Annotated in this window: 53 protein-coding genes (2 of these 53 cut by a window edge); 18 read left to right on the top strand and 35 right to left on the bottom strand. The window is 73.4% G+C overall.

The genetic code is table 11. From position 1 onward, the window contains the following. Both H288_RS0118560 and paoC read left to right on the top strand, forming a co-directional pair. On the top strand, positions 1–88 hold the 3' portion of the coding sequence (locus H288_RS0118560) for a xanthine dehydrogenase family protein subunit M (RefSeq protein ID WP_020094081.1). 863 nt of this gene lie to the left of the window's left edge; only the last 88 of its 951 coding nucleotides appear in the window; its start codon lies beyond the left edge, outside the window; the stop codon is at positions 86–88. 3 nt (positions 89–91) lie between these two features. Further along, positions 92–2,311, top strand: a complete 2,220-nt coding sequence (gene paoC, locus H288_RS0118555; protein WP_020094080.1) for an aldehyde oxidoreductase molybdenum-binding subunit PaoC — start codon at positions 92–94, stop codon at positions 2,309–2,311. Positions 2,312–2,343: 32 nt separating this feature from the next. Here the strand turns inward: paoC and H288_RS0118550 are convergent, their stop codons facing one another. From H288_RS0118550 to H288_RS0118515, 8 genes are all read right to left on the bottom strand, one after another. After that, complete coding sequence (locus tag H288_RS0118550) at positions 2,344–2,574, bottom strand: hypothetical protein (protein WP_020094079.1); 231 nt, start codon at positions 2,572–2,574, stop codon at positions 2,344–2,346. A 207-nt stretch (positions 2,575–2,781) separates the two neighbouring features. Further along, positions 2,782–5,388, bottom strand: a complete 2,607-nt coding sequence (locus tag H288_RS0118545; protein WP_026605073.1) for a TonB-dependent receptor — start codon at positions 5,386–5,388, stop codon at positions 2,782–2,784. Between the two features lie 291 nt (positions 5,389–5,679). After that, positions 5,680–6,297 (bottom strand): heme-binding protein, encoded by a 618-nt coding sequence (locus H288_RS0118540; RefSeq protein ID WP_026605072.1) that lies wholly within the window; start codon positions 6,295–6,297, stop codon positions 5,680–5,682. 162 nt (positions 6,298–6,459) lie between these two features. Then, positions 6,460–9,699 carry a PAS domain-containing protein gene (locus H288_RS0118535; protein ID WP_020094076.1) on the bottom strand — a complete coding sequence of 1,080 codons (3,240 nt, stop codon included), beginning with the start codon at positions 9,697–9,699 and terminating at the stop codon, positions 6,460–6,462. 199 nt (positions 9,700–9,898) lie between these two features. Then, on the bottom strand, positions 9,899–11,626 hold the full coding sequence (locus H288_RS0118530) for a response regulator (protein ID WP_020094075.1): 1,728 nt from the start codon (positions 11,624–11,626) through the stop codon (positions 9,899–9,901). Then, positions 11,623–12,084 (bottom strand): response regulator, encoded by a 462-nt coding sequence (locus tag H288_RS0118525; RefSeq protein ID WP_020094074.1) that lies wholly within the window; start codon positions 12,082–12,084, stop codon positions 11,623–11,625. The genes H288_RS0118530 and H288_RS0118525 overlap by 4 nt, the downstream gene beginning before the upstream one ends. Next, entirely contained in the window at positions 12,084–14,339 is a 2,256-nt protein-coding gene (locus H288_RS0118520) for an ATP-binding protein (protein WP_020094073.1), read from the bottom strand. The genes H288_RS0118525 and H288_RS0118520 overlap by 1 nt, the downstream gene beginning before the upstream one ends. 297 nt (positions 14,340–14,636) lie before the next feature. Beyond that, the gene (locus H288_RS0118515) at positions 14,637–15,215 is read right to left on the bottom strand and encodes a peroxidase-related enzyme (RefSeq protein WP_020094072.1); all 579 of its coding nucleotides are present in this window, start codon (positions 15,213–15,215) and stop codon (positions 14,637–14,639) included. 473 nt (positions 15,216–15,688) lie between these two features. Here H288_RS0118515 and H288_RS0118510 point away from each other — a divergent pair, with 473 nt between their 5' ends. Beyond that, positions 15,689–16,759, top strand: a complete 1,071-nt coding sequence (locus tag H288_RS0118510) for a DUF4424 domain-containing protein (RefSeq protein ID WP_020094071.1) — start codon at positions 15,689–15,691, stop codon at positions 16,757–16,759. A 101-nt stretch (positions 16,760–16,860) separates the two neighbouring features. Then, positions 16,861–17,697 carry a hypothetical protein gene (locus H288_RS33525; protein ID WP_049961887.1) on the top strand — a complete coding sequence of 279 codons (837 nt, stop codon included), beginning with the start codon at positions 16,861–16,863 and terminating at the stop codon, positions 17,695–17,697. A gap of 28 nt (positions 17,698–17,725) precedes the next feature. On the opposite strand, the gene H288_RS0118500 is transcribed toward H288_RS33525, so the two are convergent. Beyond that, complete coding sequence (locus H288_RS0118500; RefSeq protein ID WP_049961888.1) at positions 17,726–18,691, bottom strand: YiiG family protein; 966 nt, start codon at positions 18,689–18,691, stop codon at positions 17,726–17,728. A gap of 289 nt (positions 18,692–18,980) precedes the next feature. Here H288_RS0118500 and H288_RS0118495 point away from each other — a divergent pair, with 289 nt between their 5' ends. Continuing rightward, the gene (locus H288_RS0118495; protein WP_020094069.1) at positions 18,981–19,577 is read left to right on the top strand and encodes a hypothetical protein; all 597 of its coding nucleotides are present in this window, start codon (positions 18,981–18,983) and stop codon (positions 19,575–19,577) included. A gap of 22 nt (positions 19,578–19,599) precedes the next feature. Here H288_RS0118495 and H288_RS0118490 read toward each other — a convergent pair whose 3' ends face one another. The 12 genes from H288_RS0118490 to rho all read right to left on the bottom strand — a co-directional run bounded on the left by H288_RS0118490 (position 19,600) and on the right by rho (position 30,480). Beyond that, positions 19,600–20,760 carry a glutathionylspermidine synthase family protein gene (locus H288_RS0118490; protein WP_020094068.1) on the bottom strand — a complete coding sequence of 387 codons (1,161 nt, stop codon included), beginning with the start codon at positions 20,758–20,760 and terminating at the stop codon, positions 19,600–19,602. Beyond that, complete coding sequence (locus H288_RS0118485) at positions 20,760–21,482, bottom strand: DUF1190 domain-containing protein (RefSeq protein ID WP_020094067.1); 723 nt, start codon at positions 21,480–21,482, stop codon at positions 20,760–20,762. Before H288_RS0118485 ends, H288_RS0118490 begins: the two co-directional genes overlap by 1 nt. Positions 21,483–21,489: 7 nt before the next feature. Next, a complete protein-coding gene (locus H288_RS0118480) occupies positions 21,490–21,888 on the bottom strand; it encodes a DUF350 domain-containing protein (RefSeq protein ID WP_020094066.1) in 399 nt (132 codons plus the stop codon). 244 nt (positions 21,889–22,132) lie between these two features. Then, a complete protein-coding gene (locus H288_RS0118475; RefSeq protein WP_020094065.1) occupies positions 22,133–23,038 on the bottom strand; it encodes a TIGR01459 family HAD-type hydrolase in 906 nt (301 codons plus the stop codon). Positions 23,039–23,165: 127 nt separating this feature from the next. Beyond that, complete coding sequence (locus H288_RS0118470; RefSeq protein ID WP_020094064.1) at positions 23,166–24,398, bottom strand: PHB depolymerase family esterase; 1,233 nt, start codon at positions 24,396–24,398, stop codon at positions 23,166–23,168. Positions 24,399–24,621: 223 nt separating this feature from the next. Beyond that, a complete protein-coding gene (gene dnaQ, locus H288_RS0118465) occupies positions 24,622–25,347 on the bottom strand; it encodes a DNA polymerase III subunit epsilon (RefSeq protein ID WP_020094063.1) in 726 nt (241 codons plus the stop codon). Positions 25,348–25,466: 119 nt separating this feature from the next. Next, positions 25,467–25,682, bottom strand: coding sequence for a hypothetical protein (locus H288_RS0118460; protein ID WP_020094062.1), 216 nt, complete (start codon positions 25,680–25,682; stop codon positions 25,467–25,469). 66 nt (positions 25,683–25,748) lie between these two features. Further along, the gene (gene coaE / locus H288_RS0118455) at positions 25,749–26,387 is read right to left on the bottom strand and encodes a dephospho-CoA kinase (RefSeq protein WP_020094061.1); all 639 of its coding nucleotides are present in this window, start codon (positions 26,385–26,387) and stop codon (positions 25,749–25,751) included. Beyond that, on the bottom strand, positions 26,384–27,232 hold the full coding sequence (locus tag H288_RS0118450) for a shikimate dehydrogenase (RefSeq protein ID WP_020094060.1): 849 nt from the start codon (positions 27,230–27,232) through the stop codon (positions 26,384–26,386). The genes coaE and H288_RS0118450 overlap by 4 nt, the downstream gene beginning before the upstream one ends. Then, on the bottom strand, positions 27,229–28,209 hold the full coding sequence (locus H288_RS0118445; RefSeq protein WP_020094059.1) for a cation diffusion facilitator family transporter: 981 nt from the start codon (positions 28,207–28,209) through the stop codon (positions 27,229–27,231). Before H288_RS0118445 ends, H288_RS0118450 begins: the two co-directional genes overlap by 4 nt. Before the next feature lie 12 nt (positions 28,210–28,221). Next, positions 28,222–28,833: a nucleoside triphosphate pyrophosphatase gene (locus H288_RS0118440; protein ID WP_020094058.1), complete on the bottom strand. Its 612-nt coding sequence runs from the start codon at positions 28,831–28,833 to the stop codon at positions 28,222–28,224. Between the two features lie 360 nt (positions 28,834–29,193). Next, complete coding sequence (rho, locus tag H288_RS0118435) at positions 29,194–30,480, bottom strand: transcription termination factor Rho (RefSeq protein ID WP_085986776.1); 1,287 nt, start codon at positions 30,478–30,480, stop codon at positions 29,194–29,196. A 513-nt stretch (positions 30,481–30,993) separates the two neighbouring features. On the opposite strand from rho, the gene H288_RS0118430 reads away from it, so the two are divergent. From H288_RS0118430 to H288_RS0118400, 7 genes are all read left to right on the top strand, one after another. Next, a complete protein-coding gene (locus H288_RS0118430; protein WP_020094056.1) occupies positions 30,994–31,497 on the top strand; it encodes a DUF3429 domain-containing protein in 504 nt (167 codons plus the stop codon). Positions 31,498–31,858: 361 nt separating this feature from the next. Continuing rightward, a complete protein-coding gene (hisS, locus tag H288_RS0118425) occupies positions 31,859–33,406 on the top strand; it encodes a histidine--tRNA ligase (RefSeq protein ID WP_020094055.1) in 1,548 nt (515 codons plus the stop codon). Between the two features lie 80 nt (positions 33,407–33,486). Then, positions 33,487–33,729, top strand: coding sequence for a hypothetical protein (locus tag H288_RS0118420; protein WP_020094054.1), 243 nt, complete (start codon positions 33,487–33,489; stop codon positions 33,727–33,729). A 174-nt stretch (positions 33,730–33,903) separates the two neighbouring features. Continuing rightward, positions 33,904–35,046 carry an ATP phosphoribosyltransferase regulatory subunit gene (locus H288_RS0118415; RefSeq protein WP_020094053.1) on the top strand — a complete coding sequence of 381 codons (1,143 nt, stop codon included), beginning with the start codon at positions 33,904–33,906 and terminating at the stop codon, positions 35,044–35,046. Then, a complete protein-coding gene (gene hisG / locus H288_RS0118410; RefSeq protein ID WP_020094052.1) occupies positions 35,043–36,035 on the top strand; it encodes an ATP phosphoribosyltransferase in 993 nt (330 codons plus the stop codon). The genes H288_RS0118415 and hisG overlap by 4 nt, the downstream gene beginning before the upstream one ends. A gap of 23 nt (positions 36,036–36,058) precedes the next feature. Continuing rightward, positions 36,059–36,910, top strand: coding sequence for a LysR family transcriptional regulator (locus H288_RS0118405; protein ID WP_020094051.1), 852 nt, complete (start codon positions 36,059–36,061; stop codon positions 36,908–36,910). Positions 36,911–37,006: 96 nt separating this feature from the next. Beyond that, positions 37,007–37,747: an amino acid racemase gene (locus tag H288_RS0118400; protein ID WP_020094050.1), complete on the top strand. Its 741-nt coding sequence runs from the start codon at positions 37,007–37,009 to the stop codon at positions 37,745–37,747. A gap of 10 nt (positions 37,748–37,757) precedes the next feature. On the opposite strand, the gene H288_RS0118395 is transcribed toward H288_RS0118400, so the two are convergent. The 3 genes from H288_RS0118395 to H288_RS0118385 form a co-directional block, all read right to left on the bottom strand. Next, on the bottom strand, positions 37,758–38,123 hold the full coding sequence (locus H288_RS0118395) for a lysozyme inhibitor LprI family protein (RefSeq protein WP_020094049.1): 366 nt from the start codon (positions 38,121–38,123) through the stop codon (positions 37,758–37,760). A gap of 65 nt (positions 38,124–38,188) precedes the next feature. Then, positions 38,189–38,620, bottom strand: a complete 432-nt coding sequence (hemJ, locus tag H288_RS0118390; protein WP_020094048.1) for a protoporphyrinogen oxidase HemJ — start codon at positions 38,618–38,620, stop codon at positions 38,189–38,191. Positions 38,621–38,628: 8 nt separating this feature from the next. Next, complete coding sequence (locus H288_RS0118385; RefSeq protein ID WP_020094047.1) at positions 38,629–39,819, bottom strand: uroporphyrinogen decarboxylase; 1,191 nt, start codon at positions 39,817–39,819, stop codon at positions 38,629–38,631. A 487-nt stretch (positions 39,820–40,306) separates the two neighbouring features. Here H288_RS0118385 and H288_RS0118380 point away from each other — a divergent pair, with 487 nt between their 5' ends. Beyond that, positions 40,307–41,137 (top strand): pyruvate, water dikinase regulatory protein, encoded by an 831-nt coding sequence (locus H288_RS0118380; RefSeq protein WP_020094046.1) that lies wholly within the window; start codon positions 40,307–40,309, stop codon positions 41,135–41,137. 113 nt (positions 41,138–41,250) lie between these two features. On the opposite strand, the gene H288_RS0118375 is transcribed toward H288_RS0118380, so the two are convergent. The 9 genes from H288_RS0118375 to H288_RS0118335 form a co-directional block, all read right to left on the bottom strand. After that, positions 41,251–41,760, bottom strand: a complete 510-nt coding sequence (locus tag H288_RS0118375) for a hypothetical protein (protein ID WP_020094045.1) — start codon at positions 41,758–41,760, stop codon at positions 41,251–41,253. Positions 41,761–41,939: 179 nt separating this feature from the next. Beyond that, positions 41,940–42,410 (bottom strand): EF-hand domain-containing protein, encoded by a 471-nt coding sequence (locus H288_RS0118370; RefSeq protein WP_020094044.1) that lies wholly within the window; start codon positions 42,408–42,410, stop codon positions 41,940–41,942. Between the two features lie 101 nt (positions 42,411–42,511). Continuing rightward, positions 42,512–43,813, bottom strand: a complete 1,302-nt coding sequence (locus tag H288_RS0118365) for a BatD family protein (protein WP_020094043.1) — start codon at positions 43,811–43,813, stop codon at positions 42,512–42,514. Then, positions 43,807–44,727, bottom strand: a complete 921-nt coding sequence (locus H288_RS0118360) for a tetratricopeptide repeat protein (RefSeq protein WP_020094042.1) — start codon at positions 44,725–44,727, stop codon at positions 43,807–43,809. Before H288_RS0118360 ends, H288_RS0118365 begins: the two co-directional genes overlap by 7 nt. Next, positions 44,727–45,656, bottom strand: coding sequence for a VWA domain-containing protein (locus H288_RS0118355; protein WP_020094041.1), 930 nt, complete (start codon positions 45,654–45,656; stop codon positions 44,727–44,729). The genes H288_RS0118360 and H288_RS0118355 overlap by 1 nt, the downstream gene beginning before the upstream one ends. 100 nt (positions 45,657–45,756) lie before the next feature. Further along, positions 45,757–46,779, bottom strand: a complete 1,023-nt coding sequence (locus H288_RS0118350) for a VWA domain-containing protein (protein ID WP_026605067.1) — start codon at positions 46,777–46,779, stop codon at positions 45,757–45,759. A gap of 8 nt (positions 46,780–46,787) precedes the next feature. Beyond that, positions 46,788–47,279, bottom strand: coding sequence for a DUF4381 family protein (locus H288_RS0118345; protein WP_020094039.1), 492 nt, complete (start codon positions 47,277–47,279; stop codon positions 46,788–46,790). Positions 47,280–47,315: 36 nt separating this feature from the next. Continuing rightward, positions 47,316–48,209 (bottom strand): DUF58 domain-containing protein, encoded by an 894-nt coding sequence (locus H288_RS0118340; protein ID WP_020094038.1) that lies wholly within the window; start codon positions 48,207–48,209, stop codon positions 47,316–47,318. A gap of 146 nt (positions 48,210–48,355) precedes the next feature. Next, a complete protein-coding gene (locus H288_RS0118335) occupies positions 48,356–49,393 on the bottom strand; it encodes a MoxR family ATPase (RefSeq protein ID WP_020094037.1) in 1,038 nt (345 codons plus the stop codon). A gap of 257 nt (positions 49,394–49,650) precedes the next feature. Between H288_RS0118335 and H288_RS0118325 the strand changes: the two genes are divergently transcribed. Next, positions 49,651–50,361 carry an MgtC/SapB family protein gene (locus H288_RS0118325; RefSeq protein WP_020094035.1) on the top strand — a complete coding sequence of 237 codons (711 nt, stop codon included), beginning with the start codon at positions 49,651–49,653 and terminating at the stop codon, positions 50,359–50,361. Positions 50,362–50,423: 62 nt separating this feature from the next. On the opposite strand, the gene H288_RS0118320 is transcribed toward H288_RS0118325, so the two are convergent. Then, positions 50,424–50,756, bottom strand: coding sequence for a hypothetical protein (locus H288_RS0118320; protein WP_020094034.1), 333 nt, complete (start codon positions 50,754–50,756; stop codon positions 50,424–50,426). A gap of 346 nt (positions 50,757–51,102) precedes the next feature. Here H288_RS0118320 and H288_RS0118315 point away from each other — a divergent pair, with 346 nt between their 5' ends. The 3 genes from H288_RS0118315 (at position 51,103) to H288_RS0118305 (ending at position 54,182) form a co-directional block, all read left to right on the top strand. Next, entirely contained in the window at positions 51,103–51,963 is an 861-nt protein-coding gene (locus tag H288_RS0118315; RefSeq protein ID WP_020094033.1) for an NlpC/P60 family protein, read from the top strand. A 137-nt stretch (positions 51,964–52,100) separates the two neighbouring features. Beyond that, complete coding sequence (ispH, locus tag H288_RS0118310) at positions 52,101–53,102, top strand: 4-hydroxy-3-methylbut-2-enyl diphosphate reductase (RefSeq protein WP_020094032.1); 1,002 nt, start codon at positions 52,101–52,103, stop codon at positions 53,100–53,102. Positions 53,103–53,216: 114 nt separating this feature from the next. Further along, positions 53,217–54,182, top strand: a complete 966-nt coding sequence (locus H288_RS0118305; RefSeq protein ID WP_020094031.1) for a homoserine kinase — start codon at positions 53,217–53,219, stop codon at positions 54,180–54,182. Positions 54,183–54,444: 262 nt separating this feature from the next. On the opposite strand, the gene zwf is transcribed toward H288_RS0118305, so the two are convergent. After that, positions 54,445–55,971, bottom strand: a complete 1,527-nt coding sequence (gene zwf, locus H288_RS0118300; RefSeq protein ID WP_020094030.1) for a glucose-6-phosphate dehydrogenase — start codon at positions 55,969–55,971, stop codon at positions 54,445–54,447. 116 nt (positions 55,972–56,087) lie between these two features. Between zwf and dmeF the strand changes: the two genes are divergently transcribed. Next, on the top strand, positions 56,088–56,415 hold the beginning of the coding sequence (gene dmeF / locus H288_RS0118295) for a CDF family Co(II)/Ni(II) efflux transporter DmeF (protein ID WP_020094029.1). 680 nt of this gene lie beyond the right edge of the window; the window shows 328 of its 1,008 coding nt (coding positions 1–328); its start codon is at positions 56,088–56,090; the stop codon falls past the right edge of the window.

Here is a 56,415-nt window from a genome sequence, read left to right as displayed (position 1 = left end):
CGACGCCAAGCCCACCCACGAGAACGCCTACAAGCTGAAGCTCGCCGAGCGGACCCTCGGCGCCGCGCTCAACCAAGCGAGGGCCTGAGCCATGAAGTTCGACACCGCCGCGGGCCCGAACCCGATCGACCGCCTCAAGGTCGTCGGCCTGCCCACCGACCGCATCGACGGCAAGTACAAGACCACCGGCACCGCGCCCTACGCGTACGAGCGCCACGACGCGGCCCCCGACGCCGCCTACGGCTACGTGCTGGGCTCCGCCATCGCCAAGGGCCGGGTGCGCAGCATCGACACGGCCTCGGCCCGGCAGGCGCCCGGCGTCATCGGGATCGTCACCACCCTCGACACGCCGCGGATCGAGCGCGGCGTGATGAACGTCGCCTACCTGTTCGGCGGCGACGTGATCCAGCACTACCATCAGGCGATCGCCGTCGTGGTGGCCGAGACCTTCGAGCAGGCCCGGGCGGCCGCCTTCCTGGTGACGGTCGATTACGCCCCCGAGGCCGGTGCGTTCGACCTCGCCGCCGCGGCGAAGACCGCCGAGCCGGTCCCGGCCGACAGCGGCGAGGGCAGCGGCGGCAACGGCGAGGAGCGGACCGGCGACTTCGAGGGCGCCTTCGCGCAGGCCCCCGTGACGCTCGACGCGACCTACACGACGTCCGACGAGAGCCACGCCATGATGGAGCCGCACGCCACGACGGCGGCCTGGGACGGCGACCGGGTCACGCTCTGGACCGCCAACCAGATGATCGGCTGGGGCCACGGCAGCCTCGCCAAGATGCTCGGCCTGCCGAAGGACAAGGTCCGGCTCGACGCGCCCTATGTCGGCGGCGGCTTCGGCGGCAAGCTGTTCGTGCGCGCCGACGCGGTGCTGGCGGCGCTCGCCGCGAAGGCCACCGGACGGCCGGTCAAGGTGGCGCTGACCCGCCCGCTGATCGCCAACAACACCACGCACCGCCCGGCCACGATCCAGCGGGTCCGGATCGGCGCCCAGCGGGACGGCACCATCACGGCGATCGCGCACGAGAGCGTCTCGGGCAACCTGCCGGAGGGCGATCCCGAGACGGCCGTGAACCAGACCAAGTACCTCTACGCGGGGGCGAACCGCCTGACCGCCATGAAGCTCGCCCGGCTCGACCTGCCCGAGGGCAACGCCATGCGTGCCCCCGGCGAGGCCCCGGGCCTCGCGGTGCTGGAGGTCGCCATGGACGAGATGGCCGAGAAGCTCGGCCTCGACCCGGTGGAGTTCCGCATCCGCAACGACACGCAGGTCGTCCCGACCCAGCCGGACCTGCGCTACTCCCACCGCGACCTCGTCGGCTGCCTCAAGCTCGGCGCCGAGCGGTTCGGCTGGGCCAGGCGCAACCCGAAGCCCGGACAGGTCCGGGAGGGGCATTGGCTCGTCGGGCACGGCATGGCGGCGGCGTTCCGCGACAACATGGTGCTGAAGTCGGGCGCCCGGGTGCGGCTCTCCGCCGACGGCACGGTCACGGTCGAGACCGACATGACCGATATCGGCACCGGCAGCTACACGATCATCGCGCAGACCGCCGCCGAGATGATGGGCGTGCCCCTCGACCGGGTCGTGGCGCGGCTCGGCGACTCGGACTTCCCGGTCTCGTCGGGTTCGGGCGGCCAGTTCGGCGCCAACTCGTCGACCGCGGGCGTCTACGCGGCCTGCGTGAAGCTGCGGGAGGCGGTCGCGCAGAAGCTCGGCTTCAACGCCACCGACGCGGTGTTCGAGGAGGGCGAGGTTCGCGCCGGCAACCGCGCCATCCCGCTCGCCCGGGCCGCCGCCGACGGCGAGCTCGTGGCCGAGGACGCGATCGAGTTCGGTGAGTTCTCGAAGACCCAGCAGGTCTCGACCTTCGGCGCCCACTTCGTCGAGGTCGCGGTGGATGCCTATACGGCGGAGGTCCGGGTGCGGCGGATGCTGGCGGTCTGCGCGGCGGGGCGCATCCTCAACCCGAAGTCCGCCCGCAGCCAGGTGATCGGCGGGATGGTGATGGGCACCGGAGCGGCCCTGATGGAGGAGCTGGTCGTCGACACCAAGCGCGGCTTCTTCGCCAACCACGACCTCGCCGGCTACGAGGTGCCGGTCCACGCCGACATCCCGCACCAGGAGGTGATCTTCCTCGACGAGGTCGACCCGATGTCCTCGCCCATGAAGGCCAAGGGCGTGGGCGAGCTCGGCATCTCGGGGGTCGGCGCCGCGGTCGCGAACGCGATCTACAACGCCACCGGCATCCGCGTGCGCGACTACCCGATCACCCTCGACAAGCTCCTCGACCGCATGCCGGACGCGGCCTGACCGGGGCGCGGGGACGTCCTGCCGGGCGTCCCCTACGGGTCCACGACGTGGAAGCTGGCCCGGGCCCGCATCACGAGGCGGCCGTCCTCGTCGTAGGCGCGGGCGGTGAAGTCGTTCACCCCGGTCTCCTCGCCCTCGTCGTGCAGGAGCGCCGTCAGGGTCCGGCGCAGCAGGTCCCGCAGGGCGGCCCGGTCCGGGAGGACCGTGCCCTCGTCGTCCCGGACGGCGACGTGGTCGGCGGTGTCGATGAAGTAGCGCGGCATGGGTGTCTCCAGGATCGGGATGACCGGGACGGGAGCGCCCGCAAGCCTCGCCGGCGGCCGATCAGGGATACGGATCGGGCCGGCGGCCGCACTCATCTGGGTTTGAAAGACCGGGCTCATCGTCCGGGCGCGAAGGTGCGCGGGCTCGAACGGAAGAGGGGCCGCGGATCCCCCGGCCCCTCGCTCCGTCGTTCCCCCCGGACGGGATCAGTACTTCCGGATGATCGGCTCCGGCGCCATCGGGACCGGATCCGCCCCGAACCGGTAGGTCAGGCCGGCGTAGATCGAGAGCGGCTGCGCCAGGGTGGTGGTCCGCGGGTCGTTGATCGACAGGTTGCCGGCCACCGCGCCCGTCTCGGCGAAGGTGCCGAACGTGGCGTAGCGGTTGTTGGTCAGGTTGGTGATCAGCCCGAAGATCTCCAGGTTCTTGCTGACCTGATACTTCGTCGTCAGGTTCATCACGTAGTAGGCCGGCAGCTTGCGGTTGAGGTTCGATTCGTCACCCCGGTAGTAGGACGACGAGAAGGCCGAGACGTTGAGGCCGAAGCGCCAGTTCGGGGTGATGCTGTACTCGAAGCCCGCCTTGATCTGGTGATCGGGGATCAGCGGGATCTTGTCGCCCGGCCGGACGCGGATGCCGCCGTTCGGGATCACGTCGCCGCCCACGGCGCCGCCGGCCGCGCCGGTGCTCGCCAGCGGGTTGTTGGGCGACGAGAGGGTCGCGTTGAACTGGAAGGTCGCGTCGACCAGGGCGTAGTTGGCGTAGACCAGCAGGTCGGGCGTGACCGCGTACTCGGCGCCGACCTCGATGCCCTGGCGCCGGGTCGCCGGGACGTTGATGTAGTAGGCGCGGGCGGCGTTGCCCGCGACGGCGACCTGGTAGAGGTCGTTGCTCAGGTCGGTGCGGTAGACGCCGGCCTTGTAGGTGAGGGCGCCGCCCGACAGGAAGGCCGGGATCACGCCGCGGAAGCCGGCCTCGTAGGTCCGGCCGGTGACCTGCTTGAGCGGCGGATCGGCCACGAGCGAGTTCGGCAGCAGGCACGGCTGGGTCGGGCTGGAGCAGGACAGCTCCAGCGGGGTCGGGGCGCGGTTCGATTCCGAGTAGCCGCCGTAGAGGTTCAGCGCCGGATCGAACTGGTAGGTCAGGCCCGCGAGCGGGTTGACCTTGGTGTACTCGTGCACGCCGGTGACGTCCGGCGAGAACCCGGTCTGGTCCCGGGTCTGGATGCGGGCGTAGTTGAGCCGGAAGCCGCCGGTCAGCGACAGCCGGTCGGTCACGTCCAGCGTGTCGGTGGCGTAGAGGCCGAGATACAGGGTCGAGCCGCTGACGTTGCCCGGCGCGAGGCCGATCGCCCCCAGCGTGCGGATGTCCGGCGTGCCGAGGCCCGGGATCGTGCCGTAATACGGGTTGTTCGGGTCGACGGTGATCGACAGGTTCGGGTTGATCACGCCCAGCTGGCTCGCCGACTTGAACGAGAAATTCGAGGCGTCGACGCTGCCGCCGACCACGAAGGCGTTGTTCAGGCCGAAGATCCGGTCGCGGTTGGCGGCCTGGAGTGAGCCGCCGTAGGATTCGGCCTCCGTCCGGGTCGTGTCGATCGTGCCGTACGGGATGTTCCGGACGAACGGGATCGTCTGGTTGTTCAGGCCGAGGATCGCGAACTGGTTGGCGTAGGCCCGGCGCGCCGCCACCTGGCTGGTGGGCGGCGCGTTCACGTTGAACGCGTCGTCCTGGTAGCAGAGCGAGCCCCGGAAGCTGCTGCGGCTGCTGCAGTTCTCGAAGTTGCCCTGGTTGCCGTCGACGTAGAACTCGCTGAAGCGCCGGTAATAGGCGTTGCCGGCGAGGTCCCAGGTCGGCGAGAGGTCGACCCGGCCGGTCAGCTGGAGCGTGCCCACTTGCGTCGTCTGGGTCTGCGGGTAGGTGAAGATCGCCCGCGGGTCGAGATGGGTGAAGTCCACCGGCGTGGCGGCGGCGGCGCCGTAGAAGCTGCGGGCGGCGAGCCCGATCAGGTGGAACTCCGAATCCTGCGAGCGGTAGCCGAGATCCGCGTAGAGGCGGCCGATCGTGCTCGGGTTCTGGTAGCGCCAGCCGCGGTCGTTCAGGCCGTCGCCGGTGAAGTAGAAGCTCCAGGGACCGGAGATCTTGCCGTACTCGAGATAGCCGGCGGTGCGCGCGTCCGAGCCGCCCCAGGCCGAGATCTCGGTGCCCTGCCAGGTGAAGCCGTTCTTCATCTGGATGTTGACCGCGCCTCCGATGGCGTTGAGGCCGAAGACCGGGTTGCCGGTGACCACGTCGATGCGCTGGATCGCCTGCGGCGGGATCAGGTCGAAATTGACGATGTCGCCGAAGGCCTCGTTGATGCGCACGCCGTTCTGGTAGACGGCGAGCCCCTGCGGCACGCCCTGCACCGACGAGGCCGTGAAGCCGCGGTAGCTGAGATCGACCCGGTTCGAATTGCCCTGCGAGTCGTTGAGGTTCACCCCGGGCGTGCGCCGCGCCAGCGTGGCGATCACGTTGTCGGAGCCCTGATCGACCTCGATCTGCCGGGCCGTGACGGTCTCGACGGTGCTGGGGATCTTGTTGAGCGGCTGCTCGGAGCCGCGCAGCCGCACCCCGCCGGCCGGGGCCGGCAAGGTCGGCGCGGCCTGGGCGAGCGTATCGAGATTCTGGGCGCCGCTGGAATTGCCGCCGCCCGCACCCACCGGCGACGTCGAGACGACGCTGATCTCGCCGAGGGTGACGGATTGTTGAGCCTGCGCGACACCCGGCAACAGAGCCACGGACGCGATCAAGCTGCCTCGCAGGGCCCGCATATCTTCCCCCAACCTGGATTCGAAGGCACGCGCCGCTTCGCGTCGGCTGCGTGCGCCTCACTGATCTCGGGTCGGGTCGCGACCTCAATTCACATTCTGTTTAATCCCTGCCGGGGACGACTTGCGGGCTCGAATGATCGGGCCTGTGGCGCAAAGACAACAAAAGAGGAAGATAGCGGCAAGTCTTCGGGATTATTATGAAGGACATCGCGGGATAATTGCGCAATCGGGCCGGTCCTCCGGGGCGGCGTCCGAGGCCGCGCGCCGGGTCGTCAGGACCGGTCCCGGCTCTCACCGCGGCGGCAGGCGGACGGCGACCTCGTTCCGGCGCAGGAACGGGATCGCGAAGGGCGGGTCGTAGCCCATGACGAAGGGCGCGCCCGCCGGTGCGCGGCCGGCCGCCGCCAGGACGGCGGCGAGGATGCCCGCCTGCGCGGCCCGCGCCTCCGGGGTGAGGCGGCCGGAGAAGCGCAGGGCCGCGACCCGCTCGGCCGGGACCTCGACCAGCCGGACCCCCGGCTCGGTCGGGGCCGGCGCCCCGGCCGCCGCCACCGCGCGGGGCAGGAAGAACCGCATCGTGCCGGTGCCGTCCCGCTCCACCGGGACGGTCATGGCGATGGGCTGGGCGATGCGCTGGCCGCCGCTCTCGACCGGCGCCGTCATGGCGATGCGGTCCCCGGCCCGGTTCGCGCCGGTGATGTAGCGGAACAGCCGCCCGAAGGCGTCGCCGTCGCCCTGGCCGCGCGCGTCGGTCTCGACCGCGAGGCGCGGCGCGTAGGACCGGATCTCGACCCCGCGGTCGAGGCGCTCGACGACCGCGTAGGCGGGCTGCTCGTAGAGCGCCCGCACGCCGAAGATCCCGAGCACCGCCTCCGCCAGGGTGACGAGCGCGTACATGACCCTGTCCATGGGACCTCCGGGGGCGGGCGCGGCGTCTCCCGCGCGCGGAACCTCCCGCGGGAACATGGCGCCGGGACCGCCCGTCGCCGCCCGGCTGCGGCGTCAGGCCTCTGTCAGGTCTCTGTCAGGTCTCTGTCAGGTCTCCGCTGGTCCCGGCAGCGCCCCGCCGCGTCAGGGCTGCCCGCCCGGCTGCCCGCCCCTCGGCCGCCTCCGCCGCGCGCCGACGACCTTGCGCAGCACGCGCGAGACCTGGTCGGCGGAGTAGGGCTTGGGCAGCAGCTCGAAGTCGCGGATCCCCTCCTGGGCGAGGGCGTGGCTGTAGCCGGAGGCCAGAACCACCGGCAGGTGCGGCATCCGCTGCCGGAGGAGCCGGGCCAGCGCGATCCCGCCCATGCCGGGCATGACCACGTCGGAGAACACGGCGTCGAAGGCCGCGCCGTCGGCCCCGAGCTGGTCCAGCGCCTCCTCGGCGTTGGTCGCCCAGGTCGTCGCGTAGCCGAGATCCTCCAGGATCTGCGTGGCGAAGCGGCCGACCTCGATGTTGTCCTCCACCACCAGAACCCGCTGCCCCGCGCCGCCGGGGTCGAGGGCGGCGGCCTCCGCGGCGGCGGCGCAGGACGCCTCGGGCTCGACCTGCGGCAGGTAGAGCGTGAAGGTGGCGCCGCGGCCGGGCGCGCTCTCGACCGCGACGTCGCCGCCGGACTGCTTGGCGAAGCCGAAGACCTGGGACAGGCCGAGTCCGGTGCCCTTGCCCACCTCCTTGGTGGTGAAGAACGGCTCGAACACCCGCGCCAGCACGTCCGGCGCGATGCCGGTGCCGGTGTCGACGAGGTCGATCGCCGCGAACGGGCCGGGCGCGCCGGCATGGCCGCGGATCGGCGGCAGCGCCGCGCCGCAGCGCAGGCGCAGGGTCAGCGTTCCGGCGCCGTCCATGGCGTCCCGGGCGTTCACCGCCATGTTGACCAGCGCGGTCTCGAACTGGCTGAGATCGACCCGGATGAAGCAGGGCCGCTCCGGCAGCTCGGTCACGACCGCGATGCGGGCGCCCGTGACCGTGTCGAGGAGGTCGGCCACGCCGCGCAGCCGCGCGCCGACGTCGAGGATCTCGGGCTTCAGCGCCTGTCGCCGCGCGAAGGCGAGGAGCTGGCCGGTGAGCTTCGCCGCGCGGTCCACCGTCTCCGAGACGGCGTTGAGGTAGCGGGACCGGCGCTCCTCCGCCAGGTCCGGCCGGCGGAGGAAGTCGACCGACGAGCGGATGATCGTCAGGAGGTTGTTGAAGTCGTGGGCGACACCGCCGGTGAGCTGGCCCACCGCCTCCAGCTTCTGCGACTGCCGCAGCGCCTCCTCGGCGTGCCGGAGCGCCTCGGCCTGGGCCTTCTCGGCGGTGACGTCGCGGCCGTAGGCGTAGACCTGCGCGCCCTCGACGGAGGTGCGCCACGAGATCAGCCGCAGGGTGCCGTCCCTGTGCCGGTAGCGGTTCTCGAAATCGGTCAGGTCGCGCGCCGCGGCGGCCGCTTCGAGCGCCTCCTGGGTCGCGCCCGCATCCTCGGGCCAGATGAAGTCCAGGAAGCTGCGCCCCACCACCGCGGCGGGCTCGTGCCCCAGGATCGTCTGCCAGGCCGGATTGACCGCGCGGAAGATGCCGTCGGCCCCGACCACGGCCAGCAGGTCGCGCGAGTTGCGCCAGACCCGGTCGTGCTCGGCCGTGCGCTCGGCCACGCGCTGCTCCAGGGTCAGGTTGAAGCGCACGAGCTCGGCCATGAGCCGCTTCTGGTCGTCGATGTCGGTGCTGGTGCCGACCCAGCGGGTGACAGCGCCGTCGGCGCCCAGGACCGGCTGCGCCCGGGCCAGGAACCAGCGATACGCGCCGTCGGCGCGGCGCAGGCGGTACTCGGACTGGTAGTCGGCCCGCGACCGGACGGCCGCCCGCCATTCCTCGTCGACCCGGTCCTGATCGTCGGGATGGATGATCCCCCGCCAGCCCGCGCCGTCGAGGGTGCCGGGCTCCCGGCCCGCGTAGGCGTAGACGCGCGCGTTGAACCAGTTCGCCGCCCCGGCCGCGTCGGTCGCCCAGACGAAGTTCGGCAGCACCTGCGACAGGACCCGGAACTGCGCCTCGCTGGCGCGCAGGGCTTCCTCGGCCTGCTTGCGGGCGGTGATGTCGATCGCCGTGCCGATCACCCGCACGCAGCGCGCGCCCTCGAAGATCCCGCGCCCCTTGGCGGCGACCCAGCGCACGACGCCGTCCTCCTTGCCGACGGTGCGGTACTCCACGTCGTAGACGGCGCGCCGCGCGGGATCGAGGGCGGAGGCGTAGGCCGCGCTCGTGGCCGCCCGGTCCTCGGGATGCAGGCCGGCGTAGTAATCGGCCATCGTGACCGGCACGTCGGCCGAGATGCCGAACATCGCCTTGACCCGCGCGGGCCAGAACAGGGTGTCGGCGACGACGTCGACGTCCCAGAGGCCGATCTCGGCCGCCTCGGTCGCGAGCCGCAGGCGCCGCTCGCTCTCCCGCAGCTGCTCCTCGGTCCGGCGGCGCACCGTGTCGTCGAGATGCAGCCCGTCCCAGACCAGCGTGTCGCCGACGCGGCGGGGGGCCGAGACGATGCGCGTCCAGACGTGGGTGCCGTCCGGCCGGCGCATGGGCGCCGCGACGTCGAAATGCGCGAGGTCGCGGATCGCGGCGGCCTCCGCCTCGGCGACCGCGGCGCGGTATTCCGGCAGGATCAGGTCGTAGGCGACCGCCGGGTCGGCGAGCACGTCCCCGGCCGCCAGGCCGGTCATGCGCTCGAAACCCTGCGACACGTAGAGGAAGCGCCGGTCGGCGCCGTCGGGGGCCATGGCGAGCTGGTAGACGTAGCCGCCCGGGAGGTGGTCGGCGAGGGCCCGGATCCGGGCCTCCGCCTCGCGCAGGCGCGCCTCGGCCTGGACGCGGCCGGTCGTCTCCGTGCAGGCGCAGTGCAGGCCGGCGACCCGGCCCGCCTCGTCGCGCACCGGCGCGTACGAGGCGGTGAACCAGGTCGGCTCGTCGTAGCCGTGCCGGTTCATGGTCAGCGGCATGTTCTCGGACCACGTCGCCGCACCGGCGAGCGCCCGGTCGATCAGGGGGCCGATCTCCGGCCAGATCTCCTTCCAGACGTCGCGGAAGCGCGCGCCGAGCGCCGCGGGATGCCTGTCGCCCAGGATCTCCGCGTAGGCGTCGTTGTAGAGGAAGACGAGGTCGGGCCCGAACGCCACGAACATCGGGAACCGCGATCCCAGGATCAGGCTCAGGGTCGCCCGCAGGCAGGGCGCCCAGCTGTCCGGCGGGCCGAGCGGCGAGCCGGACCAGTCGTGGGCGCGGATCCGGGCGCCCATCGCGCCGCCCTCCGCGAGGAAGGCCGGGGGCGCGGTCCCGACGGTCTCAGGCATCGGACCAGGCGCGTGACTCGGACATGGGGCGAGGAACCGGCGGGACAGGACAGCGCCATCGGTGCCCCAGCGGGCGGGTTCGCGCAACCGCGTCGGCGCGCACGCGCCGCCCGGGACACCGTGCGGGGCCCGCACGCCGTGTGGAGAACGCCCGGGAGAGCCCCAGAGACGCAAGCGGGACGCCCGCGCGACGTCCCCCTCAGGCGCTCCTGTCGCGGCCCGAGATCAGCCGGAGCTGCGCCGGCGGGCGCGCCGCCAGGGCGGCGGCGACCTTGCCCTCGAGTTCCCCGACGCGGAACGGCTTCAGCACGATCGCGTCGGCGCCGACGGCGCCGGCCTCGGTCAGGGCGGTGGTGTCGGCGAAGCCGGTGACGAACAGGACCGGCAGCGCCGGCCAGCGCTTCCGCACCTCCAGGGCCGTCTCGGCCCCGTTCATGCCCGGCATGGCGAAGTCCATCACGACGAGGTCGACGCCCGGATCCGCCTCCAGGGCGGCCAGGGCCTGGAGGCCCGAGGCCGCCTCGCGCACCGCGTAGCCGGCCTCGATCAGGCGGGTCGTCGTCACCTCGCGCACCTCGGCGTCGTCGTCGACCACGAGGAGCCGGGGGCCGCTCCCGGGCGGGTGCGTCCGCGCGGCCTCGGCCGCGGCCGGCAGGCGGGGCACGGCACCCTCGGGCTCCGCGGCCCGGGGCAGGTAGACCTTGATCGAGGTGCCCTCGCCCGCGACCGTGTCGATCCGGATGCCGCCGCCGGACTGCTTGACGAAGCCGTAGACCTGGGCGAGCCCGAGACCCGACCCCTTGCCGACTTCCTTGGTGGTGAAGAACGGCTCGAACACCCGGGCCAGCACGTCCGGCGTCATCCCGGTGCCGGTGTCGCTCACCGCCACCATGACGTAGGCGCCGGGCGCCGGCTGCTCGGGCCGAGTCGGCGCCCCGGTGACGCTGACATTGGCGGTCTCGATGGCGAGCCGGCCGCCCACCGCCATCGCGTCGCGGGCGTTGATGGCGAGGTTCAGGATCACCAGCTCGATCTGGGTGGCGTCGACCAGGGCCGGCCACAGGTCGGGCTGGAGGGTCGTCTCGATCCGGACCGCGCCGCCGATCGAGCTCTGCAGCAGGTCGCGCATCGACGCGACCGTCTGGTTGAGGCTGACCGGCGTCGGCTCCAGGCGCTGGCGCCGGGAGAAGGCGAGCAGCTGCGCGGTGAGCCGGGCGCCGCGCTCGGCGGCCCCGCGCATCATGGCGAGGCGGCGCTTCGAGCGGGTGTCGGACACGACCCTCTCGAGGAACTCGATGTTGCCGGCGATCACCGTCAGCAGGTTGTTGAAGTCGTGCGCGACGCCGCTCGTGAGCTGGCCGACCGCGTCCAGGCGCTGGGCGAGCCGCAGGGCGTCCTCCGCCCGCTCCCGCTCGACGATCTGGGCCTGGAGGGCCTCGTTCGCCGCGGCGAGTTCGCGGGTCCGCTCGGCGATGCGCACCTCCAGCGTCTCGTTGAGCGCTTGCAGGGCGGCCTCGGCCTCGCGCTTGTCGGCGCGGGCCCGCGCCTCGGCCAGCGCCCGGACGATCGTGCGCGGCATGCGGTCGAGGCGCTGCTTGACGACGTAGTCGGTGGCGCCGTTCTTCAGGGCCTCGACCGCGACGTCCTCGCCGAGCGTGCCCGAGCAGAAGATGAACGGCGTGTCGGGGCACTGCGCCCGGGCGATGCCGAGGGCGCTCACGCCGTCGAAGGTCGGCAGGACGTAGTCCGCCAGGATCAGGTCGTGCCGGCCGGCGACCGCCGCGCGGGCGAAGGCGTCGCGGGTCATCACCCGCTCGATCGCGACCGGGTGCCCGAGGGTCTCCAGCTCGGCCTCGATCAGCTCGGCGTCGAGGTCGCTGTCCTCCAGGTGGAGGACCCGCAGCGGCCCCGCGGAAGGTCCGATCACGCGTTCGATGGCCAGCCTCCCCGGTACGGCGGCGGCTCGTTGAGGAGGGCCCAGAACACGCCGATCTCCTTGATCGCCGCGAAGAACTCCTCGAAGGCGACCGGCTTCACCACGAAGGCGTTCACCCCGAGATCGTAGGAGCGCACGAGGTCGGTCTCCTCGCGGGACGAGGTCAGCATCACCACCGGCACCTGGCGGGTGACCGGGTCGCCCTTGATCTTGGCGAGCACCTCCAGGCCGTCGACCTTCGGCAGCTTCAGGTCGAGCAGGACCACCGCGGGGTCCTGGGCCTGCCGCTTCTCGTGCGCGCCCCGCCGGTAGATGAAGTCGAGGGCCTCGGCGCCGTCGCGGCAGATGACGATCTCGTTGGCGAGCTGGCTCGATTCGAGCGCCGCCAGCGTCAGCTCGATGTCGTTCGGGTTGTCCTCGACCAGGAGGATGGGCTTCAGTCCCGCCATCAGTGGGCCTCCTCCCGGATGGGCAGGGTGAAGTAGAAGGTGGCGCCCGCGCCGAGCCTGCCCTCGGCCCAGGTCCGGCCGCCGTGGCGCTCGACGATGCGGCGGACATTGGCGAGGCCGATGCCCGTGCCCTCGAACTCCTCGACCCGGTGCAGCCGCTGGAAGACGCCGAACAGCTTGTCGACGTAGGCCATGTCGAAGCCGGCGCCGTTGTCGCGCACGTAGTAAACCGCCTCGCCCTCCCGGGGCGGGAGGCTGCCCATCGCGATCACCGCCTCCGGGGTGCCGCGGGTGTACTTCACGGCGTTCGACAGCAGGTTCTCGATGACGAGCCGCAGCATCACCGGGTCGGCGTAGGCGCGGCCCAGGGGCGCGATCTCCCAGCGGAGGGTCCGGTCGGGGGTGACGTCGCGCAGGACCTTCCGGCGGACCTCCTCGACCAGGGCGTTCATGTCGCCCCAGACCTTGTTGAGGGCGTGCCGGCCCATCTGCGAGAAGCTCAGGAGGCTGTCGACCAGGGTGCCGGCCGAGAAGGCCGCCTCGATGATCGTCTCCACGTAGTGCCGGCCCTTGTCGGAGAGCTGGGCGCCCTCGCGGGTCTTGAGCAGGTTCGCGTAGCCGACGATGTGGCGGAACGGCGCGCGCAGGTCGTGGCTGACCGAGTACGAGAACGCCTCCAGCTCCTTATTCGAGCGCTGCAGCTCCTCGCTCATGGCGGCGAGCTCCTCGGCCCGGCGGAGCACGATGCCGAGCACCGAGGCGCGCAGGTCCTTGGCGGCCTCCACCTCCGGGTCGGACCAGGGCAGGGAGCGGCCCTGCACGGTCTCCTTCCAGATCTCGAACGACTTGCGCGGGTGCAGCCGGTCCGGGCCGCCCTCCGGGTCGGGCCGGACGGCCTTCACGGGGTTGCCGCCCCACTTCACCGTCCGCACGACCTCGGGCCTGAACCAGAGGATGTAGCTCGCGTACTTCTTCGAGACCGAGATCGCCAGGAGGCCGCTCGCCCGGTCGGCGAAGGCGGCGGCGGCCGGGAACGCCTCCGACAGGGCCTCGGAGACGAAGACCTCCTCGGCATCCTCGCGCTCGGACAGCCACCGATAGAGGGCGCGGACCTCGCGCTCGGTCGGCGTCGCCCCGAGCAGCCGGCAGCGGTCCGCCGTGACCACCGCGGCGCCGGTCGCGTCCACCAGGGCCAGGACGTCGTCGGGGTGGTTGAGCAGGCCGTCGACGAAGCTGTCCTCCTCGGCCATGAACGCGAGGAGGCGCGCCTGCACGGCGCCCAGCGCCAGCCGCTTCTCGGACTGGGCGCCGCGCTCGCGGGCCGAGAGCTGCAGGGCGAAGATCTGGGTGAGCACGTCGCAGGCATTGCGCGCCTGGAGGGGCACGCGCCTGGGCGCGCGGTTGTGGCAGGAGATCAGGCCCCAGAGGGCGCCGTCGACGAGGATCGACACCGACATGGACGCCATCGTGCCCATGTTGCGCATGTACTCGACATGGACCGGCGAGACCGAGCGCAGCACCGACTGGCTGAGGTCCAGCGGCTTGCCGGAAGGCGTGGTGGCCGGCCGGATCGGCACGGGGACGTAGCCGGCATCCGGAATGATGCGCAGCCGGTTCCGGCGGTAGAGCTCGCGCGCCTGGGCCGGGATGTCGGAGGCGGGGAAGCGCAGGTCGAGGTAGGAGGGCAGGACGCCGTTGCCGGCCTCCGCCAGCACCGTGCCGTGCCAGTCGCGGTCGAACCGGTAGACCAGGGCCCGGTCGAGGCCGGTGATCTGGCGGATGTCCTCGGCGACGAACTGGCAGAGGTCCTCGACGGTGCGGGCGGTCTGCAGGCGCTCGACGAAGGCCCGCAGGCGCGGGGTGAGCACGTCGACGCCGATCTCGGCCGCGGCCGCGTCGATCTCCTCCAGCTCCAGCACGACGAGTTCGTCGACCCGGTGGGCCGCAACCTCGTAGGCTTGGCGCCCGCCGGCGGTCTCCAGCGTCACCGTCCGGAGATAGAGGGCGCCGTCCTGGGGCTCCGCCGCCTCCAGGTGGTGGCGGACGACGGCCGCGAGGTCGGGCAGGGCCGCGTCGAGGACGGTGCCGACGGAGGCCGCCGCGGGGGCGTTGGCGCTCGCCTGGACGATGGTGAGGGACCGGGCCTCGAGGCCGAGCAGGAACCCGTGCGGCTGGACGCTGCCGACGATGTGGATGGGCTCGCGATCGCACGCGGTCAGGTCGAGACGCTGGGCCGCGCCGCTTCGAAGGTTCAAGCCGGGATTCGCCCCCTCACCGGGTCGGCCACAAAATTTAACGCCTGTTAACAGCCGGACCGGGCGGCTCCTATAGGCTTAAAGCACTGGTAAGGACGGCGCGCCCCGTCCCCGCGCGCGGTCGCCGTCGGGCTCAGAGGGCCGGAGCCGTTTCATCCGCTCCCCGCGCGCGACGCCAGGTCGCACGGCGGGGCTCCGGCGGTCCCGCGGGGCGCCGAGCCCTCTGAAGGGGTGGCGGACACCCGGAAACCGCCCCGGCGGTCCGCTCGCCGGCGGCGAGGGACGGACGCCGCGCCGTCAGCCGCGACCCAGCGCGTAGAATTCCGGGTTGGGCCGCATGTTGCTGACGTTCGCCAGCCGGTTCGACAGGCCGAAGAAGGCCGCGATGGCGGCGATGTCCCAGGCATCCGCGTCGTCGAAGCCGTGGGCCCTGAGCGCCGCGAACGCGGCCTCCCCGACCTGGTGGGCGGACTGGCTGACCAGCATAGCGAAGTCGAGCATCGCCTTCTGCCGGTCGGTGATGTCGGCCTTGCGGTAGTTGATCGCCACCTGGTCGGCGATCAGCGGATCCTTGGCGCGGATCCGGAGGATCGCCCCGTGGGCGATCACGCAGTACTGGCACTGGTTGATGGCCGAGGTCGCCACCACGATCATCTCGCGCTCGGCCTTGGTCAGGTTGCCCGGCCTGTCCATGAGCGCGTCGTGGTAGGCGAAGAACGCCCGGAACTCGTCCGGACGGTGGGCGAGCACCAGGAACACGTTCGGGATGAAGCCGGACTTCTCCTGCACCGCCTCGATGCGCGCGCGGATGTCGTCCGGCAGCGTCTCCAGGCGGGGGATCGGGAAGCGGCCGATCGGGGCGTCTTCGGCTGGCACGGGGCGCTCCTCGCAGATCGTCGCGGATCGAGCCGGCGCCCGGGGCCGCCGGCCATCCCGGGCAGCCGATAGACCGAACGGTCGCGGCGGCGCAATCGCGCGCGGCCGCCGACGGCGGTGTCTTCTCACAGCCTCGACCTGACGCCTCGACCTGACATGGCCCTCTCGGTCGGCCTCAACTCTGCCCGAAAGCTTCCATTCGGTCCGTCCGAGATTCGGCGGTGCGCGTGCGGGCGCGCCGCGGGGAGGATGGTGTGCCGCGACCGATGACGCCTTCGCCGAAGCGCTCACCGCTCTGGGGCGGCGGATCGAGGCCCGTCTCCCACCGGGACCGACGGTTGCCGAGCCCGCTCCGCGACTGAGCCGGAGGCGTGACCGGATCGTCCGAGACCCGCCCGCCGATCGCTGACCGGCGACGCGCCGGTTCTCACCCCGCCCCGCACCGACGGATCCAACCCGCGAGCCCGACAGCCGTGCGAATCCCATCCACGACCCGCATCCCGCGCCTGACCCTGCTCCTGCCGGTGATCCTGTCGGTGGCTCTGTCGACGGCTCTGTCGTCGGCCCTGCCGCGTCCGGCCCGGGCCGACGACAGCGTCGCGACCCTCGCGACCGGCGGTCTCGTCCTGGAGAAGACGGACCGGATCGCCCTCGTCTCCGAGGACCTCTTCCTGTCCGAGAAGGCGGTGCGGATCGTCTACCGCTTTCGCAACCTGACCGACCGGGACGTCGAGACGACGATCGCGTTCCCGATGCCCGACATCTCCGGGGGTCCCGACGCGATGCTGAGCATCGCCGACCCGAAGCACGACAACTTCCTCCGCTTCACCACCGAGGTCGACGGCCGGCCGGTCGACTCGCAGGTCGAGCAGCGCGCCTTCGTCACGCCGGCCGGCAAGCCGGAGGTCGAGGTGACCGGGCGGCTGCGGAGCCTCGGCATCCCCCTCGTCCCGACGGTCGAGGCGACCGAGGCCGCGCTGGCCGCCCTGGGCGCCGATCAGCGCCGCGGCCTCGTGGCGGACGGCCTCCTGGAGCCCCAGGACATGGGCAAGGGCACGACGAGCCTGTTCCCGGTCTGGACCTTGCGGTCGAAGTTCTGGCGCCGGCAGGTCTTCCCGGCGGGCCGCGACGTCGTCGTCCGGCAGAGCTACGTTCCGGGCGTCGGCGGCCTCTCCAGCCTGTCGTTCGGGACCCCGACCGAGGGCGCCGACGAGAAGGCCGAGTACGCGCGGAAATACTGCACGGACGCGGCCTTCCTGAAGGCGGCCCAGGGGCTCGCCCGCAGGATCGAGGCGGCGGGCGGGCGGGGGGTGCAGGCCTTCGAGCAGTACCTGTCCTACGTGATCACCTCCGGCGGCAACTGGGCCGGGCCGATCGGCACATTCAAGCTGACCGTGGACAAGGGCGATCCGACGACGCTCGTGTCGTTCTGCGCCACCGGGCTCCGCAAGACCGGCCCGACGACCTTCGAGAGCGTCGTGACGGATTACGTGCCTCGGCGCGACATCGACATCCTGATGCTCAAGACAACGACGGGCCGATGAGCGGCGGCGCGCCATCCTGCCCGGGCCCAGCACGCCCGGCGGCCCGTGCAGGCCGGGACCGCACGGCCGATCGCGTCCAGACCGCCACAGGAGGGATATCCGTGCGTAGCCAAGCCCGTCCGGCGCGCCTGAGCCCGCGATCGATCCCCCGATCGATCCTCCGAACAGGCCTCGTCGGCGCAGTCTGTGCGCTCGGCACCGTCGGCGCCCGGGCGGCGCCGGATTGCGCCGGGATCCGGGACAGGGTCGAGACGCTGATCTGTGCCGACCCCGCCCTGACGCGGCTGGACGAGGAACTCAGGCGCCTGTTCGACCGGATCGTGGGCGAGACGCGCGGGGTCGACGGCGAGACCGGCCAGGCGATCGACACCTTCGGCGAGGACCACGCGCGCTGGCGCGCGCGGGTCCGCGATGCCTGCCCGGATACGGCCTGCCTGACGCGGGCCTACACCGCGCGGATCGCGCAGGTCCGGCGCGACTGGAGCCGGGCGCTGCCGGACACGCCGGCGCTGCGCCACGTGGTCAACGCCCGTTTCGGCTTCTCCGTCGACGTGCCCGCCGACCTCGTCGCGGAGCCGCCGCCGGACAACGGCGACGGGCAGGCCTTCCGCTCGGCCGACGGCCACCTGCACCTGACGGTGTCGGGCCTGAACGACGTGCTCGACCAGGATCTCGACGCCGTCGTGGCCGCGGACCGGAAGACCTGCCTGCGGCAGCCGCCGGAATACGCGGCGCGCAAGCCCGGCTGGATCGTGCTCTCCTGCACGACGGCGGCCGGGATCCTGTATCGGAAGACCCTGCTGGCGGGCGGCCGCGGCGGCGCCTTCGTCACCCTGCGCGTCCGCTACCCCGCGGCCGAGCAGGCGCGCTGGCAGGCGGCCGTCACCGCGGCCGCGACCTCGCTGCGGCTGACGGAACCGGGCCGGAGCGCCCGCTGACGGGGGCCCGGGTCCCGGACGCCCCCGGTCACCGCGAGAAGGTCGTGGCCGTCTGCGCGGTCGACACCATCATGTTGTAGTCGTTCACGATCCAGGTCACGTCGCGCCCGGCGCCGCGCCGGGCGTCGCCCCTGGCCTTGGCGAGCTTGTCGTCGAACTCGCGCAGCTTGCCCAGGAGCGCGCGGGGCCGGCTCTCGAACACGTGGAAGGAGTTCGGGTTGGCGGCGCTGTACCCGTCCATGTCCTTCACGGCGACGGCGTAGCGCCCGAGCGCGGCGTCGAAGGCCGCCATGTCGACGACCGGCTTGGCGTCGGTGGGCAGCAGGTCCATGACCTTGCGGCAGGCGGTCATCACGTTCGCGACGTGCCAGCGCGCCTTGCGGCCCTCCCGCGCCTCGAGGGCGGCGAGTTCCAGCGCGTCGCTCTTCTCCTTCTCGACCCGCAGCGCGGCGTCGACCTTGGCGCGCGCCGCCAGGAAGGCCGGCCCCGCGACGGCGAGCTTGGCGTGGAGCGCCTTGCCCTGCTCCATCTTGTCCGCGCGGTAATCCTGCCGCTCGTAGTAGCCCTCCGCCTCGGTGACCGTCGGGGCGAGCGCCTGATAGGCGGCGATGTAGGTCTTCACGGCGCCGTCGAGGTCCGGCATCGCGGGCGGCTGCGCCGTCGCGGCCTCCGCCTTCGCGATCTCGCCGCGCACGTCGTAGAGCCCGTAGAGGCCGTAGATGATCCGCTCGCGGCCGGTCGGACCGGTCTTCATGTTGACCCAGCTCTGATAGCGGCCGAGCGATTCCTGCGCCCGCAGGGTCCGGTTGAGGAGCCCGACATAGGCGTTGAGCTTGCGGATCGTCTCCTGAGCCGGATCGCTCTCGGGCTTGGTCGCCGGCCCCGCCGGTGCCGGGGCAGGGGCCTGCGCGGGGGCCTGCGCACGGGCCGGGGCGGCGGCGAGCAGCGCCGTCAGCATCAACCAAGTCGTCGTTCTCAGGCTCGTCGCTCTCATGGGCGCTGGGGATCCTCCGGATGGTTCTGCCCCTGTAGCCGGCGTTCCGCGCGAAGACCAGACGCGGGATCGGGTCGATCGCGCCCAATAGATCTCTCGGGATCGACAGCGGCGCGTCTATCGGGGCGTTCGACGATCACATCCCCGATCATCGTCGCGGGGACGATGATCTCGCGGGGCGTCGGAGCGCGAGGCCGGGAAGTCCATCGCGGGTGCCCGGAGCGTCTTCCCGGGCCTGCGGCGCGATCCGCCTCGTCCCGCGGCGGCGGATCGGGTAGAGGATCGGCCGATGCTCGACGGCCATCCCCGCATCCTGGCTGACCTGCGCGCCCGGCTGGCCGAGCCTCACCGGGTCTATCACGGCCAGGCGCATATCGACGCGCTGCTGGAGGCGTTCCGCGCCCGCCGCGGGACGGTCCGGGATCCCGACGCGGTGGAACTGGCGATCTGGTTCCACGACGCCGTCTACCGGCCGGGCGCCGCGGACAACGAGCGCCGCAGCGCCGCGCTCCTGCGGGCGCTGCCGGAGGGCGCGGTCCCGGCGCCCACGCTGGCGGCGGCCGAGACGATGATCCTGGCGACCGAGCGGCACGCCGTCCCGGACGGTCTCCCGGCCGCGCTCGCCGCGGACGTCGCGACCTTCCTCGACATGGACATGGCGATCCTGGGGGCGGCGCCCGCCGCCTACGACGGCTACGCCGCCGGCGTGGCGCGGGAATTCGTCCCGGTCGTGGGCGCGGACGCCTACCGGCAGGGGCGCGCCGCCTTCCTGCGGGGCGCCCTCGCATCCGGCCGGCCGCTGTTCGTCACCGCCCGGGCCCGGGCGGCGCTGGAGGGGCCGGCGCGGTCGAACATGCGGCGGGAGCTCGCGGCGCTGGGCCGGTGAGCCGCGGCGGCGCGGGACCCGGTCACGGATCGATGAGGTGCGGCACGAACCGGGCCCGGTCGGTCGTGATGAGGCCGTCCGACTCGCGCAGGCACAGGCCGGCGGGCCGGTCGCCGACCATCCAGCTGCCGACCAGCGCGCGGCGGCCCGCGAAATCGGGCAGCTCCGCCAGGGCCTGCCGCACGTAGCCCTCGCCGCCGTAGGGCCCCTCGTCGCGCGCCGCGACGGCGCCGTCGCGCACGATCAGCACGTTGGCGCCCTCGCGCCCGTAGAGGGGCTTCTTCACGAAGCTCCGGCCCAGCGCGGCCTTGGCGGGGTCCTCCTCGAAATAGGTCGGCAGCAGGTTGGGATGGCCCGGCGCCATTGCCCAGAGATGGGCCAGCAGCCCCTTGTTGGAGAGCACCGCCTTCCAGGGCGGCTCCAGGAACCGGGTCGCGGCCGCGCCGACCGCGCGGCCGAACGGGTCGGCGAACATCCACTCCCACGGGTAGAGCTTGAACAGGCAGCCGATCGGGGCGCCGGCCGCGTCCACGAAGCGCCCGTCCGCGTCGAGCCCGATCGCCTCGACCGGCAGGAAGGGAGCGGGGCGGCCGGCCTGGAGCGCGCAGTCCTGGAGATAGGCCAGCGTGCCGCGATCCTCCGGCGCGTCGGGGAAGCCCGCGAAGGCGACGCCCTCCGGGGGCGCCACGGCGGCGAGGCGCGCCACCAGCGCCTCGTGCAGGGTGTTGAACTGGTCGGCGCCGGCGGGGAGGCGCCCCCGCGCCAGCCCGTCCTCCAGCCAGAGCCACTGGAAGACCGCGCTCTCGTAGAGGGCGGTGGGCGTGTCGGCGTTGTACTCGAGGAGCTTGGCCGGCCCGTCGCCCCCGTAGCTGAAGTCGAAGCGCCCGTAGAGGCTGGGATCGCGCCGGTCCCAGCTCGCCCGGATCGCGTCCCAGGCGTGCTCGGGGATCCGCAGCGAGGCGAGGATCGCCGCGTCCCGGACCGCCCGGTCCACGAAGGCGAGGCAGAGGTCGTGCAGCGCGGCGCTCGGCGCCTCGATGGCGTCCTCGATCTCCGCGAGGCCGAAGGCGTAGTAGGCGCTCTCGTCCCAGTAGGGGGCGCCGTCGAATGTGTGGAAGGTGAAGCCGGCCCGCGCGGCGTGCTGGCGCCAGTCGGGCCGCTCCGGGACCGGCACGCGGCGCATCAGCCGCCCCCGAACCCGCCCCCGAACCCGCCGGCGCGGCCGCCCGAGCCTCCGGAGAACGCCGTCGCCCGCCCGGTGCCGCCGAAGCCGCCGCGGCTGATCGTGCGCGGGGTCGCGCTCGCGGTGCGGGCGACCGAGGCGGGGACGTGGACCCGCGAGGCGCCGCCCGCGTAGGCGACCCGCCCGCCCGCGCCGGTGCAGTAGCCGCCCCCATGCCCGGCCGTCGCGGTCCCGGCCTCGTCGCGCTCCTCCTCGGGCGCGTGCGGGTAGAGCGGCTGGACCGGCAGGTCCTGCGCGTCCGTGCGCCCCATCATGAAGGCGGCCATCACCGGCAGGTAGCGGCCGCGCGCGGCCTCCGTGACCTGCGCGCCCGGGGTGCAGCCGCCGGTCCCGTGGTGGCGCTGGCAATCGGCCTCGGTCTCGTAGCGCGGCGCCGTCGCCGCGTAGGTCTCCTGCGCGGTCTTGTAGGCGGCGATGCAGGCCTCGGCGCCGCGCAGCTGCTGGGCGATGCAGGCGCCGAGCGTCCCGTAGACGAGCGCCTCCTCCTCCCGCTGGGACGGGTCGAGGCCGCCGAGCGTCAGCGCGGCCGCGCCGGCACCGGCGACCAGGACCAGCGACACGGCGGCCGAGCGCTTGGAGCGGCGGGCAGCGGCGAAGCTGGCCCCGGGCCCGCAGGCGGCGTCGCCGGAGGCTGCGTCGGGACGTGGCGCGGTCTCCGTCACCGGCCCCTCAATAGGTCATCGAGGCGGCGTTCACGACGCCGCCCGCCAGCGAGGCCGCGCCGAGGAGGATCGCGGCGGCGGCGCGATCCTCCTCGATGCGCCGCGACAGGTCCGGCACCGCGAGGCGCACGAGCCAGTAGATCGCGATCTGGATCACCAGGGCGATCAGCCCCCAGATCAGGCAGTCGAGCAGCGACCGCGCGTTGTAGATCGCCACCGCCAGCGGCAGGGTGAAGCCGACCAGGCTCCCGCCCAGCGCGACGGCGGCCGCCGTCACGTCCCGGCGGATCAGCGCGAGCTCGTTGTGCGCGGTGGCGAGGGTGTAGATCAGCAGGTAGAGGCCGATCAGCCCGGTCGCGGTGCCGAGATAGAGCAGGAAATCGGGCAGTCCGGAGACGAGGGTCACGCAAGACCCGCCGTCTCGCCGGCCCCGATCGTCGCGCGCGCCGCCATCGGGCAGGTCTTCGGGTCGAATCGCCCGACGCGTGAGGCGAATGTCGGGGCTGATTGCTGCGCGCGGGACCGATTCACACGCGCGAATCCACGCAATTTCCCGCGCGGTGTCAAGCTTGTCGGGGATTTCAGGGGGTTAGACTGGCGGCAATACGCGCAGGACCCGCCTCGAAGGGCCCGCCTCGGAGGACCGGCCGCTACCAGACCAGCCGCTCGATCACCGCGTCCGGATGCACCGCCTGCCGGCCGAGCCAGTCCGCCACGTCGCCCAGGCGGTGATGCGCGGCCGTGACGCCGAGTTCCTCCGCGTGGATGCCGCGGGCCACCAGCAGGCTGGCGATGCCGAAGCCGCGGGCGCCGGCGATGTCGGTGCGGATCGCGTCGCCGATCGCCAGGACCCGCGCCGGGTCCACCGGGGCCCCGGCGAGCGCCGCCCCGGTGAGCGCCGCCCCCTTGGCGAGCGCCGCCTCGTAGACCGGGCGGTGGGGCTTGCCGGCGTAGACCACGGGGCCGCCGATCTCCGCGTAGGCCGCCGCGAGCAGGCCCGCGCAGGGGATCAGGCGGTTGCCGCTCTCCACGACGAGGTCCGGATTGGCGCAGATCATGGTCAGCCCGCGGGCGGCGAGGCGCTCCAGCTCCGGCCGGTAATCGTCCGGGGTCTCGCTGCGGTCGTCGAACAGGCCGGTGCAGACGACGAGGTCGGCCTCCGCCTCCGGGACGAGGCTGAGGTCGAGCCCCTGGAAGATGCCGAGGTCGCGCTCCGGCCCGAGATGCCGGATCCGGGCACCCGGGCGCGCGGCGATCAGGTCGTGGGTGAGGTCGCCCGAGGTCAGGATCGCGTCGTAGGCCTCCCGCGGCACGCCGAACCGGTCGAGGATGCGGCCGACGCCGTCGCCGGGCCGGGGCGCGTTCGAGACGAGGACGACCCGGCGCGGCCGCGCGCCCGGGAGGCCGCGGAAGCGGATCAGCGCCTCGCCGGCGGCCGTGTGGGCCGTCTGGCCGTCGTGCAGCACGCCCCAGACGTCGCAGAGGATCAGGTCGTACCGGTCGGCGACCTCGGCGAGGCCCTGGAGGGTCGGGATCGGCGCGGGGGTGGTGCTCATGGGAGGTCCTGGGGAGGTCCTGGATGCAAAAGGTCCGGGACCTTTTGTGGGAGCAGGGCAGCGCCCTGCGATACAGCAGGGCCGCGTCCTGACAACCCGCCAGAGCGCGCGGCCCTCCGGAAACCCCTTACGGGCGCCCCGCCGGTCCCAGCCGGTGCTCGGCGAAGAAATCGAGCATCGCCCGGGACGCGTCGGGCCCCTCGGGATCCGTATAGCTGCCGTCGGGGCGGCCCCCGGACCAGGCGTGGCCGGCGCCGCGCACCCGCCAATCCTCGACCACGACCCGGCCCGCCTCGTCCCGGTAGCGGGTGCGGGTGAAGGGGTGGCCGCGGCCCTCGAAGGTCTCCGACCGCGGCGTCAGCCCGGCGACCTTGGCCTGGGCCAGCACCTGGTCGGCGTTGCGCACGCTCACCGTGCCGTCGTCCTCGCCGTGGAAGATGATCGTCGGGACGCGGGTGGCGGGCGCCGGGGTGCCGAAGGCGGTCGGGGCGCCGAGGCCCGGGGCGCCGACCTGCATGGCCATCAGCGCCGAGCCGAGGTCCCGGGCGCAGCCGGCCGCGAGGCCCGAATGCACGCCGACGGCGGCGTAGAGATCCGGGTAGGCGCGGGCGATGTTGAGGGCGGCGGCGCCGCCGGCCGACAGGCCGGCGATGTAGACCCGGGCCGGGTCGATCGGGTGCTCCGCCATGATCGCGCGGGTGAGGCCCGCGATGATCGCCGGCTCGCCCGCGCCGCGGCCCTGGTCCCGGGGCTCGTACCAGTTCCAGCAGCGCTGGGCGTGGGCCTGGCGGCTCTGGGCCGGGTAGGCCACGAACACGCCGGCGCGCTCGGCGAGGGTGTTCATGCCGGTGCCGGCGGCGAAATCGTCCGGGTTCTGCGTGCAGCCGTGCAGCATCACGATCAGCGGCGCCGCCCGGTCCGGGTGGCTCGGGATGAACAGCTTGTACTCGCGGGTGCCGGCGGGCTCGGCATGGGTCAGGGACACGAAGCGGCCCCCGGTCCCGCCCGCCCGGTCGGCGGGCGGCGGGGCCGGCGACCGGAGCGGGTTGCCGAGCCCCTTCAGCACCGGCGCGAGCCCGCGCACGACCTGCCCCACCACCTCGCGCATCCGCGTCCCGGACTCCGCCGCGGGACTGCGCGTCTCGGCGGCCGGCGCGTCGCGGCGCGCGGGAGGCTGCGGCGCGGCCGACGGATCGGCGGGCGGAGCCTTCTGCCCCCCGAGGCTGCGCTGGATGAGGGCGGTCGCCTCCTCAAGCCGGCCGAGGCCGGTCAGGCGAGTGGCCTCGATCATGTCGGCGAAGGGTGACGGGCCGGTCTTGTCGTCGCGCTGTCCGTCGCGACTGCCGAAATCCTCGGTCATGCGTGCGCGCCTCACTGCCTCAGCATCTCCGTCACGGCCGGATCCGGCGCGCCCGTGCCTCCCCCGAGGGAACGCACCGGCACCGCGCGGGCCAGCCTCCGTCACCCCGCGAGAGGCTCCGTCGACGGCGTTTTGTGCATTGCAATAAACGCCCCTGTGCGATGCGGCAACAGCCGGCGGCGCGCGGCAGGCGTGCGGATCGGAGAGCGGGACGGACCGGCGATCAGGCCGGATCGTCCGCCCCGATATACTCGGCCCAGATCGCGGCAGGACCGAGGCTCGCGCGGAAGCTGTCGTGCCGGGCGCGCTCTGCATCCGTGAGGCGAGACCGGTAGGGGCGGGGCGCCGCCGGAGCCGCCGACGCCAGGGCCGCCGAGCCGGCCACCGGGGCGGCTGTCGTGGCCTCCAGGAGGCCGAGGCTGGTCTGCTTGCCGCCGAGCAGCTCGACGTAGACCTCGGCCAGGATCTGCGCGTCGAGGAGCGCCCCGTGCTTGGTGCGCCGGGTGTTGTCGATGCTGTAGCGGCTGCAGAGGGCGTCGAGGTTGTTGGCCGCGCCCGGGTGCTTGCGCCGGGCCATCGGCAGGGTGTCGACGACGTCCTCCAGCTGGATCGGCGGCGGGGCGTTCGCGCCGAGCCGGGCGTATTCCATGTTGAGGAAGCCGACGTCGAAGGGCGCGTTGTGGATCACGAGCCGCCCGTCGGCCAGGAAGGCCAGCAACTCGCCGACGATCTCGGCGAAGAGCGGCTTGTCGGCGAGGAACGCGTCGGACAGGCCGTGGACGTTGAAGGCGCCCTCGGAGACCGGCCGCTGCGGGTTGCAGTAGCGGTGGAAGGTCCGGCCGGTGGGGATGTGGTTGAGGAGCTCCACCGCGCCGATCTCGATCAGCCGGTCGCCTCCCTTCGCCTCCGTGCCGGTGGTCTCGGTGTCGAGGACGATCTCGCGCAGCATGGGTCTCGCGACTCGCGGGGGGGTGGGGGCGGACCCTAGCGGGATAAGCCCGAGCGGTTAACCCGCCCTGCACGGCCGTCCCCGTCCATCACCGTCGACCAACCGTCGAGCGCCTCGCCCTACCGAGAGGTGTTGCGGTAGACGCAGACGGGTCCCCGGTCCTCGTAGCCGCCCGGGCAGGCGGTGACGCAGGCGCCGGCCGCGACCTTCTTCGGCGGCGGGCAGTTGGCGGCGTACTGGGCCTGCGCAGGCCCGGCCACCAGCAGCGCGAGAAGGGCTGCGGCCCGGATGCCGCCCGACCGAATGCGATCAATCCCGCCCCAGCGCCGCGCCATCACGTCCATCCTGCCGTCCGTATTCCCCCCGGAACACAACCGCAGATATTCAATCCTCCGGGCGTTTCATCCGTCGCCGCGGTGCGGCGGCGCACGGTGCGCCGTCAGTCGCTCGACGATCCGCGCGACCGCGGCCTCGGCGGCGGCGAAACCCCGGCCCGTGTCGATGACGAAATCTGCCCGGGCGCGCTTCTCGGCGTCGGGCATCTGCTTGGCCAGGATCGCCGCGAAGGCCGCCTCGGTCATGCCGGGACGCGCGAGCACCCGGTCACGCTGGATCTCGGGCGGGGCGCTCACCACCGCGACCGCGTCGCAGCGGCCCTCGCCGCCGGTCTCGTAGAGGAGCGGAACGTCGAGGACGACCAGCGGCGCCGCCGCGTGCCGCGCCAGGAAGTCCGTGCTGGCCGCCCGGACCAGGGGATGGACGATGGCCTCCAGCGCCGCCATCCGGTCGGGCGCGTCGAGCACCGCGGCGCGCAGCCGCGCCCGGTCGACGCCGCCGTCGTCGCCGAGCACGCCGGGAAAGGCCGCGCCGATCGCCGCGGCGGCCGCGCCGCCCGGCCCGTAGAGGGCGTGGACGGCGGCGTCGGCGTCGTGGACCGGGACGCCGCGCTCCGCGAACATCCGGGCCGTGGCCGACTTGCCCATGCCGATCGAGCCGGTGAGCCCGAGGATGACGGGTCCGGATCCGGCCTTCGGGGTCATCCGGCGAGGTCCGCCACGATCCGGTCGCGCAGCTCGGGGGTGACGGCGGGGCGCGGGCCGAACCACGCCGCGAAGCCCGGCACCGCCTGGTGCAGCAGCATGCCGAGCCCGTCCACGGCGGCGAGCCCCCGCCGCCGCGCCGCCGCCAGGAGCTCGGTCTCCAGGGGCGCGTAGACGATGTCGGCCACGGCCGCGTCCGCCGGCAGGGGCGACAGGTCGACGGCGAGGGGCGGCTGGCCCTTCATGCCCAGGGACGTGGTGTTGACGAGGAGGCCTGTTCCGGGAAGCGCCGCCGGCAGGTCGTCCCAGGCGAGCGCCGCGCCGACGCCCGGCGCGAGGGCCGCCACCGCCTCGGCCCGGGCCGCGGTGCGGTTGGCGACCCAGACGCGCCGCAGGCCGCGCTCGGCGAGCCCGACCACGATCGCCCGCGCCGCGCCGCCGGCGCCGAGCACCAGGGCGGTGCCGCCCGCCCGGTCCGGCCAGGCCGCGCCCAGGCTGTGGTCGAGATGGGCGCAGAAGCCCGGCGCGTCGGTGTTGTCGCCGCGGATCCGCCCGTCCGGCCCGACCACCAGGGTGTTGACCGCGCCGATGGTCTTCGCCCGCGGCGTGAGCGTGTCCACCAGAGCGAAGGCCGCCTCCTTGTGGGGGATGGTGACGTTGCCGCCCCGGTAGCCGGACGCGGGCAGGGCGCGGATGAAGTCCGGAAAGGCCTCCGGGGCCACGTCGAGCCGCTCGTAGGAGCCCGGGATCCCGTGCACGGCGAGCCAGTGGCCGTGGATCAGCGGCGAGCGCGAGTGGGCGATCGGGTGGCCGACCACGAAGGCGCGGGGCTGGGCGCCGCTCACGCCGCGCAATCCTGCGCGAGGCGGCAGGCCGGGCCGCCGGCCTCCTCGACCTGGAGGGTGGCGTGGCCGATGCCGAACCGGTCGCGCAGGCCCTCGGCGGTCTCGGCGAGGAAGCCGTTGCCGGGCTGGCGGTGGGCCTGATGCCCCTCCTGCATCACGAGATGGACCGTCAGGGCGACGCTGGTGGTGCTCATGGGCCAGATATGCAGGTCGTGGAGGCCGGCGACGCCCGGCCGCTCGAGGAGGAAGCCGGTCACCGCGTCCGGGGAGATCTCCGGCGGCACGGCGTCGAGGGACATGGCCACGCTGTCGCGCAGCAGGCCCCAGGTCGCCCAGACCACCAGGGCGGCGATGACGAGGCTGACCGCCGGGTCGAGCCAGGCGAGGCCGGTGAGCTGGATCACGAGGCCCGCCACCACGACCCCGGCCGAGACGGCGGCGTCGGCCACCATGTGGAGGAACGCGCCGCGGACGTTGATGTCGCCCTTGGCGCCGCTGGCGAAGAGCCACGCGGTTAGGCCGTTGACCAGGATTCCCACCGCCGCCACCACCATCACGGTCGTGCCCGCGACGGGCTCCGGGTGGACCAGCCGGACCAGCGCCTCCCAGATCACCGCCCCCATGGCGATGAGCAGGAACACGGCGTTGAACAGGGCGGCCAGGATCGAGGAGCCGCGGTAACCGTAGGTGAAGCGCGCGCTGGCGCGGCGGCGCACCAGGATCGCGGCGATCCAGGCCGCCGCGAGGCCCAGCACGTCCGAGAGGTTGTGGCCGGCATCGGCCACCAGCGACATGGAGTTGCTGAGGTAGCCGTAGGCCGCCTCGATCACCACGAAGGCGGTGTTGAGCACGATGCCGATGGCGAAGGCCGTGCCGAAATCCTTCGGCGCGTGCGCGTGGCCGCCGAGGCCGCCATGGGCATGACCGCCGTGGGAATGCCCCCCGTGGCCGCCGTGCGAATGGTCGTGTCCCGCCAAGGCGGTACTCCCTCAGAAAGCCAGAAGCCCGGCGGCCCGCAGCCGCGCGAGGAGCGGCAGAAGCGGCAGGCCCAGCACGGTGCTGTGATCGCCCGCGACCGATTCGAACAGGTGGATCCCCGGCCCCTCGAGCTGATAGCCGCCGACGCTCGCCCGCACGCGCTCCGCGCCGGCGCAGTCCACATAGGCCGCGATCGCCCTTTCATCGAGGGGGCGCAGGGTCAGCCGCGCGGTCTCCACGAAGGCGTCCTCGACCGCCCCGGCCAGGACCACGGCGGAATGAAGGGCGTGGGTGCGCCCGGACAGACGGGCGAGCTGGGCCCGGGCCGACGCGCCGTCGGCCGGCTTGTGGAACACGGTGCCGTCGAGGTCGAGCACCTGGTCGGCGCCGAGGACGATCCGCCCGGGATAGCGCGCCGCCACCGACTCGGCCTTGGCGCGGGCGAGGTGCAGGGCGAGGTCGGGCGGGGACAGGCCGGCGCTCGCCGCCTCGAGGGCGCGCTCGTCGACGTCCGGGGCGGCGGTCTCGACCGGCAGGGCGGCGCTCTCCAGGAGGAGGCGCCTCGTCGGGCTGGTCGAGGCGAGGAGGAGCGGATCCGGACCGGTCCAGGGCGAGCGGGGCATCGGGCCAGTGTCACGGATCCGGGGATCGGTGCAAGCCGGGCTGCGACGAGCCCCGCCGCCGGGATGGACCGGCCGGCGGGGCTGTCGCGGGGCCGATACGCTACCTGGCGCCCGGATGGAACCTTGGCAGAGGCCGGTTAGGAGACGGTCAACGGCCCGATCGGGCCGGAATCGCGTTTCGTGCCGCCGCGGGACAGGCGTTCCGCACGGCGGGCGCGACCCACGTCCCATCCGCTCCCCGATCCTGAGGGACCGGAGCGCAGGGACGTGACCCAGGCCAGCGCGCGGCTTGCCGCCGTGGCGCTGCCTGGATCGCTCCGCTCGCGGGGACGGCGGCGATGCCCGCGGCCGGGGACGGCCTCAGGTGTTCATCGAGTCGAAGAAGTCGCCGTTGCTCTTGGTCTGGCGCAGCTTGTCGAGCAGGAACTCGATCGCGTCGGTGACGCCCATCGGGTTGAGGATGCGGCGCAGCACGTAGGTCTTCTTGAGCGAATCCGGCGGGACCAGCAGCTCCTCCTTGCGGGTGCCCGAGCGGGTGATGTCGATCGCCGGGAAGATGCGCTTGTCGGAGACCTTGCGGTCCAGGATGATCTCGGAGTTGCCGGTGCCCTTGAACTCCTCGAAGATCACCTCGTCCATGCGCGAGCCGGTGTCGATCAGCGCCGTGGCGATGATCGAGAGCGAGCCGCCCTCCTCGATGTTGCGGGCGGCGCCGAAGAAGCGCTTGGGCCGCTGCAGGGCGTTGGCGTCGACGCCGCCGGTCAGCACCTTGCCGGAGGACGGCACCACGGTGTTGTAGGCGCGGCCGAGGCGCGTGATGGAATCCAGCAGGATCACCACATCGCGCCCGTGCTCCACGAGGCGCTTGGCCTTCTCGATCACCATCTCGGCGACCTGCACGTGGCGGGTGGCCGGCTCGTCGAAGGTCGAGGCGATGACCTCGCCCTTCACCGAGCGCTGCATGTCGGTGACCTCCTCGGGCCGCTCGTCGATGAGCAGCACGATCAGGTAGCACTCGGGGTGGTTGAGGGTGATCGACTGCGCGATGTTCTGCATCAGCACGGTCTTACCCGTGCGCGGCGGCGCCACGATCAGGGCGCGCTGGCCCTTGCCGATCGGCGCCACGATGTCGATGATCCGCGGCGAGAAATCCTTCTTGGTCGGGTTGTCCAGCTCGAGCTTGAACCGCTTCGTCGGGAAGAGCGGCGTCAGGTTGTCGAAGTGGACCTTGTGCTTGATCTTCTCGGGGTTCTCGAAGTTGATCGTGTTGACCTTGAGGAGCGCGAAGTAGCGCTCGCCGTCCTTCGGGCCGCGGATCGGGCCCTCGACGGTGTCGCCGGTCCGCAGGCCGAAGCGGCGGATCTGAGTCGGCGAGATGTAGATGTCGTCCGGGCCGGGCAGGTAGTTCGAGTCGGAGGAGCGCAGGAAGCCGAAGCCGTCCTGCAGCACCTCGACGGTGCCCGAGCCGATGATCTCGACCTCCTTGGCAGCGAGCTGCTTCAGGATCGCGAACATCAGCTCCTGCTTGCGCATGGTCGAGGCGTTCTCGACCTCGACCTCCTCGGCGAAGGCCGTCAGGTCGGTCGGCGTCTTCGACTTGAGGTCCTGGAGCTTGACCTCGCGGACGCCCTCGAGGGCGGCCGGCATGGTGGGGCGATCGGCGGGCACATCGGCGGGCTCCGCGGTCTCGATGTCGTCGGCGAGGGCGTCGGGATTTGGCGTCATGGGGGTATCTTGCAACCGACGGAGTAGGTGGGAGGGCCGGTTCAGTGCCAGGTGCCCGGGGGATGGGCGCCGGAGAGCGGGCCGCGCTGCGGCGAGGGGCCCGGGGTCAGGTTGGCGAAACCGATGAGGCAGGACCCTCGCGGCTCACGGGCGCGCTGCGGCGCAGACCTTGTGATGAGGGCCCCACACAGATAACGCCTTTTTCGCCGGCACTCAAGGGCCTGGGGCGGTCGACCGAGACGCCGGCGGCGCGGTGACGGGCGGGACGACCGGCAGGGTCACCGGCGAGGCCTCGCTTGGGCGCCGTGCCGCGGTTACACAGGCCTCGTCGAGCCGAGCCGGGGCCGGGTTTCGGAACCGGGCCCGCGCGCGGCCGTTCCCCGTCCCGGTGCTGCAGCGCAGCAGACCGTCGAATCGAGAGTTCCCCTGACTGCCATGCGCGACGACGCCACCGGACGCACCCTGACCACGCACGAGCCGCGCCGGATCCCCTGGCTCGACATCGTTTTCGGCTTCGGCCCGATGGTGCCGATCGCCGTCGGCACCGCCGTGGCGTGGTGGCTGAACGGCAAGCCCCTCGACTACCTCGTGGCGCTGTTCACCCTGCTCTACGCCGCCTCGATCCTGCTGTTCCTGGCCGGCGTGCGCCGCGGCGTCAGCTTCCGGACCGAGGGCGGCCCGCAAGTGTCGCAGATCGTGACCATGCTGGTCCTCTACGGCCTCGGCCTGGGTAGCCTGTTCGCGGCGGTGATGGGCAAGGCGGTGCCGGCGCTGGCGATGCTGATCCTCGGCTACGCGGCCATCGGGATCCTCGACCCGATCGCGGCGCGCGCCGGCGAGGTGCCGCTGGCGCATGCCCGCCTGCGGCCGCTGCAGATGCCGATCGCCGTGGTGAGCCTCGCGGCCCTGCTCTGGCTCAAGCTGACGGCACCGTACTGAGTTTTTTGCCGGGCGAACCGCGCCCTGTTCCGGCGCACGGAGGCGCGCAGCACCCGTCCGACGCGGTTCCCGCTTCGACGCTTCGGCTGATGCGCCTCACCCGTCATCACGGGCGGAGCGAAGTGACCCAGGGGTGCGCGACTTCGACAGGCGTGGCGCGGCCCCGGATTGCTTCGCTCCGCTCGCAAGGACGACGGCGCCGTCTCGCGCGGGATGGCCGGGTGCCGGGAGAGCCCGCAAACCGAATTCCCCTTTCGCCCGGCATGCTCTAGAGCCCGGCCGCAGGATCTCCGCCCGCCGGAGACGATCGAAGATTCGATGCGGGACCCGGATTCCGGGACCGCGAGAAGCGAATGCACCCATGTCCAAGCCCGACACCCCGAAGGCCGAGAAGGCCGAGACCCTGAAGCCCCGCCTGCCGCGCGGCTTCGTCGACCGGCGCGCCGGCGAGATCGCCGCGCAGGGCCGGATGCTGGAGACGATCCGCAGGAGCTTCGAGCTCTACGGGTTCGAGGCCCTGGAGACGCCCTTCGTCGAGTACACCGAGGCTCTGGGCAAGTTCCTGCCCGACCTCGACCGCCCGAACGCAGGCGTGTTCTCGTTCCAGGACGACGACGAGGCGTGGCTGTCGCTCCGCTACGACCTGACGGCGCCGCTGGCCCGGTTCGTGGCCGAGAACTACGACGCCCTGCCCAAGCCCTATCGCAGCTACCGGGCCGGCTACGTCTTCCGCAACGAGAAGCCGGGGCCCGGCCGCTTCCGCCAGTTCATGCAGTTCGACGCCGACATCGTCGGCGCCGGCAGCGTGGCGGCCGATGCCGAGACCTGCATGCTGATGGCCGACACGCTGAACCGCCTCGGGCTGGGCGGGCAGTACGTCGTGAAGGTCAACAACCGGAAGGTGCTCGACGGCGTCATGGAGGCGATCGGGCTCGCCGGTCCCGACAAGGCCGGCCAGCGCCTCACCGTGCTGCGGGCGATCGACAAGCTCGACCGGCTCGGCGTTGACGGCGTGCGCGACCTGCTCGGCGCCGGCCGCAAGGACGAGAGCGGCGACTTCACCAAGGGCGCGGGCCTCGACGCGGCGGCGGTCGGCCGGATCCTCGCCTACGTGTCGTTCCAGGCCGATGCCGCGGACGGCGCCGACAAGGTGGCGTTCTGGGAAAAGTTCTTCGGCGGCTGGCACGAGGCGGTCGGCGATTCCGAGACCGGGCGCGAGGGCATCGCCGAGCTGCATGCGATCATGCGCCTCTGCGCCGCCGCCGGCTACGGCCACGACGTGATCCGGGCCGATCCCAGCGTGGTGCGCGGCCTCGAGTACTACACCGGCCCGGTCTACGAGGCCGAGCTGACCTTCCCGGTCACCAACGAGGACGGCCAGACCGTGCGCTTCGGCTCCGTGGCGGGCGGCGGGCGCTACGACGGCCTCGTCGGGCGGTTCCGGGCCGAGCCGGTCCCGGCCACCGGCTTCTCGATCGGCGTCTCGCGGCTGTTCTCGGCCCTGCAGCTCGTGGGCAGCCCCCTGATCGCCGGCGCCGAGGCGCCCGGGCCGGTGGTGGTGCTGGTCCTCGACCGGGAGAACATGGCCGATTACCAGCGGCTCGTCGCACTCCTGCGCGCCGACGGCATCCGGGCCGAGCTCTACCTCGGCGCCGCCGGCATGAAGGCGCAGATGAAGTACGCCGACCGCCGCCGCGCCCCCGTGGCGGTGATCCAGGGCTCGAACGAGCGCCTGGCCGGCGAGGTCCAGATCAAGGACCTGATCGAGGGCGCCCGCGCGGCCGAGTCCATCGCCAGCAACGCCGAGTGGAAGGCCGCGCGGCCGGCGCAGTTCTCGTGTCCCGAGGCCGACCTGGTGGCGCAGGTCCGCGCCGTGCTGGCCCGGCATTTTCCGTCAACGGAGATCTGAGACACGCGCGCATCGAACCGCGCATCGAACGCAGGGGCTCCGGCGGCGTTGTCGTCGGTCGGTGCCGCGGAGATGTCGGGATGCGCGCGAAGATCCTCGTCCTGTCCCTCGGCCTGATCTGCGCCGGCGCGGGACCCGTCTGGGCCGCGCGGCCGATCCTCGACCGGCTGCCCAGCGCCGTCGCGCAGGCCACGCCCGGGACCGGCAGCGCGCCGATCCTGAGCGCCGGGATCGCGGGGGCGCCGGCCCTGACGGTGCTGGCCCGCCGCAAGCCGGCCCGGCGCCCGCGCGGCGCGCGCCTCGGCAGCTTCCGGCCGCTCTGAGCCGGTCACGCCCCTGATCCCGTAACGGAGACGGGTCCCGGCGCGGGATCCACCCGGGACTGCGCAGTCCTGCGCGGCGCGCCGGCCCCACGCTTCCCGGGTGCGTGTCGCCAAGTCCGGTCGCGGTTGCTACAGAGCGCCCGCGAGGTGGATTGCCCCGCGAGGTGGATCGCGATGACACGACCGGAGGCGGGCGAGACGGGGGCGGGGGACGCGGCGCGCGCGCGGCTCTCCGCGCATCTGGCGGCGGCGGGCTACCGGCCCGTGACGCCGCCGGTGCTGCAGCCGCTGGAGCCGTTCCTCGAACTGTCGGGCGAGGATATCCGCCGGCGGATCTTCGTCACCCAGGATGCGGGCGGGGCCGAGCTGTGCCTGCGGCCCGAATTCACCATTCCCGTCTGCCGCCTGCACCGGGCGGAGGCTGACGGGCAGGCGGCCGATTACAGCTATTGCGGCCCGGTCTTCCGGCTCGCCGCCGACGAGCCGGACGAGTTCTTCCAGGCCGGGATCGAGTCGATCGGGCGCACCGACACGCCGGCGGCCGACGCCGAGGTGCTGGGCCTCGCGCTGGAGGGCCTCGCCCTGTTCGGCCGGACCGACCCGGCAGTGCGGCTCGGCGATATGGGCCTGACCGTGGCGCTCCTCGACGGGCTCGCGGTCCCGCCCGCCGCCAAGCGCCGGACGCTCCGGGCGCTGGCCGCCGGGCGCTCGCTGGACGCCGTCACCAACGGCGCCGAGGGCACCCGTCCCGAGGATCCCCACGCGGGCCTGCTCGCGGCGATCCAGGGCCAGGACCCGCGGGGCGTGCGCGCCTTCGTGGAGGACGTGCTGGCGATCGCCGGGATCTCGGCGGTGGGCGGGCGCAGCGCCGGCGAGATCGCCGAGCGCTTCCTCGCCAAGGCCGCCGCGCAGGCCCATGGCGGCGCCGGGCTCAACACCGAGAACCGCGCGCTCCTCGACCGCTACCGGGCGATCGCCGGCCATCCGGACGCCGCCGCCCGCGACCTGCGGGCGCTCGTCGCCGACGCGGGCCTGCGGCACGACGCCCTCGCGGCCGCCCTCGACCTGTTCGAGGAGCGCACCGGCTTCATCGCGGCCCGCGGCCTGCCGATCGAGCGCTTCCGCTTCCAGGGCGGCTTCGCCCGCAACCTCGACTACTACACCGGCTTCATCTTCGAGGTGACCGAGCGGGACGGCCCGACCCTGGTCGGCGGCGGCCGCTACGACGGCCTGCTCGGCCATCTCGGCAGCCCGGCGCCGTTGCCGGCGGTGGGATGCACCTTCTGGATCGAGCGCGTGGCGGGAGCCGGCCGATGAGTGCCTCGGACGCGGCCGCCATGCCGCTGATCCTCGCCGTCCCGTCCAAGGGCCGCCTGCAGGAGAATGCCAGCGCGTTCTTCGGCCGGGCCGGGCTGAAGCTCGCGCAGGGCGCGGGCGCCCGCGACTACCGGGGCAAGCTCATCGGCGTGCCCGACGTCGAGGTGCGCTACCTCTCGGCCTCCGAAATCGCCGCGCAGCTCGCCTCGGGCGCCGCCCATCTCGGCGTCACCGGCGAGGATCTGATCCGCGAGACCCTGCCGGACGTGCGCGACCAGGTCGAGCTGCTGACGCCGCTCGGCTTCGGCAACGCCACCGTGGTGGTGGCCGTGCCCCAGGCCTGGATCGACGTGCGCGACATGTCCGACCTCGACGAGGTCGCGGCCGGCATGCGGACCCGCCACGGCCGGCGCCTGCGGGTCGCCACCAAGTACGTGAACCTGACCCGCCGGTTCTTCGCCGAGAAGGGCGTCGCCGATTACCGGATCGTCGAGAGCCTGGGCGCCACCGAGGGGGCGCCGGCGGCGGGCTCGGCCGAGATCGTGGTCGACATCACCACCACGGGGGCGACGCTCTCGGCCAACGCCCTGAAGGTGCTGGACGACGGCATCATCCTGCGCTCGGAGGCGAACCTCGTCGCCTCGCTGAAGGCCCCCTGGGGCGAGGGCCAGCGGGCCGCGCTCCGCACGGTGCTCGGCCGCATCGCCGCCGAGGAGCGCGCCCGGACCACCCGCGAGGTGCGCGCCGCCCTGCCGGAGAGCGGTACGATCGACCTCGCCACGATCGCGGGCCTGCACGAGGCCGAATTGCCCTACGGCGCGCCGCGGGGGCCGGAGAGCGAGATCGTCCTGCGCTGCCGGGAGGCCGCGGTGTTCGAGCTCGCCGGCGCCCTGGTCGAGGCCGGCGCGCGGGCCGTCACGGTGCGGCGGGTCGACTACGCCTTCGCGGCCGAGAACCCGCTGGCGGAGCGGCTCCTGGCGCGGCTCTGAGACCGCCGCGCGATGGAGCCGAGATGGAGCTGAAATGGCTCGAGGACTTCCTGAGCCTCGCGCGCACCGGCAGCTTCTCGCGCTCGGCGATCGAGCGCCACGTCACCCAGCCGGCCTTCGGCCGCCGCATCCGGGCGCTCGAGGGCTGGCTCGGCGTCGCGCTGGTCGACCGCAGCACCTACCCGACGGCCCTGACGCCGGAGGGCCGGCTGTTCCTGGAGACCGCCGAGGAGACCGTGCGGCGGCTCCACGGCAGCCGCGACGCGCTCCGCGCCCGGATCCGGCCGCCGCCGCGGACCGTTTCGGTGGCGGCGCTCCACACCCTGGCGCTGACCGTCTTCCCGGGCTGGTTCCGCGACGTCGAGGCCCGCACCGGGCCGCTCGGCAGCCGGCTCCTGCCGGACGATTTCCACGCCTGCGTGCAGGCGCTGGCCGAGGGCGGCTACGACCTGCTGCTGACCTACCACCATCCCCTGGTGCCGATCCCCCTCGACCCGGCCGCCTTCCCGCACTTGTCCATCGGCCGGGACAGCCTCGTGCCGGTGCACCGGCCGGGGCCGGCCGCGGGCCGGCCCGGGCTCGGCTATCCCCGGGACTCGTTCCTGGGCCGGGTCGCGGCGCTCGCCGGTGACGGGGCGGCGGCCGCCCACGTCAACGAGAACGCCATGGCGGAGGCCCTGAAGTTCATGGTCCTCGCGGGCCACGGCCGCGCGTGGCTGCCCGAGAGCCTCGTCGCCCGCGAGCTCGCCGACGGCAGCCTCGTGGCGGCCGGGCCGGGCACGCCGCTGGAGATCCGGCTCTACCGCAGGGCCGGGCGCGGCGGCGCGGTCGCGGCGGTCTGGGCCGCGGCTGCCGCCCTGGCGGCCGAACTCTAGGAACCGATGCCAGATCGGCATGGCCGGTGCCGACACGGCATTGGATTCCCGCCCCGCCGCGGCCCATCACGGCGGCCGCGACGGTCGGAGGCGGCGATGCTCGGTGTACTCGGCGGGATGGGCCCGATGGCCACGGTTGATTTCCTGGCCAAGCTCGTGCGGGCGACGCCCGCGGGGCGCGATCAGGACCACATCCCGACCCTGGTCTGCTCGGCCGTCGACATCCCCGACCGCGCCGACGCGATCCTGGGCACCGGCCCGGACCCGCTGCCGGCGCTCCGCGCCGCCCTGGCGCGCCTCGAGGCCGGCGGCGCCACCCGGATCGCGATCCCCTGCAACACCGCCCATCACTGGCACGCGGCGCTGCAGGCCGCGACCGCCCTGCCGATCCTCCACATCGTCGACGCGGTGGCCAAGACCCTGGCCGAGACCCTGGCCGAGACCCTGGCGCGGACCGGGAGCGGCGGCCGGATCGGCCTGCTCGCCACCGACGGCACCCTGCGGTCCGGGCTCTACCCGGAGCGGCTGGCGCGGCACGGGCTCGCGTGCCGCGCGCCCGATGAGGCGGGTCAGGCCGCGGTGTCGGCGGCGATCCGGCTGGTGAAGGCGGACCGGGTGGCCGAGGCGACGCCGCTCCTGGAGGCGCAGGTCCGGGCGCTGGCCGAGGCCGGCTGCGACCGGGTGGTGATGGCCTGCACGGAGATCCCGCTCGCGCTCGCCGGGAGCGACCCGTCGGGCCTGCTGGTCGACGCCACCGAGGCGCTGGCGCGCGCCTGCGTGGCGGCGTGCCGGCCGGATTGCCGCGTCGACGCCGCGGCCCTGCCGCGCGCGGCCTGAGCGCGGGACCTCACGGGCCCTGCTTGGCGAATTCCGCCAGGACCCCGCGCAGGACCTTCAGCCGGGCGTCGTAGGCGGCCGTCAGGCAGCCGACGTCGCCGCCGCAGGCGCGACGCTCCGTCAGCCACGCCTCCTGGTCGTCGCGCAGCTTGGCCTGGCCGCCCATCGGAAGCACGCTCTTCAGGATCTCGAACCGGGTCGCCATCTCGACGTCCCGGTCGTTGAGGGGGAGATGGGCGCAGATCGCCTTCTCGTCGGGGGCCTCGGCCCTGTCGCACGGGAAGCTCGCGGCCCGGGCGGGGGACGCGGTGATCGCGCCGGCGACTGGGCCCGCGAGGGCGGCCAGCGCGAGGGCGAGGACGAGAGGCTTCGACATGGCCTCCCAACGGGCCGGCCGCGGAAAGGCTCCGGCCGGGATCACAGGATCGCGGGATCGCGGGATCAGAGGCCCGGCTTGACGATCGCCAGGATGACGATGCCGATCATCAGCAGCGTCGGCACCTCGTTGAGCACCCGGTAGAACTTGTGCCCACGGGTGTTCCGGTCGGCGGCGAAGTCCTTGACCATCCGGGCGAGCCAGCCGTGGATGCCCGACATCGCGAGCACCAGCGCGAACTTCGCCTGCAGCCAGACGCTCGCGTAGAAGCCGCTCATCCAGGCGAGCGCCAGCCCGAACACCCAGGTGGCGATCATGGCGGGGTTCATGATCGCCTTGAGCAGGCGGCGCTCCATCACCTTGAAGGTCGCGGACTGCGCCTCCGCGCCGGGCGGCAGGCTCGCGTGGTAGACGAACAGCCGGGGCAGGTAGAGCATCCCGGCCATCCAGGCGATCAGGCTGATGACGTGGAGGGCCTTGATCCAGTCGTACAGCACGCGCGGCCTCAGCCCTGGCCGCGCAGCCGCGCGAGCATCCGCTCGACATGGGCCACCGGCGTCTGCGGCGTGATGCCGTGGCCGAGGTTGAAGATGTGCGGCAGGCCGGCGGTCGCCGCGAGCACCGCGTCCACCGCCGCGTCGAGGGCCGCGCCGCCCGCGATCAGCGTGTCGGGATGCAGGTTGCCCTGCGTCACCGTCGCGGCCGGCACCGTGTCCCGCAGGGCCTTCAGGTCCACGCCCCAGTCGACGCCGACGGCGTCGGCGCCGGTCTCCGGCACCACCCGGGCGTGGCCGTCGAGGCCCGAGCCGCGGGCGAACACGATGATCTTCGCCCCCGGCACCTGGGCGCGGACGCCCGCCACCATGCGGGCGATCGGCCGCAGCGACCAGCGGGTGAGGGCATCGGAGGCAGGTGCGCCCGGCAAGGCGCTCTCGGCGACGTCGCCGACCGGCTCGACGGTGCCGCCGGAGCCCGAGGCCGTCCCCGGCACGGCGCGCGGCAGGGTGCCGGCGTGGGACTCGAAGATCTGCACCGCGTCGGCGCCGGCCTCGAGCTGGCGCACGAGGTACTCGGTCTGCACGGCGACGAGGCGGTCGATCAGGGTGTCGACCAGGGCGGTGTCGCCCTCGGCCAGGGCCCGCGCGGGGGCGAGGTCCGGCGTGCCGCGGCCGCCGATCATGTAGCTCGCCACCGTCCAGGGCGCGCCGCAGAAGCCGAGCAGCGTGGTCTCGCCCGGCAATTCGGCCCGCAGCCGCGTCACCGTCTCGAAGACCGGCGCGAGGTGGGTCATGATCGCCGGGTCGCCGGCCTCCCGCAGGCGCGCGAACGCGTCCCGACCGTCGAGCGGGTCGAGGCGCGGTCCCTCGCCCTCCACGAAGCGCACGTCCTGGCCGAGCGCGTGGGGGACGACCAGGATGTCGGAGAACAGGATCGCCGCGTCGAAGCCGAAGCGCCGGATCGGCTGGAGCGTCACCTCGACGGCGAAGTCCGGGCTGTAGCAGAGGTCGAGGAACGAGCCGGCCTCGGCCCGGGTCGCCCGGTATTCCGGCAGGTAGCGCCCGGCCTGGCGCATCATCCAGGCGGGGGGCGGCCCGATCGCCTCGCCCTCGAGGACTCGCAGCACCTTGCGCTCGGACGTCGTCCCCGACGTCGTCTGCCCGGGCTCGCGCTCCGTCCCCGTCATGGTCGCTCCCATCCCGTATCCCTCACCCCGCATGCCCGTCGGCGGGCGTCCTGTCGAGTCGAGGCGCGCCGATCCCCACACAGGCCCCTTCGAAAAGATAAGAGAGAATCTTGGAGTCTGTTTTTTCTTCTGGGGGGCCGAATCTCGGGGGCACAAAAGCGTCCACAGGCGGTCCCCGCCGCCGCGCCGTTAACGGGGCTTTAAAGGATTTCCGCCAACTTGCGAGAACCGGATGGTCCGACAGCGCCTTGGCAACGCCGAGTCGTGTACGGGCGCCGGATTCGCGGCCGATTCGTCCAGAGAGCCGGATTCGGCGCGTCCCGATCATCTGCCTGTGAACGGCGGAGTCGACAGCGCGCACCGGGATCGCCCTGGACCGGCCCGGCGGGGCATCCTATCCACACTCATCGACTCCCCTGGCGGCCGGCGGTGGACAACGTGGGCGCCGCGCGAGGCGACCGCACAGTCGGCCGAGAGGTCGACCGCAGAGGCGATCGGAATGGGCCGCAGCTACTTCCACCTCCACCTCGTCTCCGACTCCACCGGCGAGACGCTGATCAATGTCGGGCGCGCGGCCGCCGCCCAGTACGAGGGCGTGTCGGCGATCGAGCACGTCTACCCGCTGGTGCGCTCGGCCGCGCAGCTCGACCGGGTGATCTCGGAGATCCGGGCCGCGCCGGGCCTCGTCCTCTACACGCTGGTGGGGGGCGACCTCGGCGAGCGGCTGGAGGAGGTCGCCCGGGAGACCGGCTCGCCGTGCCTGTCGGTGCTGCGGCCGGTCCACGACCTGCTGCGCGCGTATCTCGGCGCCGAGACCACGGCGCGGCCCGGCGCCCAGCACATGCTGAACGCCGAGTACTTCAAGCGCATCGACGCGATGAACTTCACGCTGGCCCACGACGACGGCAACCTGCCGGACAATCTGGAGGAGGCCGACGTGATCCTGCTCGGCGTCAGCCGGACATCGAAGACGCCGACCTCGATCTACCTTGCCAATCGCGGCCTCAAGACCACCAACCTGCCGCTGGTGCCGGGCATGCCGCTGCCGCCGGCGATCGAGCGGGCCCGCAAGCCTCTCGTGGTCGGCCTGTTCGCGTCGCCGGAGCGCATCGTGCAGATCCGGCAGAACCGGCTGTCGAGCCTCAACGCCGACGAATCGTCCCTCTACGTCGACCGCTCGGCAGTGGCGGACGAGATAACCATGTCCCGCCGGCTATTCACCAAGAACCGCTGGCCGACGATCGACGTCACCCGCCGGTCCATCGAGGAGACCGCCGCGGCGATCGTCGACCTCTACCGCGACCACCGGCTGAAGTTCATCGCCGACTGAGGCGGGGCCTCCGAAGGGCCGAGCCCTTCGGCGGGGTCCGGCCGTCCCCCCGAGGACGGGGGCGGGCCGGCGGATGCAGGCGGCGCGCGGATCGGTTCGCGCCGCCGCTGGCGTCAGCGCGCGGAGGCGAAGTGGCTGCGCTGCTCGATCTGGGCCGCGTAGAAGTCCTCGACGACCTCGCGGACCACCTCGGCCAGCTCGTCGCCCCGGTGCTCGTCGAGCTGGATGTCGCTGCCGACCGTCCGGCCGATGGAGCAGCTCGCCGCCCCCGGCACGAGGCGCTCGTTGTAGCGCTGGTTCAGGCCCGAGACCGAGATGTAGTTGCTGCCGCCGAGTTCCGGACCGTACTTGATCTTGATCTTCTGCTCGGACTCGGTGCCGCGCAGCTGCGCGCACAGGCTGATGAAGTTGTCCTGATCGATCTTCGCCTCGAGGCCGGTGATGCTGCCGTGGACGTTGTCCTCCTCGTTGAGGACCTCGGCCATCAGGTTCAGCACGCCCATGACGGGCTGGAGCGCCCGGGACCCGTCCTCAAGCAGCTTCCGCCGGAAGTCGTTGCTGCGCTCGTCGGCCGCCTGCAGCCGCGCGCGAAACCTGTCCTTGACCTCGTTGGCGCGTGCCATCGCGCTCCTCCCTGGTGGTTCACCCGATGCTTTACCGCTCGGATAACCGAAACCTACGAGGCCAATTCAGATGACGCAAGATAGTGCAAAATATTGATGCCTGCTCAGAACGTGAGCCGTTGCACAGGAATAATACTTGCTCATGAACTGTGCAACGGCGGCAGGTCCGGGAGGCGCGCTTACTTCAGGAGCTGCAGCAGGCTGCGCCCCGCCGGGAACTTGAGTTCCCTGGCGTCGAGGGTGCCGTCGTTGTCGGGATCGGCCGCCTTGAAGCGCTGCTCGACCAGGGCGAGGTATTCCTTGCGGTCGAGGGTGCCGTCGGAATCGGTGTCGGCGGCCTTCAGGTCCTTCTTGCTGAGCCGGCCCTTCAGCTCCTTGGCGTCGACGGTGCCGTCCTTGTCGGTCTCGGCGGCGTCGAAGACCTTGCCGGCGGCGGCCTGGGCCTCGGCCAGGTCGATCGTGCCGTCGTGGTCGGTGTCGACCATCTTCAGCGCGCGCTCGGTGCCGGAGGACCGGGCGAGGGCCGCCGACGGCAGCGCGGCCGGCAGGACCAGGAGGATCACGAGGGCGGTGGCGAGGGCGACGGTCGGGGCGCCCATGGTCGGGCGGCGCGTGGCGGCGCGGGCGGATCGGTGCGGGGTCGCGGGCATGGGGCTCTCCGGTGCCGGGCGGTTGCGGCAGCCCAAATCCCGGTCCCGGCTTGCGTTCCCGCGCCCGCCTTCACGAGATGCGGAGCCGCGCCGCGCCGCGCTCAGCGGACCGGGCCGTCGAGCGGTGCGAGCCGGTCCGCCGCGGGGGCCGCGGCTTCCCCAGGCGCGGCGCGCGACAGGGCTTGGGCCAGGGCCCGGAGATCCGGGACGGGCGCGCCCGCCGCGCCGAAGACCGCCCGGTCGAGGGCCGCGAAGGCGGCCGCGAGGTCGGGCCGCGCCCGCCAGGTCCGGGCGAGGTCGGGGGCGTCCCGCTGGGCCGCGTCGAGGGCCGCGCGGAACCCGGCCGGGTCGCCGGCCCGGGCCGCCGCGCGTAAGGAGCGCCGCGCCGCGCCGGAGAGGCGCAGGCGCGGCCGCCCGAGGCCGAAGCCGATCAGCGCGAGGCCCAGCCCGAAGGCGGCGAGCGCCGAGGCGGCGACGACGAGGGGCGAGGGGATCGCGGGGGGCGCCCGCTCGGTCTCGCGGTCGGGCAGGCCGCCGCCGATCTGCCGGGCCGGGATCTCGGTCTCGCGCATCGTGCGGGTGTTGGTGTCGAACCACGGGATCGCGATGGCGTCGAGGGGGATGATCTCCGGCACGCCGGGCTTCACGTCCCACTGGTAGGTGGCCCGCGCCACGGGCCCCGAGGGCGTCAGCAGCGTCTCGCGGGTGACGGGGCCCGCAAAGGTGATGATGCCGCGGGTGCGCATGACCGGCCGGGGCGGCAGGCCTTCGGCGACCATGCCCTGGGCCTCCAGGGTGACGATCCGGCGGGTGGTCTCGCCGACCTTGATGGTCTCCGGGTCCGGGCTCCAGGAATCGGTGATCGCCACGTCCTTGGCGGGCAGCCACCAGGGCTCCTTGGCGTCGGGGCCGCCGGTGGGCTCGGTCCAGGGTGCGACCGGGAAGGGGATCGGCTTCGAGCGGACCTCGACGACCCGCCGCTCGCCGACATCGTTGACGGTGAGCTTGTGGACGAACGGCTCGATGGTGAACTGGCCGGCATGGTGCGGGAAGACCGCCACGGTGCGGTCGAACGCGATGGCGCTCTGGCCGTCGGGGAGCTTGGTCCGGCTCCAGTGGTCGCGGCCGAGCTGCGTCCACGAGAAGTTGGCGAGGGAGGGCTGCACCACCTCCTCGAGCAGGATCGGCTGCTTGTAGACCCCGTGGATCTTCAGCAGCACCATCTCGCGGGGGAAGGGGGCGCTGTTGCCGTTGAGCTCCGCGGTCACCGTCAGCGTGAGGTCGCCCGGCTCGATCTCGGCCCGGGCGGGCAGGGGGGCGAGGAAGGGCGCGAGGAGGATGAGGGCGCGGGTCAGGGCGCGGGTCAGGGCGCGCCGCTCGGAAACGCCGAAAACACTTACCACGGGTTGCTCCCGGCGGGGATCGCGGTGCCGGCCTCGAGCCGGCGGGTCTGCTCGGCGCGCAGGCGCAGCTTGAGATAGCGGCCGGGATCGTCCGGCAGGGTCTGGAGCCAGAGCCGGTCCGGGCGGATCTCGTGGGCCTCGAAGCTCTTGGTCACCCGGCGGACCTCGCGCTCGGGCGCCTCGGCCACCATGGCTGAGCCGCCGCCGGTCCGGCCGCGGCCGGCGGCGTCGCCGGCCGAGCCCCGGGCCTGGCCCTTGCCGGCGTCGATCGACTGCTGCTCGGCCTTGCCGCGGCGGGCGACCTTGCTGTTGCCGGGCAGCGACGCGCTGGCGTTCGATTCCTTGTTGCCGGCGAGACCCTCGCCGCTGGAGGCGGCGTTGATGTCGTTGTTCTGGTCCTGGTTGGCGGTGTTGTTGTAGCGGGCGCCGTACTGGGCGGTGCCGTTGGCGATGCCGCCGCCGGGCCCGCGGTCGATCACCTCGGCTCGCATCCGGGCGATCAGCGAGCGGTTGGCCTGGGCGTCGGCGTCGCGGGGGTTGAAGCGCAGGGCCTCGTCGTAGGCCGCGAGCGCCCCGTCGAGGTCGCCGGCCCTGGCCAGAGCGTTGCCGAGATTGTAGCTCGCCCGCCGCCCGCCGGCACGGAACAGCGCGACCGCCTCCTCGTAGCGGCCGGCCTCGTAGAGCGCGGCGGCGCGCCAGGCCGGATCGACGAACACGTCCGCGGCGAGGCCCGGCAGGCTGAGACCCATCAGCAGCCGCCCGAAGCCGGTGCGGGGCTGCGAGACCGCGAGCAGCGCCAGGAGGCCGATCCCGGCGAGGGCGAGGCCGGCGATCCGGGCGAGCCGCCGCCAGCGTGGCGGCAGGCCGGCCCGGAGCGGGGCGGCGAGGCCGGTCTCGGGAAGGGTCAGCCGCATCACGCGCTCCTGCGGAACAGCAGCAGCGCCGGCAGCGCCGCCAGCAGCAGCAGCCAGCGCCCGAGATCCGCGTAGGCCAGGACGCCGTAGCCGCCCGCCGCGAGGTGCTGGGCGAGGCCGGCCCCGACCGCGTCGAGCACCGGGCCCGGGGTCGCGATGTCGGCGGCCGTGCCGCCGCCGGCCCGGGCGAGGGCGTCGAGGGCGGTCCGGTCGGGCTTCGGCGCGCCGGGCGGCAGCGGCTTGTCGGCCGGGACGTAGAGGGCCTGGAGCCGCCAGCCGTGCTCGGCGATGGCGCGGGCCTCGCGGGTGGCGGCCTCGCCGATGCCGTCGCCGTCGCTGATCAGCACCACGTCGGCCGCCACCACGTTGGCCTCCGCGAGGGTGCGGCGGGCCAGCGCCAGCCCGCGCTCGGGGTGCGAGCCGCGGTCCGGCACCGTGTCGGCGTCGAGGGCGAACAGGGTGGTGCCGAGGCTGTCGCGGTCCGTGGTCGGGGAGGCGGCGAGGTAGGCGTCGCCCGCGTAGACCACGAGGGCGACCGCCCGGGTGCCGGCGGCCTCCGCCACGGCGGCGGCGGCCTGCCGGACGCCCTGGAGGTTGCCGCCCTCGGTGACCGACCGCGATAGGTCGACGACGAGCACGGTCTCGTCGAGGTTGCGGAAGGTCCGCCCGTCCGCCCGCTCCACCGCGGGGCCGGTCAGCGCCAGGGCGATCAGCCCGGCCGCCAGCGCGGCGGCGAGGTTCGCCTGCCGCCGGCCGCCGAGGACCGCGCCGGCCCGGGCGAGATGGGCCATCAGCGCCGGGTCGACGGCCCGGGCCCAGTCGCCCAGCGGCGCCGAGCGCCACGCGGCGCGAAGGGCCAGCAGGACCACGACCGGGATCGCCAGGAACCACCAGGGGCGCAGGAGGGCGACGGCGTCGAGGGCGCTCATCGGGCGGACCCTCCGACCCGCATTCCCGCCCCCGAGGCCGGCGCCGCGCCCCGGCACCGCGGGACGCGGGGGAGGGTCGGGGGCGCGGGGTATCGAACCATCACGCGCCCCTCCGGCTGGCCAGCAGGAGCGCGGCGCTGAGGAAAGCCAGGGCGGCCGGCCAGGGCCAGAGGTCCCGGCGGAGCGGCAGGGGCGGGGCGAGGGCGCGGCCGCCCTCCAGCCGGTCGATGGCGTCGGCGACCCGGACCAGATCCTCGGTGGTGCGCACCCGGAAGGCCTCGCCGCCGCTCGCCCGCGCCATGTCGCGCAGGGTCTCGGTGTCGACCACGTCCTGCTCGCCGTCGGCGTCGGCCATGTCGCGGGGCCCCAGGGCGATCGTGTAGACCTTGATGCCGAGTTCCTTGGCGAGCTCCGCCACGTCCTTGGGGGCGGTCTGGCCGGCATTGTTGGCGCCGTCCGACAGCAGGATCACGGCCTTCGCGGCCTTCTCGCCCGGCCTGGCCCCGGCGGCGTCGCCCCCGGCGTCCCGCGGGTCCAGCCGGCGCAGGGCGAGCCCGAGGCCGTCGCCGATCCCGGTGGAGCGGCCGCTGATGCCGATCGTGGCCTCGTCCAGCGCCCGGGCGACCGCCGCGGTGTCGAAGCTCGGCGCCGCCGCCACGTAGGCCTGGTCGGCGAAGATCACGAGGCCGATCCGGTCTCCGGCCCGGCGCCGGATGAAGTCGGTGCCGACACGCTTGACCGCGGTGAGCCGGTTCACGGTCTCGCCGTCGAGGGCGAAGTCGCGCCGCTCCATCGAGCCCGACAGGTCCATGGCGATCATGATCTCGCGGCCCGAGGCCGGGAGCGCGGCCGCCGGCATGACGAGGCGCGGGCCCGACAGCGCCGCCACCAGGGCGATCCACAGCGTCCAGGTGAGCAGCGCCCGCCGCCGGCCCCGGGCCGCGCGGTCGGCGCCGGCGCGCGCGCCGGCCACCAGGGTGGCGGGCACGCGCAGGGCGCCGCTGCCGCCCTCCGGCTCCGCCGGGATCAGGCGCGCGGCCAGCAGCGGCAGGGGCAGCGCCAGCAGCGCCCAGGGCGCGGCGAGGTCGAAGGCCGACAGGAGCGCGCTGAGCCACGCGGGCAGGAATCCGCTCATGCCCGCAGCCGCCCGATCAGGCGGGCGAGCTCGGCGTCCAGGGCCTCGAGGTCGGGATCCTGTCGCCGGTACAGCCCGTCGGCGAGCACCCGGCCGGCGCCCCGGGTGAAGAAGTCGGTCCGGAACAGCCCGTCCAGCCGGGCCGCCCAGTCCGGGCCCGTCGCCCGGGTCCCGGTCCCTGCCTCGGCCTCGCCGGACCGGTCGAGAGACCGGTCGAGTCTGCGCAGCAGCCGGGCCTGGGCGACGAGGCGCGCCTCCGGGTCGAGGCCACGGCTCCGGGCGAGCTCGGCGAGCGCCGCCCGGCGCAGGGTGGCCCGCGCCCGGCCGCGCGCGTAGCGCACGAGCCCGACCAGCAGGGCGGCGAGGAAGCCCAGGGCGGCAGCGGCCACGACCTCGCCCTGCACGGCGCCGACGGCGCCTCCGGGCAGGTGCAGGCCCCGGAGCTGGTCGAGGGACAGGGGGATCTCGGCGGGCGCGACGGGGTTCATCGGGGCGCGCCGCGGGTCGGGTCGCCGGGTTCGGCCTCACAGCACCGCATCGAGGCGCTCCATGAGCGGCGCGTAGGCCTCCGGGCCGGTCTCGACGTCGAGGCGCACGCCCGCGATGCCCCGGCGGGCGTAGTCGGCGAGCCGGGCCTCGGCGGTCTCCCCCGCAGCTCCAGCCGCGGTCGTCGGCACGGTCGGTGAAACGGTCGGCAGCGCGGTCCCGCGGCGGCCGTCCGCGAGGGCGAAGGGGTAGTAGCCCGGCGGCCGGGCGCGCTCGAAGGCGTCGCTCACCAGGATCAGCCGGATGGCGATCCGCTCGGCGAGCAGGGTCAGGAGCTCGTCGAAGCCCGGGCCGGGATCGTCCAGGGCGCTGGCGATGACGAGGTGGCCGCCGGCCGGCAGCAGGCTGCGGGCGAGGGCGAGTGTCGCCTCCAGCGGCGGCTCCGCGCGGGTCGGCGCGCCGGACCCGGCCGCCAGCGCGTCGGCATGGGCCTGGGCGAGGGCGCCGGTGACCGCGATCATGGCGCGCTCGCCGCCCGCCGGCCGCAGCACGGTCGGCGCGCCGGCCGCGGCGACCGCGAGGCCGACCCGGCCGCCGTCGGCGGCGACCCGCCAGCCGAGCAGCGCCAGGGCCTCGGCGGCCGCCACCGAGCGCAGGGCCCGGCGGGTGCCGAACAGCATCGCGGGCCGGAAATCGGCGAGCAGCACCACGGCGCGGTCGCGCTCGTCGTGGTGGGTGCGGACGTGCAGCTGCCCGGTGCGGGCCGTGGCGTTGCGGTCGATGAAGCGGCGGTCGTCGCCCTCGGACCAGAGGCGGACGTCCTCCGGCTCCGACCCGCGCCCGCGGCGCCGGGTGACGATGCCGCCCGGCAGGCCCGCCAGCGTCCGGGTGGCGGGCGCGGAGCCCCGCCGGGCGAGATGGCGCAGGCCCATCAGGGCCTCGCCCGAGAGGTGGATGCCGTGCTCGGCGCGGTCTCGCCCCGCCTCCCGGGCGGGGAAGGGGCCCCCGGCGGTCGGGCCGACCGCCCCCGCGGCGGGGGGAGGGGATCTGCGCCGCGCCTGCCCGAACCCGAACACCGTCAGAGCGCCCGCACCCGCTGCACCAGCTCGCCGACGAGGCCGCGCGCCGTCCGGCCCTCGGCGGCCGCCCGCCAGGTCAGGCCGATCCGGTGGGAGAGGGCGTCGCGGGCCAGCTCCGCGACGTCCTCGGGCGTGACGTGGTCGCGCCCCCGCAGCCAGGCCCGGGCCTTGCCGGCCATCATCAGCGCCAGGGTGCCGCGGGGGGAGGCCGGGTGCTCGATCATGGCGCGCAGGTCCGGGGCGGCCGCGTCAGTGCGGGTCGCCGCCACCAGCCGGACGAGGTAGTCCTTGAGGGCCGGCGACACGTAGGTGGCGAGCGCCGCCTCCCGGGCGGCGCGCACGTCCGCCAGCGACAGCCGCACGGTCATCGCATCGACGTGGTGGGTGATCTCGCCCTCCACGAGGTCGAGGATCGCCCGCTCGGTGGTCTCGTCGGGCATGTCGACCACGACGTGGAGGAGGAAGCGGTCGAGCTGCGCCTCCGGCAGCGGGAAGGTGCCGGCATGCTCGATCGGGTTCTGGGTCGCCACGACCATGAACGGGTCGGACAGGCGGTGCGTCGTCCCCGAGACCGTCACCTGCCCTTCGGCCATGGATTCGAGGAGCGCCGACTGCACCTTCGGAGGGGCGCGGTTGACCTCGTCCACCAGCACGAGGGCGTGGAACAGCGGCCCGGGCAGGAACTCGAAGGTGCCGCTATCCTGGCGCCAGACGGTGGTGCCGGTGAGGTCGGCCGGCATCAGGTCCGGCGTGCACTGGATGCGCGCGAAGGAGCCGTCGAGGCCGTCGGCGAGGCGCTTGACCGCGCGGGTCTTGGCGAGCCCCGGCGCGCCCTCGATCAGCAGGTGCCCGCCGGTCAGGAGCCCGATCAGCAGGCGCTCCACGAGGCCGGCGCTGCCGATCAGGCCGCGCTCCAGCCCCTCGCGCAGCGCCATGACGCGGCCGTGCAGGGCGGCGTCGGGCGTGCTGCTGGACCCTTTGTCGGGTGCAGTGTCGGGCCTGCGTTCGGCGAGGGCGCCGCTCGTGGCGCCGCTCATGCGGAGAACGATCCGGCGCGGAGCGGATCCGCCCGTCGGGCCATGTCCCGGGCCATGTTCCGGGCCTTGTCCTGGGCCGTGTGCTGCATCCTGCACGTCTCCTCGGCCGGGTCCCGGATTCTTAAGGGATCCTCAGGCTCTTGCCGGTGTGCCCGCTGCCCGGTGCGGCCGTCAATCCCGCTTCGGACACGCTTTCCGATCCCGCCCGGGCCATGGTGTCACGGTTCCGTCACCTCTCCGCTCCCATGAGACGCCGGATGACCAGCTACGCCGCCCTCCCCGAAGAACTGAAATCCGCGATCGGCCTGCTCGTGGCCTTCGTGCTCGGCACGATCATCGGGGCCGAGCGGCAGTACCGGCAGCGCACCGCGGGCCTGCGCACGGCGGTGCTGGTCGCGGTCGGGGCGAGCGCCTTCGTGGATCTCGGCATGCGCCTGACCGGTCCGGACGGGGGCGTCCGGACCGTGGCCTACGTGATCTCCGGCATCGGCTTCCTCGGCGCCGGCGTGATCATGAAGGAGGGGATGAACGTCCGCGGCCTCAACACGGCCGCGACCCTGTGGTGCTCGGCCGCGGTCGGGGCCTTCTGCGGCGCCGACCTGCCCCTGGAGGCGGTGTTCGTGATGGTGACGGTGCTCGCCTGCAACACCGCGCTCCGGCCGCTGGTGAACGCCATCAACCGCGCGCCGATCCGCGAATCCGCCACCGAGGCGACCTACGAGGTCCAGGTCACCACGGCGCCCGGCGAGGCCGGGCCGGCCCAGGACATGCTGGTGGAGCGCCTGGAGGCGGCGAACTACCCGGTCGGCAGCGTCGAGATCGAGGAGCGCGGCGAGAGCGCGGTCGACGTGGTGGCGACGCTCACGGCCAGCGCCGTCAAGGCGGAGGAACTCGACGCCGTGACCAACGAGCTGGCCCGCATGCCCGGCATCCGCCACGCCACGTGGTCGGTGCAGACCGCCGACTGAGCGCGGCGCGCGGGCGGGGCGGCGATCCCGAGGGCGCGCCCTCCGGCGGGTGACCCGGGCCGTCAGCGACGCGGGTCGAGGGGCCGGCTGCGGCGCTCGATCACCACGGTCGGGCGCGTGCGGCGCTCCACCACCACGGTGCGCGGGGCCCGGCTCGGACTCGCCTGGGTCAGGATCCGCTCGGGGGTGCGCTCCGGCTTGGCCTTCTTGGCCGCTAGGACGTGGGGGCGGACCTCGTCGGCCGGCAGGCCCATCAGGCCGGCGGCGATCTCGACCTGCTGCTCCACGTCGTCCGCGAGGTCCTGCGCGGCGGCGACCGCCTCGCTCACGGTGGGCGGCTCGCGGCGGACGCGGATCGGTGGCAGGTCGGCGAAGCTCTTCTGCGTCTTCTTCACGGGGCGACTCGCAGTCTTCATGCACCAGACATAGCGCCTTCCGGACAGGTTGTGCAGTGCATCAAAAACGTGTGATGGGCGCCTCCCGCACATGTCTCGCCGGCGGATAGCGCGGGGGAGACGCGGAGCTGACGCGCAGTGGCGCGGCTGTGAGGCCGGCTGCCGCGCGCTTGGGCAGGCTCGGGCCGCTTCGGGCATCCGGTGCCCGATCTGCCGGAGTTTCGGGCGACCCCGCGGGCCAGTGCCGGCTGCTCCGGTCCGGAGACGCGCCTCCGTGCGTCATAGTGGCGCGGTCCGGCGAGCCCGCGCTTACCTGCGCTTCAGCCCGGCATGGTAGGGTTCGCGGATGACCGAGAGCCTCGATCCCCGGCTGACCCCGGCCCGGCCGCACGTCGCCGATCTCCGCTTGCGGGACCGCGTCGCGGCGGCGCGCTACGTTGCCGGCACGCCGCGGCGGGTGACATCGCCGTCGGCGCCGCTGCGCCGCGCGCCCGCCGCCGACGCGGGGCTCGACACCGAGGCGCTGCTGGGCGACGCGGTCGACCTCTACGACACGGCGGACGGCTTCGCCTTCGTGCAGCTCGCCCGCGACGGCTACGTCGGCTACCTGCCGGCCGAAAGCCTCGGTCCGGCCGATCCGGAGCCGACGCACCGCGTCACCGCCCTGCGCACCTTCCTGTATCCCGAGCCGGACCTGAAGCGGCCGGTCCTCGGCCATCTCAGCCTCGGCGCACGCCTCGCCGCGACGGGGGAGGCTGGCGCCTACCTGGAGACGCCGGGCGGCTACGTGTTCGCCCGCCACTGCGCGCCCGTCGACGCGCGCGAGCCGGACTACGCCGCGACGGCCGCGCGGCTCGCCGGGACCCCCTATCTCTGGGGCGGCCGCACCAGCCTCGGGCTCGACTGCTCCGGCCTCGTGCAGCTCTGCCTCGACGCGGCGGGGCTGCCCTGCCCGCGCGACGCCGACATGCAGGAGCGGACCCTCGGGCAGGCGCTGACGTTCGACCCCGCGCGCCCGGAGGTCGCGGGCCTGCGCCGGGGCGACTTCGTCTTCTGGCGCGGCCATGTCGGGCTGATGGTCGATCCCGAGACGCTGATCCACGCCAACGGCCACCACATGGCGGTCGCCGCGGAGCCGCTCGCCGGGACGGTCGCCCGCATCGCGGCGCACAGCTTCGGCGCCGTGACGGGGATCCGGCGGCTCTGAGGGAAGCCGGCGCGGGTCCCATTCCCGCGGCAATCGTGCTACAGAGGGGCCACGGAGCGGCTCCGCTTCCCTCTTCCCGCCCGGTTCCTGGGCCAGTCCTGTTGACAGGACAGCCCCGCCCTCGCCACATCCCCCGCATGACCGCCGATATCGCGACCCCCGAGCCCGTCCCGGGCACCGCCGGCAAGCCGCCGCTGGAGATCCTGCTCTGCGCCCCGCGCGGCTTCTGCGCCGGCGTGGTGCGGGCCATCGACGTCGTGGAGCGGGCGCTCGCCATCTACGGGCCGCCCGTCTACGTCCGCCACGAGATCGTGCACAACAAGTACGTCGTGGAGAGCCTGAAGCGGAAGGGCGCCGTGTTCGTCCGCGAACTCGACGAGGTGCCGGACGGCGGCGCCCCGGTGATCTTCTCCGCCCACGGGGTGGCCAAGACCGTCCCGGCCAACGCTGATTCGCGCGGGCTGACGACGATCGACGCCACCTGCCCGCTGGTGACCAAGGTCCACCGCGAGGCCGAGATCCACCACAAGCGCGGCCGCCACGTGCTGCTCGTCGGCCATTCCGGCCATCCCGAGGTGGTGGGCACGATGGGCCAGCTGCCCAAGGGCTCGATCACCCTCGTGGAGGATCTCGAGCAGATCGCGGCCCTGACCCCGGACAATCCCGACAACCTCGCCTGGGTCACCCAGACGACCCTGTCGGTCGACGACACCCGGCACATCGTCGAGGCCCTGAAGAAGAAGTTCCCGAACATCACCGGGCCGCACAAGGACGACATCTGCTACGCCACCACCAACCGCCAGGAGGCGGTGAAGCAGGTGGCGCCGCTGGTCGACGCCCTGATCGTGGTCGGCTCGTCGAACTCGTCGAACTCGCAGCGCCTGCGCGAGGTCGCCGAGCGCGTCGGCTGCCCGATCACCCGCCTCGTGCTCCGCGCCGAGGAGATCGACTGGCCGGCCTTCGAAGGCATCCGCAAGCTCGGCCTCACGGCCGGCGCCTCGGCCCCCGAGGTCCTGGTCGAGGAGATCATCGACGCCTTCGCGGCCCGCTACGACGTGATGGTCGACACGGTCTCGACCGTGATCGAGGACATGGTCTTCCCGCTGCCGCGGGAGCTGCGCAGCGAGGCCGCCGAGTAGGCGGTCCGGTCCGACAGCGCCGACGCCCCGGGCTCGGGGCGCGCGGCAGGCTTTATGCGGGGGCGCTTCGGCGCCCCTTGCCGTATCGAACTTTCGACATCAGAGCGCAGACACGTGGCCGTCTACACCGAGGTATCCGACGCGGCGCTCGCCGAGTTCCTGTCCGCCTACGCGATCGGCAGCCTGCTCTCCTTCAAAGGCATCGCGGAGGGCGTCGAGAACTCGAACTTCTTCCTGCACACGACCGAGGGCGCCTACATCCTGACGCTCTACGAGAAGCGCGTCCGGGAACAGGACCTGCCGTTCTTCATCGGGCTGATGGAGCATCTCTCGGCCCGCGGCCTCGCCTGCCCGCAGCCCGTGCGCGACCGGGCTGGCCAAGCCCTCGGCCAGCTCTGTGGCCGGCCCGCCGCCATCGTGAGCTTCCTGGAGGGGGTCTCGGTCAAGGCGCCGGGCGTCGAGCATTGCCGGGAACTCGGCCGGGCCCTCGCGGAGTTGCACGCCGCCGGCCGGGACTTCCCGATGGTGCGGGACAACAATCTCTCGGTGTCCGCGTGGCGCCCGCTCTTCGCGCAGGCCGAGGCCCAGGCCGATTCGGTCGAGCCCGGCCTCGCGGCGCGCACCCGGTCGGACCTCGCCGTCCTGGAGGCGCATTGGCCCCGGGACCTGCCGGGCGGTGTGATCCACGCGGACCTGTTCACCGACAACGTCTTCTTCATCGGCGACGCGCTGTCGGGCTTGATCGACTTCTACTTCGCCTGCACGGACGCCTTCGCGTACGACCTCGCGGTCTGCCTGAACGCGTGGTGCTTCGACCCCGACGGCACCTTCCACCGCGACATGGCCGCCGCGCTGATCGCCGGCTACGAGGCCGTGCGGCCCCTGGAGGCCGCCGAGGTCGCGGCCCTGCCGATCCTGTGCCGGGGCGCCGCGCTCCGCTTCATGCTCACCCGGCTGGTCGATTGGCTGAACGTGCCCCCGGGCGCCCTGGTGAAGCCGAAGGACCCGCGGGAATTCGATCGCCGGCTCACCTTTCACCGCCAGGCGCGGGACGCCCGCGATTACGGCCGGGCGGGCTGAGACGCGGATGAGCCGGCGACCCGCTGGACAACCGGGTCGATCCATCCGCCACGACCGGTTTGACAGGGCCGAACCCCGTCACCGCGAGCGCAGCGACGTGACCCAAGGTGGCGCGACGCTCGTCGCCGTGGCGCTGCCCTGGATCGCTTCGCTGCACGCGCACTGACGGCTGGGGCGCAGGGGGCGTCAGGCGGCCGCACCGCTTCGGGACGGGGAGGCGCGAAACCGCCGACCCTCGCGTTCGAACGAATCGTCGGGCCGCTCAGTCGGTCTCGCCGTCCAGACCCAGCCAGTGGCGGCCGTCGCGGGCGAGCAGCGCGTCGGCCTCCGTCGGGCCGGCGCTGCCCGCGGGGTAGAAGTTCACCTCCGCCTGCGGCCAGCCCTTGAGCAGGGGATCGACCGCGGCCCAGCCGGCCTCGATGTTGTCGGCGCGCTGGAACAGCGTCGCGTCGCCGGTCATGCAATCGTAGAGCAGCGTCTCGTAGCCGACATTCGGCCGGTCGGCGAAGAAGTCCTTGTAGCGGAAGCCGGAGCGCACCCGGCCGATCTTCATCTGCGGCCCCGGCACCTTGACGTTGAACTCGGTGCTGACCCCGTGATCGGGATCGATCTGGATCCGCATCACGGTGGGCGCGAGGTCGGCCGTGGGGGTGTCCTCGAACATCTTGAACGGCGCCGGCTTGAACAGCACGGCGATCTCGGTGCGCCGCCCGGTCATGCGCTTGCCGGTGCGGACGTAGAACGGCACCCCGGCCCAGCGCCAGTTCTCGATGCTGAGCTTCAACGCGATGTAGGTCTCGGTGACCGAGTCCTTCGCCACGTGCGGCTCGTCCCGGTAGGCGGGCACGTCGCGCCCCTCCGAGGTGCCGGCCGTGTACTGGCCGCGCACCGCGTCCTCGGGCGGGATCGGCTTCACGGCCTCGGCGAGCTTGGCCTTCTCGGTGCGCACGGCCTCCGCGTCGAAGGAGTTCGGCGGCTCCATGGCGACCATGCAGAGCAGCTGGAACATGTGGTTCGGCACCATGTCGCGCAGCGCCCCGGTCGGCTCGTAGAAGCCGCCCCGCTCCTCGACGCCCACGGTCTCGGCCGCCGTGATCTGGATGCTGTCGATGTATTCCCGCCGCCAGACCGGCTCCAGCAGGCCGTTGGCGAAGCGGAACGCCATGATCGACTGAACGGTCTCCTTACCCAGGAAGTGGTCGATCCGGTAGAACTGGCTCTCGTCGCCCTGGCGCAGGATGCGGGCGTTCAGCTCCCGGGCCGAGGCGAGATCGGAGCCGAACGGCTTCTCGATGACCACGCGGCGGAAGGTGTCGCCCTCCTGCTTGAGCAGGCCGGCCTGGCCGAGCCCGTCCACGATCGTCCCGAAGAAGCGCGCCGCCACCGCGCAGTAGAACACCGCGCTGCCGGTGACCCGCTGCTTCACGGCCGCGTAGGTCTCGGGCTTCTCGAAATCGCCCTTGAGGTAGTGGAGCCGATCCCGGATGAAGCCCCAGCTCTTCGGGTCGATGTGGTCGGCGTGGAACTCCGAGGTCGGGTCCTTGCTGAACGCCTCCAGGGTCTGGGTGAGATTCTCGCGGAGCGATTCGTCCGTCCCGTCATTGTGATCGATGCCGAGGATCGAGAAGCCCTCGGACAGCAGGCCGGCGCCGGCGAGGTTGTAGAGCGAGGGCATCAGCAGGCGCTTGGTGAGGTCGCCGCCAGCCCCGAAGATCACCAGCGTGCAGGGCGGCGCCGGCTGCGTGCCGCAGGCTGCCGTGTCCTTGAGGGCTGTCGTCGGCTCGGCCATCCCTGACTCCCGTGTGGCTGCACTGCACCAAACCGGCCTGACAACCCGCCGCGGCGAGGCCCGTTCCGGTACCCGCTGGGCTATGCTGCGCCGAGGTTAGGATCAAGGAACCCCGCATGCATACCCATTCCCTCGAGCCCTGGGCCCACAGCCACGTCTTCCTGGGCGACCGGCACGATCGGCACGCCCGCCGGACCTGGGCGGTGGTCGCGCTCACGGCCGTCACGATGGTGGCGGAGGTCGCCGGCGGCACGTGGCTCGGCTCGATGGCGCTGGTCGCCGACGGCTGGCACATGTCGACCCACGCGGCGGCCCTGGGCGTCGCGGCGCTCGCCTACCACTTCGCCCGGCGCCACGCGGACGACCCCCGCTTCAGCTTCGGCACCGGCAAGTTCGGCGACCTCGCGGCCTTCGCCAGCGCGCTGCTGCTCGGCCTGATCGCCC

It is taken from the genome of Methylobacterium sp. 285MFTsu5.1, from assembly GCF_000383455.1.
In the GTDB taxonomy this organism is placed as follows: Bacteria; Pseudomonadota; Alphaproteobacteria; order Rhizobiales; family Beijerinckiaceae; genus Methylobacterium.
The sequence above is the reverse complement of the archived record's forward strand: the minus strand, read 5'-3'. Positions and strand labels throughout refer to the sequence as shown.

Bases quoted from the DNA above. Each gene is read 5' to 3' on its own strand.
- H288_RS0118495 (WP_020094069.1), top strand. From the start codon at position 18,981: ATGCTCGACGGCCATCCCCGCATCCTGGCTGACCTGCGCGCCCGGCTG.
- H288_RS0118550 (WP_020094079.1), bottom strand. From the start codon at position 2,574: ATGCCGCGCTACTTCATCGACACCGCCGACCACGTCGCCGTCCGGGAC.
- paoC (WP_020094080.1), top strand. From the start codon at position 92: ATGAAGTTCGACACCGCCGCGGGCCCGAACCCGATCGACCGCCTCAAG.
- H288_RS0118395 (WP_020094049.1), bottom strand. From the start codon at position 38,123: ATGTCGAAGCCTCTCGTCCTCGCCCTCGCGCTGGCCGCCCTCGCGGGC.
- H288_RS0118360 (WP_020094042.1), bottom strand. From the start codon at position 44,727: ATGCGGCTGACCCTTCCCGAGACCGGCCTCGCCGCCCCGCTCCGGGCC.
- H288_RS0118315 (WP_020094033.1), top strand. From the start codon at position 51,103: ATGACCGAGAGCCTCGATCCCCGGCTGACCCCGGCCCGGCCGCACGTC.
- coaE (WP_020094061.1), bottom strand. From the start codon at position 26,387: ATGACCCCGAAGGCCGGATCCGGACCCGTCATCCTCGGGCTCACCGGC.
- zwf (WP_020094030.1), bottom strand. From the start codon at position 55,971: ATGGCCGAGCCGACGACAGCCCTCAAGGACACGGCAGCCTGCGGCACG.
- H288_RS0118375 (WP_020094045.1), bottom strand. From the start codon at position 41,760: ATGGCACGCGCCAACGAGGTCAAGGACAGGTTTCGCGCGCGGCTGCAG.
- dnaQ (WP_020094063.1), bottom strand. From the start codon at position 25,347: ATGCTGCGCGAGATCGTCCTCGACACCGAGACCACCGGCACGGAGGCG.
- H288_RS0118545 (WP_026605073.1), bottom strand. From the start codon at position 5,388: ATGCGGGCCCTGCGAGGCAGCTTGATCGCGTCCGTGGCTCTGTTGCCG.
- H288_RS0118340 (WP_020094038.1), bottom strand. From the start codon at position 48,209: ATGGGCCTGCGCCATCTCGCCCGGCGGGGCTCCGCGCCCGCCACCCGG.
- H288_RS0118325 (WP_020094035.1), top strand. From the start codon at position 49,651: ATGACCAGCTACGCCGCCCTCCCCGAAGAACTGAAATCCGCGATCGGC.
- H288_RS0118525 (WP_020094074.1), bottom strand. From the start codon at position 12,084: ATGGCGGGACTGAAGCCCATCCTCCTGGTCGAGGACAACCCGAACGAC.
- H288_RS0118385 (WP_020094047.1), bottom strand. From the start codon at position 39,819: ATGGGAGCGACCATGACGGGGACGGAGCGCGAGCCCGGGCAGACGACG.
- rho (WP_085986776.1), bottom strand. From the start codon at position 30,480: ATGCCGGCCGCCCTCGAGGGCGTCCGCGAGGTCAAGCTCCAGGACCTC.
- H288_RS0118440 (WP_020094058.1), bottom strand. From the start codon at position 28,833: ATGCCCCGCTCGCCCTGGACCGGTCCGGATCCGCTCCTCCTCGCCTCG.
- H288_RS0118380 (WP_020094046.1), top strand. From the start codon at position 40,307: ATGGGCCGCAGCTACTTCCACCTCCACCTCGTCTCCGACTCCACCGGC.
- H288_RS0118420 (WP_020094054.1), top strand. From the start codon at position 33,487: ATGCGCGCGAAGATCCTCGTCCTGTCCCTCGGCCTGATCTGCGCCGGC.
- H288_RS0118540 (WP_026605072.1), bottom strand. From the start codon at position 6,297: ATGGACAGGGTCATGTACGCGCTCGTCACCCTGGCGGAGGCGGTGCTC.
- H288_RS0118460 (WP_020094062.1), bottom strand. From the start codon at position 25,682: ATGGCGCGGCGCTGGGGCGGGATTGATCGCATTCGGTCGGGCGGCATC.
- H288_RS0118335 (WP_020094037.1), bottom strand. From the start codon at position 49,393: ATGAGCGGCGCCACGAGCGGCGCCCTCGCCGAACGCAGGCCCGACACT.
- H288_RS0118355 (WP_020094041.1), bottom strand. From the start codon at position 45,656: ATGAGCGCCCTCGACGCCGTCGCCCTCCTGCGCCCCTGGTGGTTCCTG.
- H288_RS0118345 (WP_020094039.1), bottom strand. From the start codon at position 47,279: ATGAACCCCGTCGCGCCCGCCGAGATCCCCCTGTCCCTCGACCAGCTC.
- H288_RS0118370 (WP_020094044.1), bottom strand. From the start codon at position 42,410: ATGCCCGCGACCCCGCACCGATCCGCCCGCGCCGCCACGCGCCGCCCG.
- H288_RS0118500 (WP_049961888.1), bottom strand. From the start codon at position 18,691: ATGAGAGCGACGAGCCTGAGAACGACGACTTGGTTGATGCTGACGGCG.
- hisS (WP_020094055.1), top strand. From the start codon at position 31,859: ATGTCCAAGCCCGACACCCCGAAGGCCGAGAAGGCCGAGACCCTGAAG.
- H288_RS0118490 (WP_020094068.1), bottom strand. From the start codon at position 20,760: ATGCGCCGCGTGCCGGTCCCGGAGCGGCCCGACTGGCGCCAGCACGCC.
- hisG (WP_020094052.1), top strand. From the start codon at position 35,043: ATGAGTGCCTCGGACGCGGCCGCCATGCCGCTGATCCTCGCCGTCCCG.
- H288_RS0118430 (WP_020094056.1), top strand. From the start codon at position 30,994: ATGCGCGACGACGCCACCGGACGCACCCTGACCACGCACGAGCCGCGC.
- H288_RS0118475 (WP_020094065.1), bottom strand. From the start codon at position 23,038: ATGAGCACCACCCCCGCGCCGATCCCGACCCTCCAGGGCCTCGCCGAG.
- H288_RS0118405 (WP_020094051.1), top strand. From the start codon at position 36,059: ATGGAGCTGAAATGGCTCGAGGACTTCCTGAGCCTCGCGCGCACCGGC.
- H288_RS0118470 (WP_020094064.1), bottom strand. From the start codon at position 24,398: ATGACCGAGGATTTCGGCAGTCGCGACGGACAGCGCGACGACAAGACC.
- H288_RS0118535 (WP_020094076.1), bottom strand. From the start codon at position 9,699: ATGCCTGAGACCGTCGGGACCGCGCCCCCGGCCTTCCTCGCGGAGGGC.
- H288_RS0118400 (WP_020094050.1), top strand. From the start codon at position 37,007: ATGCTCGGTGTACTCGGCGGGATGGGCCCGATGGCCACGGTTGATTTC.
- H288_RS0118415 (WP_020094053.1), top strand. From the start codon at position 33,904: ATGACACGACCGGAGGCGGGCGAGACGGGGGCGGGGGACGCGGCGCGC.
- ispH (WP_020094032.1), top strand. From the start codon at position 52,101: ATGACCGCCGATATCGCGACCCCCGAGCCCGTCCCGGGCACCGCCGGC.